51 protein-coding genes (2 of these 51 cut by a window edge) are annotated in these 56,900 nt (G+C 64.7%); 28 read left to right on the forward strand and 23 right to left on the reverse strand.

What is annotated here, in order from left to right; all coding sequences use genetic code 11:
* The 3 genes in view from QO014_RS14405 to QO014_RS14415 are tightly spaced (at most 23 nt apart) and all read left to right on the forward strand, a layout consistent with a single transcriptional unit that may run on beyond the window.
* A protein-coding gene (locus QO014_RS14405; protein WP_266349422.1) for a carbohydrate ABC transporter permease crosses the window boundary here: on the forward strand, positions 1–97 show its end. Its footprint begins 734 nt before the window's first position; only the last 97 of its 831 coding nucleotides appear in the window; its start codon lies off the left edge, out of view; its stop codon occupies positions 95–97.
* A 2-nt stretch (positions 98–99) separates the two neighbouring features.
* A complete protein-coding gene (gene bglA, locus QO014_RS14410; RefSeq protein ID WP_266349423.1) occupies positions 100–1,770 on the forward strand; it encodes a beta-galactosidase BglA in 1,671 nt (556 codons plus the stop codon).
* Positions 1,771–1,793: 23 nt separating this feature from the next.
* Positions 1,794–2,885 carry an ABC transporter ATP-binding protein gene (locus tag QO014_RS14415; RefSeq protein ID WP_266349424.1) on the forward strand — a complete coding sequence of 364 codons (1,092 nt, stop codon included), beginning with the start codon at positions 1,794–1,796 and terminating at the stop codon, positions 2,883–2,885.
* 65 nt (positions 2,886–2,950) lie between these two features.
* Here QO014_RS14415 and QO014_RS14420 read toward each other — a convergent pair whose 3' ends face one another.
* The 3 genes from QO014_RS14420 to QO014_RS14430 all read right to left on the reverse strand — a co-directional run bounded on the left by QO014_RS14420 (position 2,951) and on the right by QO014_RS14430 (position 5,167).
* On the reverse strand, positions 2,951–3,253 hold the full coding sequence (locus QO014_RS14420) for a hypothetical protein (protein WP_266349425.1): 303 nt from the start codon (positions 3,251–3,253) through the stop codon (positions 2,951–2,953).
* Positions 3,254–3,527: 274 nt separating this feature from the next.
* Positions 3,528–4,085 (reverse strand): cysteine rich repeat-containing protein, encoded by a 558-nt coding sequence (locus QO014_RS14425; RefSeq protein WP_266349426.1) that lies wholly within the window; start codon positions 4,083–4,085, stop codon positions 3,528–3,530.
* 185 nt (positions 4,086–4,270) lie between these two features.
* On the reverse strand, positions 4,271–5,167 hold the full coding sequence (locus QO014_RS14430) for an SMP-30/gluconolactonase/LRE family protein (RefSeq protein ID WP_266349427.1): 897 nt from the start codon (positions 5,165–5,167) through the stop codon (positions 4,271–4,273).
* A gap of 223 nt (positions 5,168–5,390) precedes the next feature.
* On the opposite strand from QO014_RS14430, the gene zwf reads away from it, so the two are divergent.
* The 8 genes from zwf (at position 5,391) to QO014_RS14470 (ending at position 14,535) form a co-directional block, all read left to right on the forward strand.
* Positions 5,391–6,872, forward strand: a complete 1,482-nt coding sequence (zwf, locus tag QO014_RS14435) for a glucose-6-phosphate dehydrogenase (protein WP_266349428.1) — start codon at positions 5,391–5,393, stop codon at positions 6,870–6,872.
* A 107-nt stretch (positions 6,873–6,979) separates the two neighbouring features.
* A complete protein-coding gene (gene edd, locus QO014_RS14440) occupies positions 6,980–8,794 on the forward strand; it encodes a phosphogluconate dehydratase (RefSeq protein ID WP_266349429.1) in 1,815 nt (604 codons plus the stop codon).
* Positions 8,795–9,179: 385 nt separating this feature from the next.
* Positions 9,180–10,634 carry a siroheme synthase CysG gene (gene cysG, locus QO014_RS14445; RefSeq protein WP_266349430.1) on the forward strand — a complete coding sequence of 485 codons (1,455 nt, stop codon included), beginning with the start codon at positions 9,180–9,182 and terminating at the stop codon, positions 10,632–10,634.
* Positions 10,635–10,643: 9 nt separating this feature from the next.
* Entirely contained in the window at positions 10,644–10,961 is a 318-nt protein-coding gene (locus QO014_RS14450; RefSeq protein ID WP_266349431.1) for a DUF2849 domain-containing protein, read from the forward strand.
* 3 nt (positions 10,962–10,964) lie between these two features.
* Positions 10,965–12,623 (forward strand): nitrite/sulfite reductase, encoded by a 1,659-nt coding sequence (locus QO014_RS14455; RefSeq protein ID WP_266349432.1) that lies wholly within the window; start codon positions 10,965–10,967, stop codon positions 12,621–12,623.
* Entirely contained in the window at positions 12,610–13,380 is a 771-nt protein-coding gene (locus QO014_RS14460) for a phosphoadenylyl-sulfate reductase (protein ID WP_266349433.1), read from the forward strand. The genes QO014_RS14455 and QO014_RS14460 overlap by 14 nt, the downstream gene beginning before the upstream one ends.
* Before the next feature lies 1 nt (position 13,381).
* Complete coding sequence (locus QO014_RS14465; protein ID WP_266349434.1) at positions 13,382–13,903, forward strand: DUF934 domain-containing protein; 522 nt, start codon at positions 13,382–13,384, stop codon at positions 13,901–13,903.
* Between the two features lie 104 nt (positions 13,904–14,007).
* On the forward strand, positions 14,008–14,535 hold the full coding sequence (locus QO014_RS14470; protein ID WP_266349435.1) for a DUF1269 domain-containing protein: 528 nt from the start codon (positions 14,008–14,010) through the stop codon (positions 14,533–14,535).
* A gap of 178 nt (positions 14,536–14,713) precedes the next feature.
* Here the strand turns inward: QO014_RS14470 and QO014_RS14475 are convergent, their stop codons facing one another.
* The 5 genes from QO014_RS14475 to QO014_RS14495 all read right to left on the reverse strand — a co-directional run bounded on the left by QO014_RS14475 (position 14,714) and on the right by QO014_RS14495 (position 19,617).
* Positions 14,714–15,811, reverse strand: a complete 1,098-nt coding sequence (locus QO014_RS14475; RefSeq protein WP_266349920.1) for an ABC transporter permease — start codon at positions 15,809–15,811, stop codon at positions 14,714–14,716.
* A 41-nt stretch (positions 15,812–15,852) separates the two neighbouring features.
* Positions 15,853–16,821, reverse strand: a complete 969-nt coding sequence (locus QO014_RS14480) for an ABC transporter ATP-binding protein (RefSeq protein WP_266349921.1) — start codon at positions 16,819–16,821, stop codon at positions 15,853–15,855.
* A 17-nt stretch (positions 16,822–16,838) separates the two neighbouring features.
* Positions 16,839–17,813 carry an HlyD family secretion protein gene (locus QO014_RS14485; RefSeq protein WP_266349436.1) on the reverse strand — a complete coding sequence of 325 codons (975 nt, stop codon included), beginning with the start codon at positions 17,811–17,813 and terminating at the stop codon, positions 16,839–16,841.
* The gene (locus QO014_RS14490; protein ID WP_266349437.1) at positions 17,810–18,559 is read right to left on the reverse strand and encodes a CerR family C-terminal domain-containing protein; all 750 of its coding nucleotides are present in this window, start codon (positions 18,557–18,559) and stop codon (positions 17,810–17,812) included. The genes QO014_RS14485 and QO014_RS14490 overlap by 4 nt, the downstream gene beginning before the upstream one ends.
* Before the next feature lie 98 nt (positions 18,560–18,657).
* Complete coding sequence (locus tag QO014_RS14495) at positions 18,658–19,617, reverse strand: NAD-dependent epimerase/dehydratase family protein (RefSeq protein ID WP_266349438.1); 960 nt, start codon at positions 19,615–19,617, stop codon at positions 18,658–18,660.
* 140 nt (positions 19,618–19,757) lie between these two features.
* On the opposite strand from QO014_RS14495, the gene QO014_RS14500 reads away from it, so the two are divergent.
* Positions 19,758–20,096: an ArsR/SmtB family transcription factor gene (locus QO014_RS14500; protein ID WP_266349439.1), complete on the forward strand. Its 339-nt coding sequence runs from the start codon at positions 19,758–19,760 to the stop codon at positions 20,094–20,096.
* A gap of 11 nt (positions 20,097–20,107) precedes the next feature.
* Entirely contained in the window at positions 20,108–21,004 is an 897-nt protein-coding gene (locus QO014_RS14505; protein ID WP_266349440.1) for an SRPBCC family protein, read from the forward strand.
* 8 nt (positions 21,005–21,012) lie between these two features.
* Here QO014_RS14505 and QO014_RS14510 read toward each other — a convergent pair whose 3' ends face one another.
* The 3 genes from QO014_RS14510 to QO014_RS14520 form a co-directional block, all read right to left on the reverse strand.
* Complete coding sequence (locus tag QO014_RS14510) at positions 21,013–22,290, reverse strand: NAD(P)/FAD-dependent oxidoreductase (protein ID WP_266349441.1); 1,278 nt, start codon at positions 22,288–22,290, stop codon at positions 21,013–21,015.
* 94 nt (positions 22,291–22,384) lie between these two features.
* Positions 22,385–23,782, reverse strand: a complete 1,398-nt coding sequence (locus QO014_RS14515) for an aspartate aminotransferase family protein (RefSeq protein ID WP_370877148.1) — start codon at positions 23,780–23,782, stop codon at positions 22,385–22,387.
* A gap of 135 nt (positions 23,783–23,917) precedes the next feature.
* The gene (locus QO014_RS14520) at positions 23,918–25,345 is read right to left on the reverse strand and encodes a glutamine synthetase family protein (RefSeq protein WP_370877149.1); all 1,428 of its coding nucleotides are present in this window, start codon (positions 25,343–25,345) and stop codon (positions 23,918–23,920) included.
* A gap of 180 nt (positions 25,346–25,525) precedes the next feature.
* Between QO014_RS14520 and QO014_RS14525 the strand changes: the two genes are divergently transcribed.
* From QO014_RS14525 to QO014_RS14550, 6 genes are all read left to right on the forward strand, one after another.
* Positions 25,526–26,623, forward strand: a complete 1,098-nt coding sequence (locus QO014_RS14525; RefSeq protein WP_266349443.1) for a polyamine ABC transporter substrate-binding protein — start codon at positions 25,526–25,528, stop codon at positions 26,621–26,623.
* A gap of 91 nt (positions 26,624–26,714) precedes the next feature.
* Positions 26,715–27,866: an ABC transporter ATP-binding protein gene (locus QO014_RS14530; RefSeq protein ID WP_266349444.1), complete on the forward strand. Its 1,152-nt coding sequence runs from the start codon at positions 26,715–26,717 to the stop codon at positions 27,864–27,866.
* A 10-nt stretch (positions 27,867–27,876) separates the two neighbouring features.
* The gene (locus QO014_RS14535; protein ID WP_370877150.1) at positions 27,877–28,839 is read left to right on the forward strand and encodes an ABC transporter permease subunit; all 963 of its coding nucleotides are present in this window, start codon (positions 27,877–27,879) and stop codon (positions 28,837–28,839) included.
* On the forward strand, positions 28,836–29,654 hold the full coding sequence (locus QO014_RS14540) for an ABC transporter permease (protein ID WP_266349445.1): 819 nt from the start codon (positions 28,836–28,838) through the stop codon (positions 29,652–29,654). The genes QO014_RS14535 and QO014_RS14540 overlap by 4 nt, the downstream gene beginning before the upstream one ends.
* Positions 29,655–29,764: 110 nt before the next feature.
* Complete coding sequence (locus tag QO014_RS14545; RefSeq protein ID WP_266349446.1) at positions 29,765–30,355, forward strand: DUF2239 family protein; 591 nt, start codon at positions 29,765–29,767, stop codon at positions 30,353–30,355.
* Between the two features lie 16 nt (positions 30,356–30,371).
* Positions 30,372–31,736: an MATE family efflux transporter gene (locus tag QO014_RS14550; protein ID WP_266349447.1), complete on the forward strand. Its 1,365-nt coding sequence runs from the start codon at positions 30,372–30,374 to the stop codon at positions 31,734–31,736.
* 3 nt (positions 31,737–31,739) lie between these two features.
* On the opposite strand, the gene QO014_RS14555 is transcribed toward QO014_RS14550, so the two are convergent.
* The 5 genes from QO014_RS14555 to QO014_RS14575 all read right to left on the reverse strand — a co-directional run bounded on the left by QO014_RS14555 (position 31,740) and on the right by QO014_RS14575 (position 35,770).
* Positions 31,740–32,192, reverse strand: a complete 453-nt coding sequence (locus QO014_RS14555; RefSeq protein WP_266349448.1) for a periplasmic heavy metal sensor — start codon at positions 32,190–32,192, stop codon at positions 31,740–31,742.
* The gene (locus QO014_RS14560) at positions 32,189–32,632 is read right to left on the reverse strand and encodes a hypothetical protein (protein WP_266349449.1); all 444 of its coding nucleotides are present in this window, start codon (positions 32,630–32,632) and stop codon (positions 32,189–32,191) included. The genes QO014_RS14555 and QO014_RS14560 overlap by 4 nt, the downstream gene beginning before the upstream one ends.
* Entirely contained in the window at positions 32,629–33,303 is a 675-nt protein-coding gene (locus tag QO014_RS14565) for an RNA polymerase sigma factor (protein WP_266349450.1), read from the reverse strand. The genes QO014_RS14560 and QO014_RS14565 overlap by 4 nt, the downstream gene beginning before the upstream one ends.
* A gap of 20 nt (positions 33,304–33,323) precedes the next feature.
* The gene (locus QO014_RS14570) at positions 33,324–33,848 is read right to left on the reverse strand and encodes an EF-hand domain-containing protein (RefSeq protein ID WP_266349451.1); all 525 of its coding nucleotides are present in this window, start codon (positions 33,846–33,848) and stop codon (positions 33,324–33,326) included.
* Between the two features lie 92 nt (positions 33,849–33,940).
* Positions 33,941–35,770 carry an AsmA family protein gene (locus tag QO014_RS14575; RefSeq protein ID WP_266349452.1) on the reverse strand — a complete coding sequence of 610 codons (1,830 nt, stop codon included), beginning with the start codon at positions 35,768–35,770 and terminating at the stop codon, positions 33,941–33,943.
* A 195-nt stretch (positions 35,771–35,965) separates the two neighbouring features.
* Here QO014_RS14575 and QO014_RS14580 point away from each other — a divergent pair, with 195 nt between their 5' ends.
* Entirely contained in the window at positions 35,966–37,942 is a 1,977-nt protein-coding gene (locus QO014_RS14580) for an acetoacetate--CoA ligase (RefSeq protein WP_266349453.1), read from the forward strand.
* Here QO014_RS14580 and QO014_RS14585 read toward each other — a convergent pair.
* The 3 genes from QO014_RS14585 to QO014_RS14595 all read right to left on the reverse strand — a co-directional run bounded on the left by QO014_RS14585 (position 37,914) and on the right by QO014_RS14595 (position 41,744).
* Positions 37,914–39,638, reverse strand: a complete 1,725-nt coding sequence (locus tag QO014_RS14585; protein WP_266349454.1) for an ABC transporter permease — start codon at positions 39,636–39,638, stop codon at positions 37,914–37,916. The genes QO014_RS14580 and QO014_RS14585 overlap by 29 nt on opposite strands.
* Before the next feature lie 53 nt (positions 39,639–39,691).
* On the reverse strand, positions 39,692–40,726 hold the full coding sequence (locus tag QO014_RS14590; protein WP_266349455.1) for a Fe(3+) ABC transporter substrate-binding protein: 1,035 nt from the start codon (positions 40,724–40,726) through the stop codon (positions 39,692–39,694).
* A 265-nt stretch (positions 40,727–40,991) separates the two neighbouring features.
* Complete coding sequence (locus QO014_RS14595; RefSeq protein WP_266349456.1) at positions 40,992–41,744, reverse strand: 16S rRNA (uracil(1498)-N(3))-methyltransferase; 753 nt, start codon at positions 41,742–41,744, stop codon at positions 40,992–40,994.
* A gap of 87 nt (positions 41,745–41,831) precedes the next feature.
* On the opposite strand from QO014_RS14595, the gene xseA reads away from it, so the two are divergent.
* A complete protein-coding gene (xseA, locus tag QO014_RS14600) occupies positions 41,832–43,382 on the forward strand; it encodes an exodeoxyribonuclease VII large subunit (protein ID WP_266349457.1) in 1,551 nt (516 codons plus the stop codon).
* A gap of 68 nt (positions 43,383–43,450) precedes the next feature.
* Here the strand turns inward: xseA and QO014_RS14605 are convergent, their stop codons facing one another.
* Entirely contained in the window at positions 43,451–45,124 is a 1,674-nt protein-coding gene (locus QO014_RS14605; protein WP_266349458.1) for a thiamine pyrophosphate-binding protein, read from the reverse strand.
* Between the two features lie 160 nt (positions 45,125–45,284).
* Between QO014_RS14605 and QO014_RS14610 the strand changes: the two genes are divergently transcribed.
* Both QO014_RS14610 and QO014_RS14615 read left to right on the forward strand, forming a co-directional pair.
* Positions 45,285–46,208, forward strand: coding sequence for a hypothetical protein (locus QO014_RS14610; protein WP_266349459.1), 924 nt, complete (start codon positions 45,285–45,287; stop codon positions 46,206–46,208).
* 136 nt (positions 46,209–46,344) lie between these two features.
* The gene (locus tag QO014_RS14615) at positions 46,345–46,671 is read left to right on the forward strand and encodes a hypothetical protein (RefSeq protein WP_266349460.1); all 327 of its coding nucleotides are present in this window, start codon (positions 46,345–46,347) and stop codon (positions 46,669–46,671) included.
* Positions 46,672–46,748: 77 nt separating this feature from the next.
* Here QO014_RS14615 and QO014_RS14620 read toward each other — a convergent pair whose 3' ends face one another.
* Positions 46,749–49,184 carry a beta-mannosidase gene (locus tag QO014_RS14620; protein ID WP_266349461.1) on the reverse strand — a complete coding sequence of 812 codons (2,436 nt, stop codon included), beginning with the start codon at positions 49,182–49,184 and terminating at the stop codon, positions 46,749–46,751.
* 281 nt (positions 49,185–49,465) lie between these two features.
* Here QO014_RS14620 and tal point away from each other — a divergent pair, with 281 nt between their 5' ends.
* The 5 genes from tal (at position 49,466) to QO014_RS14645 (ending at position 55,185) form a co-directional block, all read left to right on the forward strand.
* Positions 49,466–50,434: a transaldolase gene (tal, locus tag QO014_RS14625; RefSeq protein ID WP_266349462.1), complete on the forward strand. Its 969-nt coding sequence runs from the start codon at positions 49,466–49,468 to the stop codon at positions 50,432–50,434.
* Between the two features lie 299 nt (positions 50,435–50,733).
* A complete protein-coding gene (locus tag QO014_RS14630; protein WP_266349463.1) occupies positions 50,734–51,663 on the forward strand; it encodes a dihydrodipicolinate synthase family protein in 930 nt (309 codons plus the stop codon).
* A gap of 9 nt (positions 51,664–51,672) precedes the next feature.
* Entirely contained in the window at positions 51,673–52,917 is a 1,245-nt protein-coding gene (locus QO014_RS14635; protein ID WP_266349464.1) for an NAD(P)/FAD-dependent oxidoreductase, read from the forward strand.
* A 2-nt stretch (positions 52,918–52,919) separates the two neighbouring features.
* Positions 52,920–53,936, forward strand: coding sequence for a 4-hydroxyproline epimerase (locus QO014_RS14640; RefSeq protein ID WP_266349465.1), 1,017 nt, complete (start codon positions 52,920–52,922; stop codon positions 53,934–53,936).
* Positions 53,937–54,150: 214 nt separating this feature from the next.
* The gene (locus QO014_RS14645) at positions 54,151–55,185 is read left to right on the forward strand and encodes an NAD(P)-dependent alcohol dehydrogenase (protein ID WP_266349466.1); all 1,035 of its coding nucleotides are present in this window, start codon (positions 54,151–54,153) and stop codon (positions 55,183–55,185) included.
* Positions 55,186–55,213: 28 nt separating this feature from the next.
* On the opposite strand, the gene QO014_RS14650 is transcribed toward QO014_RS14645, so the two are convergent.
* On the reverse strand, positions 55,214–56,011 hold the full coding sequence (locus QO014_RS14650; protein ID WP_266349467.1) for a hypothetical protein: 798 nt from the start codon (positions 56,009–56,011) through the stop codon (positions 55,214–55,216).
* A gap of 656 nt (positions 56,012–56,667) precedes the next feature.
* Positions 56,668–56,900, reverse strand: the end of a protein-coding gene (locus QO014_RS14655) for a hypothetical protein (protein WP_266349468.1). The gene runs 409 nt beyond the window's last position; 233 of the gene's 642 nt are visible here — the last part of the coding sequence; its start codon lies beyond the right edge, outside the window; the stop codon is at positions 56,668–56,670.

A 56,900-nucleotide genomic window follows, 5' to 3' on the forward strand; every position in this document is an offset into this window, starting at 1 on the left:
GGCGTCGGTCATAGTGACCGTGCCGCTGGTCGTCCTTGTCCTGATTTTCCAACGCAAGATCATTTCCGGCCTGACCGCCGGCGGCGTGAAGGGCTGATAATGAACGAGATCGTTTCCGGTAGTGCGCTGGGTGGAGCCGGCGCCGTCGATGCGGATTGGTGGCGCGGTGCCGTCATCTACCAGATCTATCCGCGCTCCTTTCAGGACACGAACGATGATGGCGTCGGCGATCTCAAGGGCATAGCGGCGCGGCTCGACCACATCGCCACGCTCGGTGCCGATGCCATCTGGATCTCGCCGTTCTTCAAGTCGCCGATGAAGGATTTCGGCTACGACGTGTCGGACTACACCGCCGTCGACGGCCTCTTCGGCACGATCGAGGATTTCGATCATCTGATCGCCGAGGCGCACGCTCGCGGCATCAAGGTCATGATCGACCAGGTCCTGTCGCACACCTCGGACCAGCATGCCTGGTTCAAGGAGAGCCGGTCGTCCAAGGACAATGACAAGGCAGATTGGTATGTCTGGGCGGATGCGAAGCCCGATGGCACCCCGCCCAACAACTGGCTGTCGATCTTCGGCGGTTCAGCCTGGGAGTGGGAGACCACCCGCTGCCAATATTACCTGCACAACTTCCTGACGTCGCAGCCGGATTTGAACTTCCACTGCATGGCCGCGCAGGATGCGCTGCTCGATACGGTCGAGTTCTGGCTGAAGCGCGGCGTCGACGGCTTCCGCCTCGATACGGTGAATTTCTACGTCCACTCGCAGGGGCTGGAGAACAATCCGCCATCGGCGCTGGAAGATCGCAATTCGCCCGAGGCGCCGGCCGTCAATCCCTATAACTGGCAGGATCATATCCACGACAAGAGCCAGCCCGAGAACCTTGCCTTCCTGCAGCGGCTGCGCGCCCTGCTCGATCGCTATCCGGGCCAGACGACCGTCGGTGAGATCGGCGACGGACCGCGTTCACTGAAGACGATGGCGGCCTATACGTCGGGCGGCGACAAGCTGCACATGTGCTACACGTTCGATTTCCTGAGCCCGATCTTCACGAAGGAACATTTCGTCAACCGGATCAAGGCTTTCGAGGCGATCGTCGGCGATGGCTGGCCGTGCTGGGCCTTCTCGAACCACGATATCGTCCGCCATGTCAGCCGCTGGACGAAGGATGGCGACTTTGACGCCGTCGCCAAGATCGCCGCGGCGATCCTCTTGTCGCTGCGCGGTTCGGTTTGCCTCTATCAGGGCGAGGAACTCGGCCTGACCGAAGCCGATATCGCCTTTGAAGACCTGCAGGATCCCTATGGCATTCGCTTCTGGCCCGAATTCAAGGGTCGTGACGGTTGCCGTACGCCGATGGTGTGGGAATCGAATGCCGCCTATGCCGGCTTCTCCAATCACAAGCCCTGGCTGCCGATCCCGCAGGAGCACATTGCCCGCGCGGTTAACCGCGAGGAGCCGGATCATTCCTCGGTTTTCGCTCAGTACCGGCGCATGATCGCGCTTCGTCATGCGCATCCCGCGCTGATCAAGGGCTCGATCTCATTCGTCGACACGCCGGATGACGTGCTCGGATTTGTTCGCGAATTCGAGGGCGAGAAGATCCTTTGCATCTTCAACCTCGGCACCGCGGCCGTCACGGCGCCGCTGCCGGCGGGCCTCGACGTCACCGCGCTCGAAGGGCATGGCTTCACGGCCTCGCTGCATCCCGTCGAGCGCACCATCAGCCTCGGGGGACGCGACGCGTTCTTCGGAAAGATAGCCTGAAGGGGCAGGGAAGGGGAACGAACATGGCCGGCTTGCTTCTTCGCGGCATCAAGAAGACCTATGGCACCGTCAAGGTGCTGCACGGCATCGATCTCGACATCAAGTCAGGCGAGTTCATCGTCTTCGTCGGGCCGTCCGGTTGCGGCAAGTCCACGCTGCTGCGGCTGATCGCGGGGCTCGAGGACATTACGGCCGGCACGCTGCAGATCGACGGCGAGGTCGTGAACCAGCTGGCGCCGTCGAAGCGCGGCATCGCCATGGTGTTCCAGTCCTATGCGCTCTACCCGCATATGACGGTCTACGACAACATGGCCTTCGGCATGAAGCTCGCCAAGGGCCACAGCCAGGACGAGATCGACAAGCGCGTGCGCCAGGCGGCCGACGTCCTGCAGATCACGCCCTATCTCGATCGCCTGCCCAAGCAGCTTTCCGGCGGCCAGCGCCAGCGCGTCGCGATCGGGCGCGCCATCGTGCGCGATCCCAAGGTATTCCTGTTCGACGAACCGCTTTCAAACCTCGATGCGGCGCTGCGCGTCCAGACGCGCATCGAGATCAACAAGCTGCATGAGAGCATGCCGGGCGTGACGATGATCTATGTCACGCATGATCAGGTCGAGGCGATGACGCTGGCCGATCGCATCGTCGTGCTGAATGCCGGCCGGGTCGAGCAGGTCGGCGCGCCGATGGAGCTCTACCACAATCCGGATAATCTCTTCGTCGCGCGCTTCCTCGGCTCGCCGTCGATGAACACGATCCCCTGCGTGATCGAGTCGGGCGGCAGCGATCCCCGCGTCAAGCCGGATGGCTGCGCATCGATCCCCGTCAAGGCAACGATTCCGGCCAGCGCCGCGGGGACCAAGGGCACCTTCGGCGTTCGGCCGGAAGATCTCGAAATCACCACCGGCGATTTCTCCATCTTCCGCGGTACGGTCGATATCGTCGAGCAGCTCGGTGAGGTCACGCTCATCTATGTCGATGTCGGCACGACCGAGCCGGTCGTCGCGAAGATCGCCAATGATATTCCGGTGGCCAAGGGCGACAAGGTCGCGCTGACCACCGAACTTCGCCACCTGCACGTCTTCGACGAGAAGGGCATCGCCTATCCTCGCACCTGAGGCGCGGGGATTTGCCTTATCTGCCCCACGCGGCGCGAAACGCGCTCCGTGGGGCGGGCCGCGCTTCAGTAGCGGCCGACGCGATTGACCGGGCCGCCGCGATTGCCGACATAGCCCGGCGCGACACCGACGCCCGGCGCGCCGACGCCGACCGAGCCGACGCCCACGCGCGGCGTCACGACGACGGGCGCCCTGACGACCGGTGCGACGACGACCGGTGCCGGACGCACGACACAGCCCTGCGGCACGCCGGCGGTCTTGCAGTAGACGACGGCTTCGGCCGATCCAGTGCCGACCATCATCATGCCGATGCCGGCCAGGGCGAGAAGCGCATGGCCACGATGAGTCGAGCGCGTTCCAAGAAACATAGGGTGTCCTCCCAAGGTCTTTCTGATGATCGTGCCGGGAAATCCGGTCGACCGATGGCGTCTATCTAATTGATTTGATGCGTTTCCTTCACGCGAACCGGTATCCACTTCGCTCGGAAACGCTCTCAGGCGAAGTGACTGCGGGACAATCCGGACAGGCCGCAAAGGGGCGGTCCCCTTCACTTCCGACAACTTAAGACCCGGACTCAGTCCCGGCCTGCCGGAGAGCGTATTCAGCGTCCCCGGCTGACGGTCTCGATCGTCTCGAGCGACCTCAGCGCGCTACCGAACCGAGCGCGCTCTTGCAGGTCGATGAAAGCTGTGCCGCATGCGCCGAGAGGCAGGCCGCCGCGCCACCGCCGCCAAGGCGCACAGTGCTGCAGAAACGGCGGAAATCCGGGCCGCAGGATTGGCGCACCAGCACCATTTCCTGGCGCGGCGAGAGCTGCGGAGCGGGCGCGGCCTTCGGCGTAGTGGCCGCCGGCTTCGCCGGAGCCGCAGGAGCGGTTGCCGCCGGAGCGGTTGTCGCGGGGGCCGTTGCCGCCGGAGCCGTCGTTGCGGGCGCGCTGGCCGCCGGGGGCGGGCTCGCGGCCGAAACGGCGGACTGGCACGATGGCGAGAGGCTGGCGAGGTTCTTCTGCAGGCATTGCAGGGCGTCGGCGCCGCCGGGCGACACGCCGGAGCAATGGGCGCGAAAATCGCTTTGGCAAGCCGAGCGGATGGCCGATTGCTGGGCCGCCGTCGGCGCCTGCGCAGAGGCGGCGCCGGCCGAAACCAGGATCATCGCCAACAGGGAGAAGACCAGCCGCTCAAGACGGTGGACATAGTTCATCGCGACAGCCCTCCAAGACAGGGCTTCGTCTAGCACGTGGCGGGAATGCCTGCAAACGAGCAATTTGGGGCAGGACATTCCAGATATGCCGTCCGCGACGAACAATTTGGTACTGTATCGTCGCAGCGCAATATGGGCGGCAGCCATTGATGGATTGCCGCCGCCCGAAAGCTGATGTCGCGGTTTCAGCGATCGATCTTGAAGATATTCTCCGGCAGGCCGGGCACGTCGACGCGGTAACTGAACAGCCCGCCTGCGAGCCGCTCGAGCGGTCCATCGCCTCCGCGCGCCGTGGTGATATAGAGCGTCTTCAGGTCCGCGCCGCCAAATGTGCAATTGGTGATGTTGCCGACCGGCATGTCGATCACGCGATCGGTATGGCCTTCCGGCGAAATGCGGACGATGCAGCCGCCGCCATAGCGCGCATTCCAGACATAGCCGGCGCTGTCGATCTGGGAGCCATCCGGCGAGCCGCGTTCGAAATCGGCGAAGAAGGGCTTCTCATGCGCGATCGCGCCGGTCGCCACGTCATAGTCGAATGACCAGATCTCGTTCTTGAGCGTGTCGGCCGTGTAGAACCGCTTGCGGACGAGGTCCCAGCACATGGTGTTGGAGATGCCGATCTGCGATTTGAGCGTTTCGACCTTGCCGTCGCGGGTGACGCGGTAGAGGCCGCCGAGGGGTGGGCCGTCGATTTCGACGCCATCGCCATTCGGTGCGACATTATTGAACATCGAGCCTATGATCAGAGCGCCGAACGGGTCCGGACGGCCGTCATTGAGGCGCGCCGCGGGCACGTTCTTCTCGGGATGGGCAAAATCCGCGCGGGCATCATTGGCCGGCTGCCAGAGAATGACCTTGGATCCGAGCGCCACGATCAGCGTGCCGGGACGGTCGGTCAGACCGATCGTCGTGACCGGTTCGTTGAAGAACCAATGGCGCGTCGTCTTTGTTTCGGGATCGAAACGATGGATCAGGAAGCGGTTGATGTCGCACCAGTAGACGGCCCGCTCGGCCGCATGCCAGACCACGCCCTCACCACAGGTGTCGCCGGCCGGCACAACGCAGACGGGATCCGTCATTCTCTTTCCTCCTTTGGCCTATATTGTGCTTCGCAATTCATCGGGCCGTTGCCGGCGATGGAAGCGAGGCGGAGCATACGTGAATCGCACGACTCCGATTTTATTTCGGTGCTCTAATTTTTTCCCTCAACATATGAAGCGGAATTGATTACGAGACATGGTGCGGAGGCTGGCGGCCCGAGGGCTGGCGGTTTCGTGCCGGGTGAGCGGGAAAGAGGAATTCATGACCAGTCGTATCATAGCCGTCGACCCTTTCGACCTCGTGGTTTTCGGAGCAACCGGCGACCTGGCTTATCGCAAGCTGATTCCGGCGCTCTTCCATCGCCATCGCGATGGCCAGATTCCAGACGTTTCCCGCATCATCGGCTGCTCGCGCCGGCCCATGACGGACGAGGCCTATCGCAAGGCGACCGAGGACGCGCTGAAGAAGTTCGTGCCGGCCGATGAGCGCGAGCCCGAGCTGGTCGCCTCCTTCCTCGAGCGGATCTTCTATGTCGCCGTCGACGCGACGGCGGAGAAGTCGGGCTGGCCCGATCTCGTCAAGGTGCTCAAGGAAGGCAAGGATCGTGTCCGCGCCTTTTATCTCGCCGTGTCGCCGGACCTGTTCGGCGTCATCTGCGAAGGCATCGGCGCCCATGGGCTGATCACGCCGCAGACCCGCGTCATCATCGAGAAGCCGATCGGCAAGAGCCTCGAATCGGCCATGGCGCTCAGCGACACCGTCGGCAAGGTGTTCAAGGAAAGCCAGATCTACCGTATCGACCACTATCTCGGTAAGGAGACGGTGCAGAACCTCATGGCGCTTCGCTTCGCGAATGCGCTGTTCGAGCCGCTCTGGAACGCCGCCCATATCGACCATGTCCAGATCACGGTCGCCGAGAGCGTCGGCGTCGAGAGCCGGGCCGGCTATTACGACACGGCCGGCGCGCTGCGCGACATGGTGCAGAACCATATCCTCCAGCTCCTCTGCCTCGTTGCGATGGAACCGCCGAGCCAGTTCGAGGCGGATGCAATGCGCGACGAGAAGCTCAAGGTGCTGCGCTCGCTGAAGCCGATCGTGGACGGCATGGCCGAGCAGGTTACGGTGCGCGGTCAGTATCGCGCCGGCGCCTCGGCCGGCGGACCCGTGCCGGGCTATCTCGAGGAACTCGGCCGCAACGATTCGCACACCGAGACGTTTGTCTCGATCAAGGCCGAGATCGAGAACTGGCGCTGGGCGGGCGTGCCGTTCTACATCCGTACGGGCAAGCGCCTGCCTTCGCGCATTTCCGAGATCGTGGTCTCGTTCAAGTCGATCCCGCATTCGATCTTCGGCGCTTCGGCCGGCTCGCTGGCATCGAACCAGCTCGTCATGCGCCTGCAGCCCGACGAGGGCGTGCGCCTCTGGCTGATGATCAAGGATCCCGGTCCGGGCGGCATGCGCCTTCGCCATGTGCCGCTCGACATGAGCTTCGCGCAGACCTTCAAGACGCGCAGCCCCGAGGCCTATGAGCGGCTGATCATGGATGTGATCCGCGGCAACGCCACGCTGTTCATGCGCCGCGACGAGGTCGAGGCCGCCTGGCGCTGGATCGACCCGATCCTCGACGCCTGGTCGACATCGCGCGAGGCACCGAAGTCCTATACGGCCGGCACATGGGGGCCGTCCGCCGCCATCGCGCTGATCGAGCGGGACGGCCGGACCTGGCATGAGGAAATGATCTGAGCCGCGGCTCGCAAGCCTCTGCCGGTTCAATATCGCACCTCGCCCTTGGGGCGGGGTGACGGCTGCTATTGTTGCATCTCCTCCGGGATGAACAGGAGACACCACATATGTCCATCCACCCGAAGATCGCCGAAGTCACGGATCGCATCCGCCTGCGCAGCGAGAAGACGCGAAGCCTCTATCTGCGTCGTCTCGAAGCGGCGAAGAAGGCCGGCCCGCGCCGCGCCGGTCTCGCCTGCGGCAATCTCGCCCATGGTTTCGCGGCCTGCGGCGTGGAGGACAAGGCCAATCTGAAGGGCGATGTCGTGCCCAATATCGGCATCATCACCGCCTATAACGACATGCTCTCGGCCCACCAGCCCTATGAGAGCTATCCCGAGCTGATCCGCCAGGCCGCGCGCGAGGCGGGCGGCGTGGCGCAGGTCGCGGGCGGCGTCCCGGCCATGTGCGACGGCGTCACGCAAGGTCAGACCGGCATGGAGCTGTCGCTCTTCTCGCGCGACGCGATTGCGATGGCGGCCGCGATCGGCCTCTCGCACAACATGTTCGACGCCGCGCTGTTCCTCGGCATCTGCGACAAGATCGTGCCGGGCCTGATGATCGCGGCGCTCTCCTTCGGCCACCTGCCGACGATCTTCGTGCCGGCCGGCCCGATGACCTCGGGCATGCCGAACGACGAGAAGGCGCGTATTCGCCAGCTCTATGCCGAAGGCAAGGTCGGCCGCGCTGAACTGCTCGAGGCCGAAAGCGCCTCCTATCACGGCCCGGGCACCTGCACCTTCTACGGCACGGCCAATACCAACCAGATGATGATGGAGATCATGGGCCTGCACCTGCCGGGCGCCTCCTTCGTCAATCCGAACACGCCACTGCGCGACGCGCTCACCAAGGCGGCCACCAAGCGCGCGCTCGCGATCACGGCGCTCGGCAATGAGTTCACGCCGATCGGCGAGATCGTCGACGAGAAGGTGATCGTGAACGGCGTCGTCGGCCTCAATGCGACCGGCGGCTCGACCAACCACACCATGCATCTGGTAGCGATGGCGAAGGCCGCCGGCATCCAGCTCACCTGGGACGATTTCTCGGATCTTTCCGATGTGACGCCCCTGCTGACGCGCGTCTATCCAAACGGCGTCGCCGATGTGAACCATTTCCATGCCGCGGGCGGCATGAGCTTCCTGATCCGCGAATTGCTGCAGGCGGGCTATCTGCACGACGACGTCAAGACCGTCTGGGGCAATGGCCTCTCGGCCTATACGGTCGAGCCCAAGCTCGACGAAGCGGGCGCGATCGTCTGGAGCGAGGGCGCGACCACGAGCCTCGACGAGAAGGTGCTGGCGCCGGTCTCCAAGGCGTTCTCCGTCTCGGGCGGCCTCAAGGTGCTCTCGGGCAATATCGGTCGCGGCGTGATCAAGATCTCGGCCGTGAAGCCGGAGCGCCGGTTCATCGAAGCGCCCGCCAAGGTGTTCCACACGCAGGAAGACCTGCAGCACGCCTTCAAGGCGGGCGAGCTCAATGGCGATTTCGTTGCCGTGATCCGCTTCCAGGGTCCGAAGGCGAACGGCATGCCCGAATTGCACAAGCTGACGCCGACGCTCGGCGTTCTGCAGGATCGCGGCCACCGCGTCGCGCTCGTCACCGACGGCCGCATGTCCGGCGCCTCGGGCAAGGTGCCGGCGGCGATCCACGTGACGCCCGAGGCCGTGGATGGCGGCCCGATCGCCAAGATCCGCGACGGCGACTTGATCCGCCTCGATGCCGAGGCGGGAACGTTCGAGGTCCTGATCGACGAAGCCGTCTTCGCGGCCCGGCCTGCGGTGACGCTCGATCTGTCGGAGAACGAATTCGGCCTCGGCCGCGAATTGTTCCACCTCTTCCGCGCCAATGCGGAATCGGCCGAGCTGGGCGCCGGCGTGTTCTAAGGCGCCTGACGCCTGTCGGAATGGAAGCTCGCCTGAGCCTTCCATTCGCAGGCCGAGCAGGATCATGCCCCCGCGGGGGCAGGACTTTCTCGGCAGAACAGTATACCTAAATCACGATAGAATTAGTCGTGTATTAGCAAGGTCGTTTTGGCTCGTACGAGCATCGGTCGCTACCGATTGTTCCGTGCAAATGCGGGGAATTTGGTCCGGGCGCCGGCACATGGGTTCCAAAGCGTCGTGCTGCGCCTTGCTGCGTCTCAAGGGAATGTTTTTTCGCCACCGCCGCAGATATTGGAACCTGCATCGTCGTGTTCCGGCGGCGCTTTCTCTAAATAGCTTGCAAGAATTCCAGTATTGCGCTCCAGCGCGCATGGGGAGGTCGTCGATGGCAATAGCCCGTCGCAAGCTCGGCACGTTCCCGGCCTTCCACCGTGTGGAGGGACGCCGGGTCGTGGTCGTCGGCGGGGGCGAGGAAGCGGCGGCGAAACTCCGGCTTCTGGCCGAGACCAGCGCCGATCTCGTACTCTTTGCACCTGAACTCGAAGCCGATGCGTCCCGCGATGTCGGGGCGACCGGCGCGATCTGGCATGCGACATGGCCGACGGCGCAGGATATCGAGGGCGCGGCTCTCGTCTTTGCCGCGACCGGCGATCTCGATCGCGACATCGTCGTCCGCGATCTCGCCAAGTCGGCCGGCGTGCCGGTCAATGTCGTCGACCGTCCCGATCTTTGTGATTTCTTCACGCCGGCCCTCGTCAATCGGGCGCCGCTCTGCGTCGCCATTTCCACGGAGGGTGCCGCGCCCGTGCTGGCGCGCCATGTGCGCGCGCGGATCGAGGCGCTGCTGCCGCCCGCTATCGGCGATCTCGCAGGTCTCGCGGAGCGGCTGCGGGAGCGCGTCGGCGCCCGGATCAAGGGCGTCGAGGCGCGTCGCCGGTTCTGGGCACATTTCTTCACCGGACCGACGGCGGCCAAGCTTCTGTCCGGCCAGCTCGCCGAGGGCGAAGCCGAGGCCGGCGTTGCGATCGAGCGCTCGGCTGCGGGCGCTCTTGCTGGCCATGTCGGTCTCGCCGGGCATGTCAGCCTCGTCGGCGCCGGGCCCGGCGCGGAGGACCTGCTGACGCTGCGCGCGCAGCGCGTGCTGCAGGAGGCCGACGTCATCGTCTATGACAAGCTCGTTCCCGAGGCGATCGTCGCCATGGGAAGGCGGGATGCGTTGCGCATCTATGTCGGTAAGGCCAAGGGCGCGCATGCCGCCAGCCAGGACGAGATCAACGACATTCTGGTGCGTGAGGCCCGCGACGGCAGGCGGGTCGTGCGCCTGAAATCCGGCGACCCGCTCGTCTTCGGCCGCGCAGGCGAGGAGATGGCGGCGCTGCGGGCGGCGGGTATTCCGTTCGACATCGTCCCCGGCATCACGGCCGCGATCGCAGCGGCCGCGGAGAACGAGATTCCGCTGACGCTGCGCGGCGTGGCGTCGAGCCTGGTGATCGCCACCGGCCATGATCTCAAGGGCGATACCCTGCCGGACTGGGCGAACCTCGCTCTCTCCGGTGCCACGGTCGCCGTCTATATGGGGCGGACGGTTGCGGCCAAGGTCGCGGCCCGCTTGATCGAGAACGGGCTTGCCGTCTCGACGCCCGTCGCCGTGATCGAGAACGCCTCGCGCGACGATCGCAAAGCCTATGCCGGCCGTCTCGACGAACTGGCCGGCCTCGCCGACCGACCGGAGATCGACGGGCCGGTGATCATCATTGTCGGCCGCGTGGTGGCGGAAAGCGCGTTGGGCGTCGCTCCGATGCCGCTCGCAGCCATGACGTTTCAAGAACGGGCGGCCTGAGGAAACGACATGACCGACAAGCTCATTACCGCAAATAATCTGGGCGACGGCCTCGTCGTCTTCCTGACGAGGGATGGCGGCTGGACCACCGATATCGCGCAGGCGCGCGTCATCGGACCGTCGGAGATCGATGCGGCGCTCGTCTATGCCAAGGCCCAGCACGATGCGCGCATCGTAATCGAGCCCTATGAGATCGAGACGACGGTCGAGGACGGCGTCCCCGTTCCCGTGCGGCTGCGCGAGCGCATCCGTGCCGCCGGGCCGACCGTCGCCTATGGCGAAGCTGAACTTCTCGAGCGGGCAGCCGCTTCAAAGCATCCGGGTTGATCGATGTATCGTTACGATGAGTTCGACCATGAGTTCGTGACCGCCCGCGTCGCGCAGTTCCGCGACCAGGTCGAGCGGCGCGTCAGCGGCGACATCACGGAAGACCAGTTCAAGCCGCTCCGGCTGATGAACGGCGTCTATCTCCAACTGCACGCCTATATGCTGCGCATCGCCGTGCCTTATGGCACGCTCAACGGCCGTCAGGTGCGGATGCTGGCGCATATCGCGCGCAAATATGATCGCGGCTACGGCCATTTCACGACGCGGCAGAACATCCAGTTCAACTGGCCCAAGCTGTCGGACATTCCCGATATCCTGGCCGAACTCGCCACCGTCGAGATGCACGCGATCCAGACCTCGGGCAATTGCATCCGCAATGTCACGGCTGATCATTTTGCGGGTGCTGCCGCCGACGAGGTCGCCGATCCCAGGCCCTATGCCGAAATCCTGCGGCAATGGTCGTCGCTGCATCCCGAATTCCTCTTCCTGCCCAGGAAGTTCAAGGTCGCGGTGACCGGCGCCGAGCGCGACCGTGCGGCGATCCAGTTGCACGATATCGGCCTGCATCTGAAGCGGAACGAGAGAGGCGAACTCGGCTTTGCCGTCTATGTCGGCGGCGGCCAGGGCCGCACACCCATGGTGGCGAAGAAGATCCGCGACTTCCTGCCCGAAGAGGACCTGCTCTCCTATTCGGAGGCTATCCTCCGCGTCTACAATCTGAACGGCCGTCGCGACAACAAATACAAGGCGCGCATCAAGATCCTCGTCCATGAGACGGGCCTTGAAGAGATCGCGCGCCAGGTCGAGGAGGAATGGGAGCGCATTCGCGCCGGCGCCCTCAAGCTGCCGCTCGACGAGGTGGAACGCATCCGCGCCTATTTCGCGGCGCCCGATGCGCTGAAGCCGCTCCAGCCCAGCGCCGCGCTCGCGACCGCACGGGCCGCCGATCCGGAATTCGACGCCTGGGTGAAGCGCAACACGCATCCTCATCGCGTGCCGGGCCATGTCTCGGTCACGATCTCGCTGAAGGCGATCGGCGGCACGCCGGGCGACGCCACGGCCGACCAGATGGAAGCCGTCGCCGATCTGGCCGAGCGCTATGCCTTCGATGAGGTCCGCGTCAGCCATGAGCAGAACCTGATCCTGCCGCATGTCGCCGAGGGAGACTTGGCCGCGATCTATGCGAGCCTGGTCGCGAACGATCTCGCGGCCGCCAATGCGGGCTTCATTACCGACATCATCGCCTGCCCCGGCCTCGATTATTGCGCGCTCGCCAATGCCCGGTCCATTCCGGTAGCCCAGCGCATTTCGCAGCGCTTCGGCGATATTGAACGGCAGCGCGAGATCGGCGATCTCAAGATCAAGATCTCCGGCTGCATCAATGCCTGCGGCCACCACCATGTCGGCCATATCGGCATTCTCGGCGTCGAGAAGAAGGGCGAGGAGTTCTACCAGATCTCGCTCGGTGGCTCGGGCGACGAGAACGCGGCGATCGGCGAGATCATCGGGCGCGGCTTCTCGACCGAGGAGATCGTCGACGCGATCGAGACGCTGGTCGATACCTATATCGCGCAGCGCGAGAGCCCGGAGGAGACCTTCCTCGCCGCCTATCAGCGCCTCGGCCAGGCCCCGTTCAAGGAAGCGCTCTATGGCACGGCTTGATCCGGCGGCGTCCGGCTTCGACCAGCCCGCGCCGGTGTTCGACCATGAGAGCGCCGGCCTGCAGGATGTCGCGGTGCTGAACGCGCGGGCGGCCGGCCTTTCCTCCCGCGAGGTCGTGGCGCGCGCGCTGTTCGAGCTTTTCCCGGAGCGGATCGCGCTGGTGTCGAGCTTCGGCGCGGAATCCTCCGTGCTGCTGCATCTGGTCGCCTCGGTCGATCGCAGCGTGCCGGTGGTGTTCATCGATACGCTCAGGCTCTTTCCGGAAACGCTCGCCTATCGCGACACGCTCGTCGAGCGGCTGGGCCTCACGAATGTGCGGACCGTCGTCCCGCTCGCCGAGACATTGGCGGCGCAGGATCCCTATAAGGGGCTCTGGATGAGCAATGCCGATCTTTGCTGCCACATCCGCAAGACCGAGCCGCTGGAGCGCGCGCTCGAGGGCTTCGATGCATGGTTCACCGGCCGCAAGCGCTTCCAGGCCGCGACGCGCGCCGAGATCCAGCTCTTCGAGCGCGATGGTGCCCGCATCAAGGTCAACCCGCTCGCGACATGGTCCTCGGCGGAACTCAAGGCCTATATGGCCGAGCACGACCTGCCGGCGCACCCGCTGGTGGCGCAAGGCTATCCCTCGATCGGCTGCGTGCCCTGCACCTCGAAGGTGAAGCCGGGCGAGGACGAACGCGCCGGGCGCTGGCGCGGGCTCGACAAGATCGAGTGCGGCATTCATCTTGGCGAGAAAGACGGCAGCGGCATCTGACATGGCACTCTGGAAAAACGGCGCATTCGCCGAGGACAATTTCAGGCTCGTCCCCGACGAGGCGGCGCTCGCCGATGGCGAGCCGTCGATCGTGACGCTGGCGCGTTTTCGCGCCGAGCGCGACCAGTTGCTCGGGCGCAATACACCGATCGGCCTGCTCATTCCACCGGGCGCCGACTGGTCCGATATCGTCGGTGACCTCTCGCGCTTCTCCGTCATCGCGCTCGACCTGCCGAAATTCGCCGATGGCCGCGCCTTCTCGATCGGCCGGTTGCTGCGCGACCGTGACGGCTTCACGGGCGAATTGCGCGCCGTCGGCGCCTTCTTCCTCGACCAGATGCCATTCCTGAAACGCGTCGGCTTCGACGCATTCTCGACCAGTGATCCGCTGGTCCTAAAGGGGCTGGAAGAGGGGCGCTGGCCCGAGGTCACGGAATATTATCAGCCCGCTTCGGACATCGGCGAAGTGCCCGCCGGCAAGCGGCCCTGGGCGCGGCGGCCGGCTCCGAAGGCGGCCGAATAGGCCACACGAGACTGTGCGGCTCCGTATTGTTGCGGACTGTCATCGGCTTGTGAGCATGCTATGCAAGCGTCGGCATAAAGCCCAACTAGCGTGAGGTTCGCTCCATGTCCGATCTCGTTGTCATCGTCTATCCGTCCGAAGAAAAGGCTGAAGAGGTTCGTCAGCACCTTCTGAAGCTGCAGAAGGAATATCTGATCACGCTCGCCGACGCGGTGATCGCGGTGAAGACCGAGAGCGGCCACATCAAGCTGAACCAGCTCGTCAACACGACGGCGACGGGCGCCATTTCGGGCGGCTTCTGGGGCCTGCTGATCGGTACGCTGTTCCTGATGCCGGTCGTCGGCGCGGCGATCGGTGCCGCCTCGGGCGCCCTCGGTGGCGCGCTGGCCGATTTCGGCATCGACGACAAGTTCATCAAGGAACTCGCCGAGAGCATCCAGCCGGGCAATGCGGCGCTCTTCGTGCTGATCAAGCAGATGACGGCCGACAAGGTCCTGGAAGAGATCAAGGGCTCGGGCGGCGTCGTGCTCAAGACCTCGCTCGACCACACCAAGGAGCAGGCGCTCCGCGACGCGCTCAACGCGTCCGTCCCGGCCGAGACGACCCCGGAAGCCCCGGCTCCGCAGGCGTAAAGACGTTCCACTTTCGCGGTATCGGTCTGCGACCGGTCCGAACAAGACTCCGTCATCCCGGGCGAAGACCCGGGATCCATTCAGCTGTTAAGACGCTCGGCAAAGCTCCCGGCGCTTCGGCTGAATGGATCCCCGCTTGCGCGGGGATGACGGCTCGAATGGGCTGCTCGCCTTCTGCTCAGTCCAGCGTCCGCCGATAGCGGAAGAGGGCGATGGTCGCGACGACGAGCCAGAAGGCTGCGATCGCGCCGAGCTCCCCGCTGATGTCGCCCATGTGGCTGCCCTTCAGCATGATGCCGCGCACCGAGCGCAGATAATGCGTCAGCGGCAGGACCGAGCCGACCCATTGGGCCCATTCCGGCATGCCGCGAAAAGGGAACATGAAGCCGGAAAGCAGGATCGAGGGCAGGAACCAGAAGAAGGTCATCTGCATCGCCTGCATCTGGCTCCGCGCGATCGTCGAGAACGTGTAGCCCAGCGTCACATTGGCGGCGATGAAGACCAGCGTGGCGGCGAGCAGCAACGCCATCGATCCCATCATCGGCACGTGGAACAGGAACTCGGCGCAGATCAGGATCAGCGACACCTGCACCAGCCCGATGCCGATATAGGGCACGATCTTGCCGATCATGATCTCGACCGGCGTCGCCGGCATGGCCATGAGGTTTTCGAGCGTGCCGCGCTCTCGCTCGCGTGTCAGCGCCAGTGCCGTCATCAGGATCGTCGTCATGGTGAGGATGGTGCCGAGCAGGCCGGGCACGATGTTGTACGCGGTGATGCCCTCGGGATTGTAGCGGCGGTGAATGATGAGATCGACCGCCGATGGCGTCGTCGCCTTGGTCGCGAGCGGCCCGGCAAGCTGCCGCGCCAGCGCAATATCGATGATCTGGGGCAGCGCGCCCAGCGTGTTCGACGTCGCCGAGGGATCGGTCGCATCGGCCTCGATCAGGATCTGGGGCCTCAGACCGCGCACCAGGTCGCGCTCGAAATCGGGCGGAATGGAAATGACATAGGCGGCCGTGCCGTCCATCAGCGCCTTGTCGGCGTCCGCCTCGCTCGCAATCCCCGGCGCGATCGCGAAATAGTCCGAGCTCGCCAGCGCCGCGACGATCGCGCGCACGTTCGGCCCGTTATCGGCGGCGGTGATCAGAGCCGGCAGGCGCTTCGGGTCGGTATTGATCGCATAGCCGAACAGGACGAGTTGCAGCACCGGAATCACGAGGATCATCGCGAAGGTCAGCCGGTCGCGCTTCAGCTGGATGATCTCCTTGATCATCAGTGCGCTGATGCGCGAGGGCGAGAAGCGGCTGGCGGCACTCACGCGGGGCGTCCGTTCTCGTCGGGCCCGTTGGGCGGTCGGTCCTCGATCCGCGCCGTCTGCATCAGGCGGATGAAGACGTCTTCGAGGCTCGTCTCGCCGGGCCGGGCGACGGCCGCGCTGCCGATCTCCGCCAGCGCGGTGTCGACGGCCTGTTGCAGGACCATGGGATCGGGCCCGACGACATGGAGATCATTGCCGAACGGCGCAACCTGCTCCACGCCTGGTCGGTCACGCACCGCATTGGCGATGGCGATGATGTCGCCGCCGCTGATGATCATGGTGGAGAGGCCAGATTGCGCGATCACCTCGGCGACCGTCCCGCGGGCGACGATATGGCCATAGGCGATATAGATGATGCGATGGCAGCGCTCGGCCTCGTCCATGTAATGGGTCGAGACGAGGACGGTGAGGCCGTCCGCCGCGAGCCGATGGATCTCGTCCCAGAACTCCCGCCGCGCGAGCGGGTCGACCCCGGCGGTGGGCTCGTCGAGCAGCAATAGTTTCGGCTGGTGCATGACGGAGGCGGCGAGCGCGAGACGCTGCTTCCAACCGCCCGAGAGCGAGCCGGCCAGCTGGTTGCGCCGGGAGGTCAGGCCGAGCCGCTCCAACGTTTCCCGGACGCGCTCCTTCCGATGATCGATCGCATAGATCCGTGCAACGAAATCGAGATTCTCGCGGATCGTCAGGTCCTCGTAGAAGGAGAAGCGCTGCGTCATGTAGCCGACCTCGCGCTTGATCCGGTCGGCATCCTTCAGAATGTCCATGCCGAGGCAGGTGCCGGAGCCCGAATCCGGCTTGAGCAGGCCGCAGATCATGCGGATCGTCGTCGTCTTGCCGGAACCGTTGGGCCCGAGGAAGCCGACGATTTCGCCCCGCTTCACATCGAGGGCGACATCATCGACGACCTTCTTGCCGCCGAAGCTCTTGGTCAGGCCGGAAATCGCGATGACTGTCTCGCCCGCCATGGCGTCGGCCACAATGGTCAGCTCCCGGACGCGAGCGTGATATCGAGCGGCTGTCCGGGATCGAGCTGCAAAGCGGCCCCTTCCGGCAGGGCCTCGACGCGGAAGACCAGCTTGGCGCGGCTTTCCTTGGAATAGATCACCGGCGGCGCGAACTCGGCGTCGGTGGCGACATTCGAGACGGTGGCCGCGAGACCGCTGGCGCAGCCGTCGCAGCCAATGGCGATGCGGGTGCCGGGCGCAACGCGCGACCGGGAGGTCTCCGGCACGAAGAAGACGACCTTGCGGGCGCCGCTTTCCGGCAGCAGCGAGATGACGGCCTGGCCGGCCGGCACCATCTCGCCGACGCGATAGAATGTGTTCTCGATCCGCCCGGCCGTGGGGGCCGAGCGGCTGCGCCGCGCGAGCGCCGTCTGGGCCGCTTGAACAGCCGCATCGAGCGCGGCGAGGTTCTGCGTCGCGGCATCAATGGCGTCGGGGCGCGCTGCGAGTTCCGCAACCGCACGGTTCTCGCGGGCGGCGCCGACCCTGGCTTTGGCGACGTCGAGGTCGGCGGTCGATTGATCGAGCGATGCGACCGAGGCCACGGCCTTGCTCGAGAGCGCCTGATAGCGATCATAGGCCTTCTGTGCCGCAGTCAACGTCGCCTCGGCCTCGGCGAGCTGGGCGTCGAGAACACGGATTTCCTCAGGCCGCCTGCCGCTCTTCAAATCGGCCAGCGTGGCGGCGCCGGCCGCCCGCTTGGCCTCGGCTTCGACAAGGGCGGACCGTTCGTCGCGATCATCCTGCTCGAAGAGAACGGCGTCCGCGGCGACATGGTCGCCGCGCTTGACCGCCAGATTGGTGAGCCGCCCGCCGGTCTCGGGTCCGATCAGGACATACTCACCCTCGATATAGCCCTGCATCGTCGGCGCTCCCGCCTTCTCGCCACAGGCCGAAACGGCAGCGGCGATCAGGGCGAAGAAGACCGATGAAGCAAGCCTCGATGATGTCATGCTGCCGTTTCGAGAGGGAGAGCGAAACCGACGATCCTGTCGATATTCTCCTCGACCACCCGGGCGATCAAGTCCAGCTCCTCGTCACCGAGCGCGTTTCGCCCCAGCCGGCGCAAGATCATCGGCCGCCCGATGTGGAAGATGAAGATCTGCCCCATGATCGTCGCGCTCCGCACGATCGCCTCGTCCGATTGCGGCGCAAGGTCGAACAGAATGCCGATCAGCCCGTTGAGCGGATCCTGGTCGCTGCAAAGATGCTCATAGACGGCATCGAAGGTCGAAGACGGGTCCATCTGCTCGCGCAGGATGAAGCGAGACCAAAGCTCCGCCTCTTCCTCGCGGAGCATGGACTGAACCTTCCAGCGGATCAGCTTTCGCAGCATGATTCGCGCGCCCGCCTTGTCCGGCGAGCCATTCAGGTAGTCCCGCGCCTCCGCCTGTTCGGTGTGCATGTGGCGCGTGATCTGTTCGATCACATATTCGGTCACCGCACGGTGAAGGGCTTCCTTGCTCCCGAAATGATAGACGATGGCAGCCAGATTCGCGTCGGCGCGCTTGGCGATGTCGCGCGTCGAAGCCGCCTCGAAGCCATAGCGGCCGAAGGCGTCGAGCGCTGCGAGGAGCAGTCGGTGCCGGGTTTCCGCGCCGCGATCATGGCGCGCCTTGCGATAATGACGCGAGGCCGGCATCTGGGGGCCACTGCCGCCCGCGTCGCGCTCGCTCGCTTCCAGTTCAAGCTTGGCCAAGATTCGCTCCTTATCGTCCGCAATTCTGGCCGATATATCAATCGATCGATTGATTTTGTCAAACGATCGATTGATTTGTTTCTGAATGTTGCTCGGCTTCACTCCCGGCGGACGGTGCCGGCCTCGACAAGCCACTGGACGGCCTCATAGACCGCTTCGAGCGAGTTGTAGCGCGGCTTGTAGCCGAGCAGGCGGACCGCCTTCTCGATCGAGCAGTTGGGGCTGTGGGCGATGTGGTCGAAGGTGGCCTGCGCCAGCTCCGGGCTGTGCAGGCCTTCGAACTCCGGCCATGGCACGAAGCGGAGCCTGGCTTCGCGGCCGAACCATCCCGCAACGGCCTCCGCATAGCCACAAAGGCTGATGGCGGCCGGCGAGACCGTGTGGAAGGCCTCGCCCTTCGCCTGGCTCCAATGCGCGATCGCGGCCATGAACATCTGCGCCACGTCGTCGGCATGGACATGGTGGACGGTTTCGAGACCGAAATTGGCGATCGTCACCTCGCGTTCGGTGGCGAGCGCGGTGAAGATCTCGGGATCGAAATGGCCGGCCGGATTGAGCGGCGCCCAGCCCGGGCCGACAATATGTCCCGGATGGACGATGGTGGCGGGAAAGCCCGTGCGGCGGGCATGGTCGAGCAGATAGGCCTCAATCGCCGCCTTCTGGATGCCGTACTCGCCAAAGGGCCGGCGCGGTGCGGTCTCCAGCGTCGGCACGGTGACGCTGGGGCCGTGCACCCAGATCGTGCCGGTATGCAGGAAGTGCTGCACTTGTCCGTCCAGCGCCTCGACCAGATGGCGGGCGCTGTCGAGCGTGAAGCAGATCATGTCGATGACAATGTCGGGGCGGAGCGAACGGATCGTTTCGCCGAACGTGCCGGCTGCCTCCTCGGCCACCCGGTCGACGGCAAGCGTCTCCACCTGCGTCCAGGCGCCGTGCGGTTGATAGGGCGCACGCTGGCCCCGGCTCACATTCACGACGTCGAAACCGGCTTCCACGAGCCGCGGCACCAGATAGGTCCCGACATGGCCGCTGCCGCCGATGATCACCACCCGCGTCATTGCATCCTCCCTCAAAACGCTGCGGCGATGGTAGCCGAAGTCGCGCGGGCTGTCCGGTGCCGGGCTTCGTGGCCGCGTCCTGCGCGCTTCGCCCTGTAGCACGGCCTTGATAGGGGCCGTCAATCGTGATACTTAAGCATATGCTTAACCAATCAGCCGTACTCGATCAGGTCTTTCATGCGCTCGCCGATCCGACGCGGCGCACCATCGTCGAGCGGCTGACGCGCGGGCCCGTCTCGGTCAGCGCGCTGGCCGAGCCGCTTTCCATGTCGCTGCCGGCCGTGCTGCAGCATTTGCAGGTGCTGGAAGCGAGCGGGCTGGTTCGCTCCGAAAAGGTCGGCCGCGTGCGGACCTGCCGGATCGAGCCGGAGACATTGAAGACGGTGGAGGACTGGGTCGCGGAACGGCGGGCGGTCTGGGAGACCCGGTTCGACCGGCTCGCCGCTTTCCTCGCCGAGGAAGAGGATCAATCGAAATGAAGGAGGAGATCATGACGAAACGAACGGCCGAGCACGCGACATTCGTAATCGACCGCGTCTTCGCCGCGGCCCCGGGGCGCGTCTTCAACGCCTTTGCCGATGAGAAGGCCAAGGCGCGCTGGTTCGGCGGACCGAAGGAGTGGGACCAAGGCGAGCGCTCGATGGATTTTCGCGTCGGCGGTCGCGAGGTCAATCGCGGCGGCCCGGCCGGAGGGCCGCAGCATTCATTCGAGGCGCTCTATTGGGACATCGTGCCGAACGAGCGCATCGTCTACAGCTACGAGATGCATCTCGACGACAGGAAGATCTCGGTCTCGCTCGCCACGATCGAGATGAAGCCGGAAGGCAGCGGCACCCGCCTCGTCGTCACCGAGCAAGGAGTGTTCCTTGATGGATATGACGACAATTCGAGCCGCGAGCACGGTACGCGCCAACTGATCGAGACGCTCGGGCGGTCCCTGGAGGAGGATGGTGGCGATGACCAGCACGCCGTCGTGCTGCATCGCATTGTCGATCTGCCGCCGGCCGAGCTGTTCAAGGCGTGGTCCGATCCGGAACGGCTGAAGAACTGGTGGGGGCCGAACGGCTTCACCAACACCTTCCATGAATATGACCTGCGGCCGGGCGGCGCCTGGCGCTTCGTCATGCACGGTCCAGACGGCCAGAACTATCCGAACGAGAGCGTCTTCGTCGATGTGGACGAGCCGAAACGGATCGTCTTCGACCATCTGAACGGTCATATTTTCCGCATGACCTTCGCCCTGACCGATCTCGGCGGCCAGACGGATCTCGAAATGCGCATGAGCTTCCCCACCAAGGAGGACTGCGACGCGATCCGTGCCTTCGTGACGGAGAAGAACGGCGAAGTTCTCGATCGCCTGGAAGCGGAAATGGCCAGCGCGGGCTGAACCTGTCGTCAGATCCGGTCGCGGAGCGCGTACCAGCTCATGCCCGCGACCAGCGCCGGCCAGCGCAGCAGCTTGCCGCCGGGAAAGCGCGGGCAGGGCAGGGCGGCGAAGCGGTCGAGCTTGCCGGGATCGCCGAGGATCGCCTCGGCGATGACCTTGCCGCCGAAGGGCGCCAGTGCCACGCCCTGGCCGGAATAGCCGGATGCCGCATAGACGCCGGTCTTCAGCCGGCGCAGAAAGGGCAGGCGATTGACCGTCACGGCGAGCGTGCCACCCCATCCATAATCGATCCGCGCATTGGCGAGCTTCGGATAGATCTTGAGCAGATGGGCGCGGACGAAGGCGACGATATCGGCCGGGTCTCTGCGCGAATAGGTCTCGCCGCCGCCGAAGAGGATGCGGCCGTCCGGCGTCGGGCGCCAGTAATAGACTACGAAGCGCGAATCCGAGACCGCCTCGCCGCCGGGAATGAGCCCACCCGGCTCGCCTGCGCCGATCGGCTCGGTCGTCAGGATATAGTTCTTGATCGGCATGGCGCTGGTCTCGGTCTCCTCGTCTATGCCGTCGAGAAGACCATTGCCGGCGAGAACCACGATGTCGGCCGTGATGCGGCCACGCCCGGTCTCGATGACGGTCGCCTTGCCCTTGTCGAGGCGGATCGCCCCCGTTCCCTCATGAATGCGCGCGCCGGCCTTCTGCGCCGCGCGGGCGAGACCTTGCGCGAATTTGAGCGGGTGGAGATGGCCGGCGGTGCGATCGAGCCGCCCGCCATAATAGCCATCGGAGCCGATCATGGCCGGCAGGCGGTCGCGCTCGATCCATTCGGCATGGCTGTAGCCATAATCGACATTGAGCTTCTCGACATAGTGGCGCTCTTCCGCGACCAGCCTTTGCTTGTGCACGGCCTCGATCAGGCCCGGGCGCCATTCCGCGTCGATGCCGTGCCGCTCGATCAGGCTCATCACCAACGCCTTGGATTCCTCGGCGAGGCCCCAGAGCTCATGCGCCGCCGGGCGGCCGAGATGGCGTTCCAGCCAGTCCTGGTCGCGGCGCTGGCCGGTGTGAAGCTGGCCGCCATTGCGCCCCGATGCGCCCCAGCCGATTTTCTCCGCCTCGATCAGGACGACGTCGATGCCGGCTTCGGCCAGATGCAGCGCGCAGGAAAGACCCGTAAACCCGCCGCCAATGATCGCGACATGCGCCTTGGCGTCGCCGTCGAGCGGCGGAAATGTCAGGTTCTGGTCGGCGGTCGCGGCGTACCAGGAGGGAGCGTGCGGCTGGGTCATGCCGTAGCGCCGATGAAAGGCTCCGGCCGAACCACCTCCCTCTCCCTTGCAGGGAGGGTTGGGGAGGGGGCCAGAACGAAGGGGGCGATCCGCTTCAAATCAAACCCAGCCGCTTCACTTCGGCGTAGGTGTCGTCCAGCGTCGTCTTCGCGATCGCCAGAAGCTGGTCCGCCTCGTCATGAGAGAGCGTGAGTGGCGGGGAGAGGATCAGCGAATCCCGCACTGCGCGCATGACGAGCCCGTTCTTGAACGAGAAATCGCGCGCGATCGTGCCGACCTTGCCCGTATCCGGGAATTTCTGCTGCCGCGACGGCTTGTTCGGTACCAGTTCTAGCGCGCCCATCAGCCCGGTCATGCGGGCTTCGCCCACCAGCGGATGCTCGCCGAGCGCCTTCCAGCCGGCTTGCAGATAGGGTCCGATATCGTCGCGGACGCGGTCGACCAGCTTCTCATCCTCGATGATGCGCAGGTTTTCGAGCGCCGCCGCAGCGGCGACCGGATGCGCGCCATAGGTGAAGCCATGATGGAATTCGCCGCCCGGCCCGATCAGCACATCGGAGACCTTGTCGGAGACCATGACGCCGCCAATCGGCAGATAGCCTGATGAAAGCCCCTTGGCGATCGGCATCAGGTCGGCGGCGATGCCGAAGGTCTCGGAGCCGAACCAGTTGCCGGTGCGGCCGAAGCCGGTGATGACCTCGTCGGCAACGAGCAGGATCTCGCGATCCTTCAGGATGCGCGCGATCTCGGGCCAATAGGTGGAGGGCGGAATGATGACGCCGCCGGCGCCCTGGATCGGCTCGGCGATGAAGGCGCCGATATTCTCCTCTCCGATCGCCTCGATCGCCTTTTCGAGCTCGCGCGCAGCCTGCACGCCGAATTCCTCTGGAGTCGCGTCGCCGCCCTCGCCGAACCAGTAGGGCTGAGCGATATGGTGGATGCCGGGGATCGGCAGGCCGCCCTGGCTGTGCATCGACTTCATGCCGCCAAGGCTGGCGCCGCCCATGGTTGAGCCGTGATAGGCGTTGTTGCGCGCGATGATGACCGACTTGCCCGGCTTGCCGAGGCTCGCCCAATAATGGCGGACCATGCGGATGACGGTGTCGTTCGCCTCCGAGCCCGAGCCGACATAGAAGACATGGTTGAACTGCGGCGGCGCGAGGCGCGCGAGCGTTTCCGAAAGCGCGATGGCCGGCGGGTGGGTCGTCTTGAAGAAGGTGTTGTAATAGGAGAGATCGGCCATCTGGCGCTGGATGGCGTCGGCGATCTCCTTGCGGCCGTGACCGATATTGACGCACCAGAGGCCGGCCATGCCGTCGAGGATGCGATTACCGTCGGAATCGTAGATCCACGACCCCTCGGCCCTGACGATGACGCGGCTGCCCTCGGCATTGAGCGCCTTCATATCCGAGAAGGCGTGGATGTGATGCGCCGCATCGCGTGCGCGATAATCGGCCGTCAGATTGGAGAGTTTGGTCAATTTGGCAGCCACGCTTCCTGGAAATCCACTATCCGTTGTCATTGCCGGGCTCGGCCCGGCAATCCAGCTTCAACTGCACCAGCCACCAGTCTGGATTGCCGGGTCAAGCCCGGCAGTCACATGGCCCGGAGAGCCGACCAGCGCGCCTCACACATTCAGCAGCAGGAATTCGCGTTCCCACGGGCTGATCACCTGCATGAAGGTCTCATATTCGGCCTGCTTGATCGCGCGATAGGTCGAGACGAAGCGCTTGCCGAAGATCTCGACCAGTTCCTCGCATTCCTCGAACACCGAGACGGCTTCGAGAATGCTGCGCGGCAGGTCGATCTCGTCGGAATTGGCGGAGCCGCTGACCGGCTCGCCCGGCTTCTGGCTTTCGATCAGGCCGAGATAGCCGCAGGCGAGCGAGGCGGCGATGGCGAGATAGGGGTTGGCATCGGAGGAGGGGAGCCGGTTTTCGAGCCGACGTCCGGCCGGCGAGGAGTTCGGCACGCGGAGCCCGACCGTCCGGTTGTCATAGCCCCATTGCGTGTTGACGGGGGCGGAGGACGAGCGGACGAGCCGGCGATAGGAGTTCACATAGGGCGCCAGCATGCACATCACCGCCGGCAGATATTTCTGCGAGCCGCCGATGAAGGAGAAGAATTCCGGCGTCGGGTCGCCATCGGCGTCGGAGAAGATGTTCCGGCCCGTCTCGGCGTCGACGACCGACTGGTGGATATGCATCGCCGAGCCGGGCTCGCGCGACATCGGCTTGGCCATGAAGGTCGCGTACATGTCGTGGCGCAGCGCCGCCTCGCGGATCGTCCGCTTGAACAGGAACACCTGGTCGGCGAGCGCCAGCGGATCGCCATGCAGCAGATTGATTTCCATCTGCGCCGCGCCTTCCTCGTGGATCAGCGTGTCGATCTCGAGGCCCTGCGCTTCAGAAAAATCGTAGATGTCGTCGAAGAGATCGTCGAACTCGTTGATCGCCGCGATCGAATAGGATTGCCGCGCCGCCTCGGGCCGGCCGGAGCGGCCGGTCGGCGGCTCGAGTTGGTAGTCGGGATCGGTGTTCGGCTTGACGAGGTAGAATTCGATTTCGGGCGCGACGACCGGCTTCCAGCCCTGGTGCTGGTAGAGCTCGACCATGCGGCGCAGCACCTGGCGCGGCGCCGTTTCGACCGGCCGCCCATCGCGGTGATAGCCGTCATGGATGATCTGGGCCGTGGGATCGCTCTCCCAGGGCACGACGGCGAGCGTCGAGAAGTCCGGCTCGAACAGGATGTCGTTGTCGGCTTCGTCGCTCTTATAGTCCTCGTCGTCGGGCGGATAGTCGCCCGTAATGGTCTGCGTCAGGATCGAACCGGGCATGGACATGGTCGGCCCGGTCAGGAACTTGCCGACCGGCATCATCTTGCCACGCGCCACGCCAGCCTGATCGGGAACGATGCATTCGATGTCTTCGATGCCGCGGGCGCGCAGCCATTCACGGGCGTCCTCGATCGACTTCGTACCCCTGATCGCGTCTTCGGGCGCTTTCGTGGGCTTCTTCCGTTTCGTCACGGTTTCTCCTTGGGCTAACGCCAGCATGACAGGGGAAGTGTCGTCACGGTCACGCCGAAGTCAACTGTGACGGGTGCGTCAGCAAGAGTGCGGCGTCGCAGCATGAATCTGTTGAGCAAATCGGCAAAGCCTCATAACGTCTAAAAAAGAGGCCTGTCCAAAGCCGTCCCAGGCCGTCGATCCGGCATCACTGCAGAGGGTGAACTGATGAAGACGATATTGAGCCGCGTGGTTCTGTCCGCGGCGATGCTTGTCGGTGGCTCCGTGCTGGCCATGGCCGCCGACAAGGAAGTCCACATCTACAACTGGTCGGACTATATCGATCCGACCATCCTGGAGGATTTCACCAAGCAGACCGGGATCAAGGTCGTCTACGACGTCTATGATTCCAACGAGATGGTCGAGACCAAGATGCTGGCGGGCGGCTCGGGCTACGACATCGTCGTGCCGACCGATCGCAACATGCAGCGCCTGATCCAGGCCGGCGTGTTCCAGCCGCTCGACAAGTCGAAGATCCCGAACCTGCAATATGCCTGGCCGGAGATCTACAAGCGCCTCGAGACCTATGATCCCGGCAACCAATATGCCGTGAACTACATGTGGGGCACCACCGGCATTGGCTACAACAAGAAGCTGATCGCCGATCGCATGGCCGATGCGCCGGTCAATTCGATGGACATGATCTTCAAGCCGGAAGTCGCGGCGAAGTTCGCCGATTGCGGCATCTATGTCCTCGATTCGGCCGACGACGTCATGCCGGCGGCGCTCAACTATCTCGGCCTGCCGCCCGATTCGAAGGAGACCGCCGATCTCGAAAAGGCCGCGGCGCTGATCGAATCCGTCCGCCCCTATATCCGCAAGTTCCATTCCTCGGAGTTCATCGAGGCGCTCGCCAATGGCGATGCCTGCATCGCCTTCGGCTTCTCCGGCGATATCCTCCAGGCGCGCGACCGCGCCGCCGAGGCCAAGAACGGCGTCGAGATCGCCTATTCGATCCCGAAGGAAGGCGCGCTGCTCTGGATGGATTCGATGGTCGTGCCGAAGGATGCGCCGAATGCGGACGCCGCCTTCGCCTTCATCAACTATATCCAGACGCCGCAGGTGATCGCCAAGGCGACGGATTACGTGAACTATCCGAACGGCAATCTGGAATCGCAGAAATACGTCAATCCGGACATTCTGAAGGACACGTCGATCTATCCGGACCCGACGACGCTCTCCCATCTCTACACGACGACGCCGAACGATCCGAAGGTCCAGCGCGTGCTGACGCGTCTCTGGACGAAGGTGAAGACCGGCAGCTAAGATCGCTTCGCGGGCCCGGCATAGACCGGGCCCGTTTCATATCGGGGGCAGGATCTCAGGCGGGATCCGAGGGCAAGAAGGCTGATAGGCGATGGCAGCTAAAGCGATCGGGCCGGTCCGGCGATCCTTTGCACCGTGGAATGATCCGAACGCGAAGCCATTCATCGAATTCAGGAACGTCACCAAGACATTCGGCGATTTCACCGCCGTCGATGATCTCTCGCTCGGCATTTACGAGCGCGAGTTCTTCGCGCTGCTCGGGCCGTCGGGCTGCGGCAAGACCACCTTGATGCGCATGGTCGCGGGCTTCGAGGAGCCGACCAGGGGGCATGTCCTGCTCGATGGGCAGGACCTCGTCGGTATTCCGCCCTACAGGCGGCCGACCAACATGATGTTCCAGTCCTATGCGCTGTTTCCGCACATGTCGGTCTGGGAGAATATCGCCTTCGGGCTCAAGCAGGACGGCATGCCCAAGGCCGATATCGTGGCGCGCGTCGACGAGATGCTTACCCTCGTCAAGCTCGAGCAGTTCGCCAAGCGCAAGCCGCACCAGCTTTCCGGCGGCCAGCGCCAGCGCGTGGCGCTCGCCCGCTCGCTCGCCAAGAAGCCCAAGGTGCTGCTGCTCGACGAACCGCTCGGCGCGCTCGACAAGAAGCTGCGCGAGGAGACCCAGTTCGAACTGACCGACCTGCAGATGCGGCTCGGCATGACCTTCCTGATCGTGACGCACGACCAGGAAGAGGCCATGACCGTTGCCGACCGCATCGCCGTGATGGACCGTGGCAAGATCATCCAGATCGCGACGCCGGCAGAGATCTACGAGCAGCCCAATTCGCGCTATGTCGCGGACTTCATCGGCGACATCAATCTGCTGGAAGGGCGGCTTTCGAGTGTGGGAGCCGGCGGCGCCAAGCTCGAATGCGTCGGCACGGGCGCGACCGTCGATGTCGCGCAGGATGTCTCTGCCCGTGTCGGCGACCAGGCCTGGTTCGCCATCCGGCCGGAAAAGGTCACGATCTCGCTGACGCCGCCGGCCGATCCGAACGTCAATGCCGTCTCGGGCGAGGTCTGGGATATCGGCTATCTCGGCGATGTCTCGATCTACCATGTTCGTCTGGCGACAGGCGCGACCGTCAAGTCGACCATCACCAACACGACCCGCCTGGTCGAGCGCCCGATCACATGGGAAGACAAGGTGTGGCTGAGCTGGACCCGCGATGGCGGCGTCGTGCTGACGCGGTAGGGGGAACCTCATGGCCGTGACCGATACCCAGCCGACACCGCCGCCCGGTATTGCGGCCCCCGCCGCTCTCGCAAAGCGGGGCCGGCTCCGCTGGCTCGTGGTCGCGATTCCCTATGTCTGGATGCTGCTTCTCTTCCTGGTGCCGTTCTTCATCGTCGTGAAGATCTCCTTCTCGACGACGGCGATCGCATTGCCGCCCTATACGCCGGTGTTCGACCTTTCCGGCGGCCTCTCCGGCATCTGGGACAGCGTCAAGGAATTCACCTTCGACAATTACGTCTTCCTCACGGAAGATTCGCTCTATTGGCGCTCCTATCTCACCAGCCTGCGCATCGCCTTCGTCTCGACCGTGCTGATCCTGATCGTCGCCTATCCGATCGCCTATGGCATGGCACGCGCCCGCAAGGAATGGCGCCCCTCGCTCCTGATGCTGGTGATCCTGCCGTTCTGGACCTCGTTCCTGATCCGCGTCTATGCGTGGATCGGCATCCTGAAGCAGGAAGGCCTGCTCAACCAGTTCCTGCTTTGGCTCGGCGTCATCGACAAGCCGCTGGTGATCATGTCGACAGACTGGGCGGTCTATATCGGCATCGTCTATTCCTATTTGCCCTTCATGATCCTGCCGCTCTATGCGGCGCTCGAGAAAATGGACGAAACCCTGCTCGAGGCGGCGGCTGATCTCGGCTGCCCGCCGATCCAGGCTTTCTGGAAGATCACCTTTCCGCTCTCCCTGCCCGGCGTCGTCGCCGGCTGCTTCCTCGTCTTCATTCCCGTCGTCGGCGAGTTCGTGATCCCGGACCTGCTCGGCGGCTCCAACACGATCATGATCGGGCGGACGCTCTGGAACGAATTCTTCAATAACAGGGACTGGCCGGTCGCCTCGGCGGTGGCCGTCATCCTGCTGCTGATCCTCGTGATCCCGATCGTCTATTTCCAGAACCAGCAGCAAAAAGAAGCGGAGAAGGCACGATGAGACGCGGCCCCTCCTGGTTCAACGTCACCTCGATCACGCTCGGCTTCGCGTTTCTCTACATCCCGATCATCATCCTGGTGATCTATTCGTTCAACGAATCCAAGCTCGTCACCGTCTGGGCCGGCTTCTCGACCAAATGGTACGTGTCGATGCTGAGCAATCAGAGCCTGCTCGACGCCGCCTGGGTCACGGTCCGCATCGCGCTGCTGACGGCGACGCTCGCCACGATCCTCGGCACGCTGGCGGCGCTGACGCTGGTCCGCTATGGCCGCTTCCATGGCCGCACGCTGTTCTCCGGCATGGTCTATGCGCCGCTCGTCATGCCCGACGTGATCACGGGCCTGTCGCTCCTGCTGCTCTTCGTCGCCATCGGCTTCGATCGCGGCTTCTGGACCGTCGTGATCGCGCATGTCACCTTCACCATGTGCTTCGTCACGGTGGTGGTGCAGTCGCGTCTCGTGACCTTCGACATGAGCCTCGAAGAGGCCGCGCTCGATCTCGGCGCCACCCCCGCCAAGACGTTCTTCGCCGTGACGCTGCCGCTGATCCTGCCGGGCGTCGTCGCCGGCTGGATGCTGGCCTTCACGCTGTCGCTCGACGATCTCGTGATCGCGAGCTTCACGACCGGACCGGGCGCGACGACCCTGCCGATGAAGATCTACAGCCAGGTGCGCCTCGGCGTGACGCCGGAGATCAACGCTGTCTGTACGGTGCTGATCGCCATCGTCACGACCGGCGTGCTGATCGCCTCGATCGTGACGAAGCGCCGCGAGGTCGAGCGCCAGCGTGCGGAGCGGCTCGCGATCCAGGGGTAAGGCGCGATCCGCCTTTCCCGTCATTGATGGCCTGCTTAAATTATCCGGGTAATATTGACTTCGTGGCGGGCCCGGCCTAGATCGTTGTCCATGGCAGGCGGAGATCGGTCATGATCGACGAGAACACACAATGCACCGCGTTTCAGGGCTGGCGGCGGATCGCCTCGGGGCTCCTCTCCGATGTCGCGCTGAAGGCGAAGGCCGTCCTCGATCAGGGCGATGCCCTCGCCGTCACGATCTTCGACGACGAGACCAGCCGGCCGATCGAGGTCGATTTCCGCGGCACGGCCGATGATGTCCGCCGTCGCCTGAAGGCCAAGGCCGCCGATGAGACGGTCGCCGTGCCCGAGCAGCCGCGCGGGCCCGGGCGGCCGAAGCTCGGCGTGGTGGCGCGCGAGGTGACATTGCTGCCGCGCCATTGGGATTGGCTGAACGCACAGCCCGGCGGCGCCTCCGTCGCGCTGCGCCGGCTGGTCGAGGATGCCCGGCGCGCCCATGAAGGCCGCGACCGCATTCGCCAGGCGCAGGATGCCGCCAATCGCTTCATGATGACGATGGCGGGCGATCTTCCCGGCTTCGAGGAAGCGGCCCGCGCCCTCTTCGCCGGTGATCGGGCGCGCTTCGATGAACGTATAGAGGCGTGGCCGCCGGATGTGCGCAATTATGCGCGTGAACTTGCGGCCCCCGCCTTCGCCAACTGACGGAAATTCCCAGATCATGTCTGAACGGCGTTTGCTGCCGGAGGGTCCTCTCTGGAAGACCTTCCTGATCTTTCTCGGGCCGATGATGCTGAGCAATGTGCTCCAGGCGCTGTCGGGCACGGTCAACAACATCTATCTCGGGCAGATGATCGGCGTGAACGCCCTCGCGGCCGTCTCCGCTTTCTTCCCGATCCTGTTCCTGTTCATCTCCTTCATCATCGGCCTCGGCGCGGGTGCCTCGGTGCTGATTGGCCAGGCCTATGGCGCGAAGGAATATGACAGCGTCAAGGCTGTCGCGGGCACGACGCTGACCGTGGCGATCCTGTTCGGCATCCTGGTCGCGATCTTCGGCGGCTTCTTCACCACGCCACTGCTGGCCGCCGTCGGCACGCCGCCGGACATCCTGCCGGATTCCACCGCCTATGCCCGCATCATGCTGATCGCGATGCCGGGCCTGTTCGTCTTCCTGCTGACGACGGCGATGATGCGCGGCGTGGGTGATACGGTCACGCCGCTCTACGCGCTCGCCTTGTCGACGGCGATCGGACTCGTCGTCACGCCGGCGCTGATCGAGGGCTGGTTCGGCTTGCCCCGGCTCGGCATTGTGTCCGGGGCCTGCGCCTCAGTCCTGTCCTTCACGCTCGCGATGATCTGGCTCGCTTGGTATCTGCGCCGGCGCGGCCATCCGCTCGCGCCCGATGCGACACTTATCCGCGCGCTTCGGGTCGATCGGAAGATCCTCGGTTCCGTGCTCAGGATCGGCCTGCCGACCGGCGTCCAGCTGATCCTGGTCTCGCTCGCCGAGGTGGCGGTGCTTTCGCTCGTCAACGGCTTCGGATCGGAGGCGACGGCAGCCTATGGCACGGTCAATCAGGTGGTGAGCTATGTCCAGTTCCCGGCCATATCGATCGCCATCACCGCCTCGATTTTCGGGGCCCAGGCAATCGGTGCCGGCCGTGCCGACCGCCTCGGCGCGATCACGCGGACGGGCATCGTGCTGACCCTGATCATCACCGGCGCCCTGATCGCGCTGGTCTATCTGTTCTCGCGCGTGATCATCGGCTTCTTCCTGACCAGCCCGCCCGTGCTGGAACTGGCGCAGAGCCTGCTGCACATCACGCTCTGGAGCTATGTGCTCTTCGGCCTCGCATCTGTCATCTCGGGTGTGATGCGCGCGAGCGGCACGGTGCTGGTTCCGATGCTGATCTCGATCTTCGCGATCATCGGCGTGGAGGTGCCTGTCGCCTATGTCCTGTCGCGCGCGATCGGCATAGATGGCGTCTGGATCGCCTATCCGGTGGCCTTTGCTGCGATGCTGATCATGCAGGGCGGCTATTACTGGTTCTTCTGGCGCAAGAAGACCATCACGCGGCTGATCTGAGCGCTATCGCCTGCGCCCCGGCGGCTCGATCGCGGCGCGGGTCTCCGGCGTCGCCTTTTCCAGCGCGTCGACGATCGCGTCCTGGCCGATCTCCGACGTCGCGGCGAGCTTGCCGCGCAAATCGGCGAAGGCGGCTCTGACTGCATCGGCATTGAAGGGTTCGGCGCGCATGGCGGCGAACAAGGCGAGGCGGGCATCGCGGACGCCACGGCTGGCCGAGCGGAGGTCGTCCTTGCGCTGATCGAGCGCCGCCGTGATGCCTCGCCTCAGATCGGGCGGCAGAGAGCGGGCCCCGAGCGTGACCAGCCGCTCGGCACCGACGGGGCGATCACGCTGGCCGACGAAGCCGGACGCGATATAGCCGATGCCGACAAAGTTCAGCAGAAGTGAAACAGCGAGGACCGCGACCAGCGCAAGCGCGGAGCGACCGGAAAAGGCGAGGCCGGAGACGTTCATGGCTGGTCTCCGGTATCGGCATTGCCGAGATCGGCCATCTGGACCGTGCGGAACATCGTGTCGGCCAGATAGCTCTCGTCAGGATCGGGCAGGGCCACGCCGGTCACGAAGCCGACCATCAGCGAGGCCGCGAGTGCCAGCGAACTGATGGTCGCGATCCGCCAGCGCGAAAGCGTGAAGGCCGGCGGCCGCGCGAGCGCAGCGAACACGTTGCGCCTCAGCCGTGCTTCGAATGCCGGATCGGGCTCGGTCAGGAGGCCGAGCGTCGCTCCGACGCTCTGCGCGGCGGCGAGTTCGCGCTGCGCCGTGACGTTCGAGCGCAGCAGCACCAGCCCATCGCGCCGATCCGCGAGCGGCCAGCGCGTCATGTCAGGGCCGTATTGGTCGAGCGCCGCGGTAAAACGCGCGAGCGCCCGGCTCTCAGCGTTCATGTCGCTCATGCCCCGGTCGCCTCTTCCTTGCTGTTCATGCGCTCGAAGGCGCGATTTCTCAATGTCCGCCGTGCGCGGACGAGCAACTGTTCCACGGCGCCGACCGAAAGGCCCATGATCTGGGCGACCTCGCCGACACCGTGCTCCTGCGTCGATACGAGCAGGATGGCTGCACGCTGTCGGGCCGGCAACGCCCTCAGATCCTGCGCGACAGCAGCCATCTCGGAGCGTGACGCAACCGCCTGGTCGGCGCCCGGCGTCTGGTCTTCGGGCTCGGGCGTGGAATCGAGGCCGATCATCCGGCGCAGCTTTTCACGACGCGCCTTGTCGATGCAGCGATTGACGACCGTGCGTGTCAGATAGGCGCCGAAGGGGGCACCATCGACCTTGAGCGCGCCCGCCCGTCGCCAGACGGCGACGAAGGCATCCTGCACGATGTCCTCGGCATCATCGCTGCGTCCGGTCATCCGCAGCGCGATCTGGCGCAAGCGGCCGCCATGGCGCTTCATCAGCTCACCGAGCGCGGTTTCGTCGCCCGCGATCAGGCGGGCGACGACAGGAGCGTCCGGATCGGCCGATGGCGTCGGCTCTGCCAAATTGCGGCCTCGATTGGTGACGTCGACGATCAGCAAGTGGGTCAGGCTAGCACGAGTTCCCAGCCTGACCATCTCAAGCATCATGCGATCCGCCGGTACGATGCTCAGGGATGGGGCATCTTGGTCGCGGCCGCGAGGAATTCCTCCTTGCTGACCTTGCCGTCGCCATTGGTGTCCGCCCGCTTGAACATCGGATCGTCCTGCGCGACGAAGGCCGCGAGCGTGATCGTGGTCGTCGTATCGGAGAAGCCGAGACGCGTCAGCATCCGGCTCTCGCGCTTCTCGGCGCGCGCTGCGAAGCGCTCGGCATGCTTACCCCTGCGCTCGCCATGCATCGGGCGCTGGTTGATCGAGGCGATCGCCTCGTCCTTGCTCAGCACGCCATCGCCATTCGTGTCGAGCGACTGGAACTTGGCCGTGCGGAACGCGGCGATCTCCGTCTGGTCGATGAAGCCGTCATTGTTGCGGTCGAGGAACCAGAACATCATCGCTCCGCGCGGACCGGGCTGCGCGTCCGAAGCCGGCGCCGGCTGCGTGCTCACGGGGGCATCCGGTGCGGCGGCGAAGGCCGGCAGCGCGACGGTACCGGCAGCGAGAGCGAGCGTGGCGGCGATCAGGGTATGTTTCATGGGAACTCCACATCGGTCGGCAGGCCGTCATGGCTGCCATCGATGACATCACGCGGTGGCGCGGCCGCTCCTACGCGGCCGCCTTCCCTTTTTCACCGCGCCGGCGTGAAGAGGCTGCGTGTGAAGTGTCCGATGCCGCTGGATGTGGCGGGTTCCGCGTCGCTTCTTCGCAGAAAGGCGCTGAAATCGGGCAACAGGGTCGGGTTCTGCCAGGTGCCGTTGATGGCGAAGGGAACACGTCGCGGCGGGGTCGTGGTGACCGCAGTGCCGTCGCCGATCACGACCTCCCCATCCATGCTGAGGTCGGGATCCCGCAATGGCGTATCGCCCGACAAGTTGGCGCGATAGCCGGAGCCATTGATCGTCGCGCTCTTGACCGAGAGCACCGTCGACTGAACCGTGAAGTCGCCCTTGGCGCTCGAAAAACGGGTCGCGCCGTTGGTCAGGGCGCCGGTCGTGACCTTGCCGCTTGCCGCGGCTGCCGCCAGCGCATCCAGACCGAGGCCCCCGATCGTCCCCTGCGTGACCGTGAGGCTGCCGCCGCCCGAAAGCGCACCGACCAGCGCGTTCCAGCTTGCGCCGTGCGTGGAGAGGCCGATCGTGGCGGTCGCCGTGCCGTCGAGCTTGCTGGTCCAGTTCATATCCGGCAGGGCTGTGCCGAGATCGATCTGGTCGAACCGGCCTTGCAGCGATGCAGACGGGGTGTCGTCGTTCATCGTCGCTGAGAAATTGGCCGAGAGCCTGCCGCCATAAAGCTGCATCTCGCCGACGGCGATGTCGAGGCGGCCGCCGCGCAAGGCGGCCGACGCGGCCGTGCGGCCGAAGCGCCGGGTTCCGATGAGCAGCCTGTTGGCGGAAAGGCGGAGATCCACGTCGACCTGGTCGAGCTTCGGCCAGTCAAGCGGCATGTCCGGCGTCGCCCGGGCGGTCTCGATCGCCGCATCAATGGCGGCCGCATAGGCGGAGAGATCGAGCGCGTCGAAGGCGAGCGTGCCCTGCAGGCCCGGACGCGCCGTGCGCAGGTCCAGCGACAGGGCGCCTTCGCCTTCATTGCCGTCGAGCACGACGGTCGCGGCGCCGAGCGAGACTGTGCCGCGGATCAGCTCCGCCGATGACTGGATGGAGGCAGCGCCGAGCGTCGCGCCATCCTTCATCCGCCAGCCGAACAGATCGGCGAGATGCCGGATCGAGGGCACGCTCGCCGACAACTGGCCGCTGCTGGTCAGTCCATCGAGGTTCTGCACCGTGCCGTTGAACGAGGCGCGCAGCGGCGCGGAGGTGATGGCCGCGCGTAGCATCGCCGGCCGCCCGGCGATGAATTCGGAAAGTGCGCCGATCGACGCGCTGAATTCCGCCGTCTCGCCCATCCAGCTGGCGCTGCCCTTGATGCTGGCGGTCTCGGTCGGGCCGGGCCAGTTCAGCACGACATTGACGCCGGAAATGTCGATCGAACGGCCGCGCTGGTCGGCATAGCCGATCGTGCCGTCGGTGATCGAAAGCCGGGCGACGCGCGATGTCGCATCGAGGCCGCGCGGCAGCGTCCAGTTGGCCGTGCCGTCGCCATCGACCGCAAAGTGAAACACGGGTCGCTCGAAATCGAAGGCGGAGGGCTCGATCTGGCCGCCGAAGATCAGGGGCAGGATCGGAATCTCGGCGGAGAGCGAATCCATGACCACCAGGGTTTCCTGCCCGGTCTTGGAGCCGATCACGACACGCGGAAAGGTCACTGTCAGGTAGGGCGTGAAGGCGACGGTCGGCGTGCCGTCGAATGTCAGTGCGCGCCCGCTCCAGCCCGCGATCTCATGCGCGAGCGAGCGACGAACGCCTTCGATCGAAACCAGCCGCGGTGCCAGCACCATGAAGAAGCCGACAAGGGCCAGGAGACCGGCAAGGAGAAGAGCGAGCCGTTTCATGAGACCCATTGAACGTGCATCCCGTCGCGGAACGCCCGCCGGCATGCTGCCTCCCGGATAGGCAGAATCCCATCGTGCCGCAAGATTTTTCTCCCCGATCGGCCGAGGCTTCGGGCGTGACTTGCCTCGTGGGCCCGTTTATCCATTGCTTATGCGGCAGGATTCCGCCGCGTCGGATATTCTGGCCTGGAGGCAGCCGATCTGATGACGCCCGTTTCTGCCGCTGAATCCGCTTTCCCGCTCTGGACGCCCTCGGCCGAACGGATGGCACGCCATCCGATGACGGCCTTCCGGGCCGCCGCCGGCATCAGGGCAGGCCGCGCGCTTGCCGATCACGATGCGCTCCATGCCTGGTCGATCGATGATCGCGCCGCCTTCTGGGACCTCGTCTGGGATTTCTGTGGCGTCGTCGGCACGAAGGGCGAGCGGCGCCTGATCGACGGCGACCTGATGCCCGGCGCGCAGTTCTTTCCCGACGCGACGCTGAATTTTGCCGAGAACCTGCTGAAGCGCACCGGGCCCGACGACGCCCTGGTCTTCTGGGGCGAGGAGCGGGTCAAGCGGCGCATGAGCTTCGACGAGCTCCACGCCCTGGTTTCTCGCCTGCAGCAGGCATTTCGCGCCGCCGGCGTGGTGGCGGGTGACCGTATCGCGGCGATGATGCCCAACATGCCGGAGACGATCGCCGCCATGCTCGCGGCCGCATCGCTCGGCGCGGTGTGGTCGTCCTGCTCGCCCGATTTCGGTCCGCGTGGCGTGCTCGATCGCTTCGGCCAGATCGAGCCGAAGGTCTTCATCGCCTGCGACGGCTATTATTATGCCGGAAAGACAATCGATATTGCGCCAAAGCTGACGGAAATAACCCCGGCATTGCCGTCCGTGAGCGCGGTGATCATCGTCGATTATATCGGCACCGCGAAGGCGACGGCGGCGAGCCTTGCGGGGGGAATCACGCTCGACGACGCGATTGCGCGCTTCGTCGCGCGGCCGGTCGAGACCGTGTCGCTGCCCTTCGCCCATCCGCTCTACATCATGTTCTCCTCTGGCACGACGGGCGTGCCGAAATGTATCGTCCATTCGGCCGGCGGCACGTTGCTGCAGCATCTGAAGGAAATCCATCTTCACTGCGGTATCGGTGAGGGCGACAAGCTCTTCTACTTCACCACTTGCGGCTGGATGATGTGGAACTGGCTCGCCTCCGGTCTCGCGACCGGCGCGACGCTGCTGCTCTACGATGGATCGCCCTTCCATCCCGACGGCAATATCCTGTTCGACTATGCCGCCACCGAGAAGATGACATTGTTCGGCACGTCGGCCAAATTTATCGACAGTGTCCACAAGGCCGGTCTGAAGCCGATCGAGACGCATGATCTTGGCGCGCTCCAGATGATCACGTCGACAGGGTCCCCGCTCGCGCCCGAGAGCTTTTCCTTCGTCTATGACAGCATCAAGCACGACGTTCACCTCGCCTCGATTTCGGGCGGAACGGACATTGTTTCTTGCTTCGTGCTCGGCATTCCCGGCAAGCCGGTCTGGAAAGGCGAGATCCAGGGGCCGGGGCTCGGTCTCGCCGTCGATGTCTGGGACGACGAAGGGCATCATCTGGACGCCGGCAAGGGCGAACTCGTCTGCCGCAAGGCCTTCCCGTCCATGCCGATCGGGTTCTGGAACGATGCTGACGGCGCGCGCTATCGCGCCGCCTATTTCGAGCGGTTTCCCAATGTCTGGTGCCATGGCGATTTCGCCGAATGGACCGAGCATGGCGGGCTGATCATCCATGGCCGCTCGGACGCGACGCTCAATCCCGGCGGCGTCCGCATTGGAACGGCCGAGATCTACAATCAGGTCGAGCAGATTCCCGACGTTCTGGAGGCTTTGGCCATCGGGCAGGACTGGGATGGCGATGTCCGCGTCGTGCTCTTCGTCAGGCTACGTCCCGAAATCGCGCTCGACGAGATACTCGAGAAGACGATCCGCACCAAGATCCGCACCGGCTGCACCCCGCGCCATGTTCCGGCGCGCATCGTGGCTGTCGCCGATATACCGCGCACCAAATCCGGCAAGATCGTCGAACTGGCCGTGCGGGAAGTCGTGCACGGTCGGCCGGTCAAGAACCAGGAGGCGCTGGCCAATCCCGAGGCCCTCGCGCTGTTCAAGGACTTGCCGGAACTCGCCGTTTGAACCAGGCCGCGCCGGCGCGGCCACGTGTTCCCGTCCGCGCCAGGATGATGACGGGGATCATGCCGACCAGCACGATGGCGAGCGCGGCGATCGCGCCGTCTTCATAGGTGCCGCGCGCCGCCTCGCCATAGACATGCGTGGCGAGCGTCTCGAAATTGAGCGGGCGCAGCAGTAGCGTAGCCGGCAATTCCTTCATGCAATCGACGAAGACGAGCATGGCGGCGGCTGCGATCGCGGGCGAGAGCAGGGGAACGTGGATGTCGCGCGTCAGCCTTTGCGGCGTGGCCCCGAGGATGCGAGCGGCCATATCGACGCTCGGGCTGATCCGCGCGAAGCCGGATTCGATGCCACCGGTCGCGATCGTCAGGAAGCGGATGGAATAAGCCAGGATCAGGGCCATGCCGGATCCGATCAGGACCAGACCAATCCTGTTTCCGGTCAGGCTGCGCACGCCATTTGCGATCAGATTATCGAGCCCGGCCAAAGGCACGAGCAATCCCACAGCCAATACGGTTCCGGGAATGGCATAGCCGATGCCCGAGAGGCGAATCAGGGGCTGGATGCCTGGATTGCGTATCATTCGGGCAGCAGAAGCGAGGAAGAGCCCGAGCAGGATCGTGAGGACGGTAGCGATCGAGGCGACCGTGAGGCTGTTCCCGACCCAGAGCCAGAGATCGCCCGGCAGGCCGTCTCGCCCGATCCGCTGCCAGGCGGACAGCACCAGATAGCTCGCGGGCACCACGAAGCCGAACATGATCGGCAGGAAGCAGGCCAGCATGGCGAGCAGTGCTGCCAGGGGGCGGAGCGCGCGTTCCGTGGGCTGGCGGCCGCCACGCGGTGTAGCGGCGACGTTGAGGTGCCGTCGGGCATGACGCTCGAGCAGCAGCAGCGCGAAGACGATCGCGAGCATGACGAGAGCGATCTGCGAAGCACCCTCGATCGAGGAGCGCGTCACCCAGGTGGTGTAGATCGCCACAGTGAGGGTTCGAACGCCGAGAAATTCCGATGCGCCGATATCGTTCAGCGTTTCCAGCAATGCGAGGCTGACGCCGATCGCGATCGCGGGACGCGCCATGGGCAGCGCGATATGGAGGAAGGCTGGACCCGGCCCGGCCCCGAGCGTGCGCGCGGCGTCGAGCAGGGTCGTCGATTGCATCAGGAAGAGGGCGCGGACCGGCAGATAGACATAGGGGTAGAGGATAACGCCGAGCAGGAAGATCGCGCCGCCGAGCGAGCGGATTTCGGGAAAGGGCAGGCCGCGCGGGTCGGTGATGCCGAAAAGGGCGCGAAGCCCGCTCTGGATCGGCCCGACCGGATGAGCCACATCGAGATAGGCGAAGGCCATCACATAGCTGGGGACGGCGAGCGGCAGCAGCAGCGCCCATTCGAACAGCCTGCGTCCGGGAAATCGATGCATCGCCACCAGCCACGCCGTTCCGACGCCGATGATGGTCACGATGGTGCCGACGCCGAGCAGGAGCAGTAGCGTCGTCAGGCTCGCCGCAGGGAGGACGTTGGCGATCAGATGGGGCCAGAGCGCGCCCGAGCCGCGCAGGGCGAAATAGACGAGGCCGAGGATCGGCGCCAGCGCCATCAGCGCCGCCAGCGCGCTGCCGACCAGGAACAGGCGCTCGCCTGCGCCAGGCCACGCATTCCTGCGGTCCGGTTGCGGCTCACCGGCAATCAATGCGCTCATGCCCCGGAGTATCCGGGGCATGATGTCGTGAAACGGGCAATGTCCCTCATGCCTCAGCCGTCAAACGCGACAGCTTCGGCGAGTTCGCTGGCGCGCACGCGCTCTTTGGCGATCTCGGCCAGCGGGGTGGGATCGACCGTGAGCGTGCCGAGCGCCGCGATGATCGGATCGGCTGCCACGCCGGGACGGACCGGATATTCGAAGTTCGCCTTGGCATAGATTTCCTGGGCCTCGGGAGAGGCGAGGAATTCCAGCAGCTTGACCGCGTTCTCACGGTTGGGCGCATTCTTGGCGACCGCCGCGCCGGAAATGTTCACATGGGTGCCGGCGCCGTCCTTGAAGGTCGGCAGGATCACGCGGATCGCCTCGCCCCACTTGACCTGGTCGGGGCCGCCCTTTCCGCTGCGCATCAGGCCGACATAATAGGAGTTGCCGACGCCGATATCGCAGATGCCGGCCAGGATATCGCGCGCCACGTCGCGATCGCCGCCGCCGGCCTTGCGGGCGAGGTTGTCGCGAACGCCGGTCAGCCAAGCCTTGGTGGCTTCCTCGCCGTCTTTCGCGATCATCGCGGCAACGAGCGAGGTGTTGTAGGGATGCTGGCCCGAACGGATGCAGACCTTGCCCTTGAAGCGCGGGTCGGCGAGATCCTCATAAGTCAGCTTTTCGTCGGTGATCCGGTCCTTGGACGCGTAGATCACGCGAGCCCGCATCGAAAGGCCGAACCATTCGCCCTTCGGATCACGAAGATTGGCCGGGATGCCTTCATCGAGCACAGCCGACTGCACCGGCTGCGTCAGGCCACGATCGACCAGTTCGACGAGATTGCCATAGTCGACGACGCTGAGCAGGTCCGCCGGCGAGTTCGCACCCTCCGTCTCGACGCGCTGGGCGAGGCCTTCCTTGATGTAGATGACATTCGCCTTGATGCCGGTTTCCTTCGAGAAGGTCTCGAGAAGCGGCTGGATCAGGCCGGGCTCGCGGGTCGTGTAGACATTGACTTCGCCGTCGGCGAAAGCCGGGATACACGCGCCGATGATCAGCGCTGCTATGGCGGAACCTTGAATCAAGCGGAAGGGCTTGAGCATCGTCGTTAACTCCGTCGATCGAGAGGGCGGAACCTGTCTGTCGCTTGATCAGCGCCACACCGGGCTCGGCTCCATCTCATCTGACTTGGCAGAGGTCAACGCGACCGGGACAATATTCAATATAGTAGAACTATTCCAATATGGAATTGGTCTAGATAATGTCAGTTCAGCTTTGATATGCCGAGCTTCTGTCCGAGATCGTCTCTCGGAGACGTTTGATCACGTTATCGTGATCAATTTGATCGATGCACTTCTATCGTGTGGATCAGGCCTCGTTCCAGTCTCCGGCCACGGCCTGCACGAGCGCGAGCGCCGCGACGGCGGCCGTATCGGCGCGCAATATGCGCGGGCCGAGCGGGATCGAGGTCACGAAGGGCAGCGCTTTCAACGCCGCGCGTTCGTCCGGAGAGAAGCCGCCTTCCGGACCGATCAGGACCGCAAGCGGCCCCTTGGGCGATGCGGAGAGAATCGTGACCGGGTTCGCACCCGCCTCATCCTCGTCGCAGAAGATGATCCGGCGTTCCGGTTCGTGCGCTGGCCATTCCGCCAGCAGGTCGCGCAACGGTCTCGGCGGATCGATCTCGGGGATCGACAGGATCCCGCATTGCTCGGCCGCCTCGATCGCATTCGCCCGCAGCCGCTCGTCGTTCAGCCGCGCGACTTGCGTACGCCGCGTGATGACGGGGCGAAGTCGCCCGACACCCATCTCCACCGCCTTCTGGATCATATAGTCGAGGCGAGCATGCTTGAGCGGCGCGAAGAGATAGTGCAGCGACGCCTCAGGCGTCTGGGCGCGCTGCATTTCGGTGATGATCAGCGCGGCCTTCTTGCGGTCGCCATCAAGCTCCGCCCGCCATTCGCCGTCCCGGCCGTTGAAAACCAGGACCGGGTCGCCAGCATTCATCCTGAGCACGTTGACTAGATAGTTGGTCTGGTTCTTGTCGAGCGGCACGCGTCCCCCCTCGGCGAGGGGTGCGTCCAGAAAGAGCCTTTGGGTGGTGAAATCATAGCGTGACATGGCTCACCGATAAGCGGGCCGGCGCGGCGCTGCAAGCCGGCTTGACCCTGGCCGCACTGGGGGGCATTCAGGGGCGGAGGATCATCCATGACCGAAGCCGTTTCCAACGCCTCCGAATATTCCGTCTCCGAAATCTCGATGGCGCTGAAGCGCACCGTCGAGGATGCCTTCGGCTATGTTCGCGTGCGCGGCGAAATCTCCGGCTATCGCGGGCCGCATTCCTCGGGACATGCCTATTTTGCGCTGAAGGACGATCGCGCCAAGCTCGAGGCTGTGATCTGGAAGGGCAATTTCGGCAAGCTGCGCTTCCGCCCCGAGGAGGGCATGGAGGTCATAGCGACCGGCAAGCTGACGACCTTCCCCGGATCGTCCAAATATCAGATCGTCATCGAATCGCTGGAGCCGGCCGGCATTGGCGCGCTGATGGCGTTGCTGGAGGAGCGCCGGAAGAAGCTCGCTGCGGAAGGCCTGTTCGATTCTGCCCGCAAGCGCCCGATTCCCTATCTGCCCCGCGTCATCGGCGTCGTGACGTCGCCGACAGGGGCCGTGATCCGCGATATACTGCACCGGCTCGCCGATCGCTTTCCGGTCCATGTGCTGGTCTGGCCCGTCCGCGTCCAGGGCGAGACCTCGGCGGCAGAGGTTGCCGCGGCGATTGCGGGCTTCAATGCGCTGCCCGAAGGCGGGAAGATCCCGCGCCCCGACGTGCTGATCGTCGCGCGTGGCGGCGGCAGTCTCGAAGATCTCTGGGGCTTCAACGAGGAAATCGTGGTCCGCGCGGCGGCGGCCTCGGACATCCCGCTGATCTCGGCCGTCGGCCATGAGACCGATACGACGCTGATCGATTTCGCCTCCGATCTCCGGGCACCGACGCCGACGGGCGCGGCCGAAATGGCCGTGCCGGTACGCTCGGAACTGCTGGCGACCACGGGCGATCTCGATCGCCGACTTGCCGGCGCGATGGCGCGCCATGTCGAGGCGAGGCGCCGCGAACTGCGCGCCGCCGTCCGTGCACTTCCGCGCCTCGATGATCTCCTCGCCATCCCGCGGCGCTCTTTCGACGAACTCGCCGCTCGCATCGGCCGCGCGCTGTCCGCCAACACGCTGGCCCATCGCGGGCGGCTGGAGCGCACGGCGGGCCGGCTGTCGACAGCTTCGCTCGACCGGCTGATGACGCGTGCCGGTGATCGGTTGACCGCGCTTTCGGATCGGCAGGGCCGCGCGCTGGAGGTTCATGCGGAACGCAAGCGCGCTGTCTTCGCCCGGATTTCGGGACGTCTGCGGATCGAACCGCTCTCCGAGCGTGTTGCGCGTGGCCGCGACCGGCTTGGGCAGGCCGATGAGCGCGGCGCGCGCGCCTTCATCCGTGTGACGGAGCGGCTGCGCGACCGATTGGACCGGGCCTGGCGGCTGGCGGAAACACTGTCCTATCGTAGCGTGCTCGCGCGCGGCTTCGCGCTCGTGACCGACGCCGAGGGGCGCACCGTCCGCGCTGCGGCGACGGTAACGTCCGGCGACGCGCTCACGATCGAATTCCAGGACGGCAAGATCGGCGCTGTCGCGGCCGGCGGCGCGGCCGAGCCGAAGCCAAAGAAGGCACCCAAGGCCAAGCCACCGACGCAGGAGAGCTTGTTCTAGCCGCGCCTGTGTGAGGCATGGTGCCGAACCTGCGAGCCGGCCGCCATGAGCGGTCTGCTCTCAGCAGCCTAGCGCGGCGACGAGCCCCTGAGCGACGTGATCGTCGCGCCGGGGGCGATCGCCTCCGGGTCGGTCTTTACATGGATGATCGCCGGCTTGCCGCTCGCTTTGGCGCGCTGGAAAGCGGGCCAGAACTCTTCCGTCCGCTCGACCGTCTCGCCATGCGCGCCATAGGCCCGCGCCAGTGCTGCGAAGTCCGGGTTGACGAGCATCGTCGCCTCGACGCGGCCCGGATAGTTCTTCTCCTGATGGGCGCGGATCGTGCCATAGATGCCGTTGTCGACCACGATAACGATGATGGCGGCGCCTTCCTGCGCGGCGGTGCCGAATTCCTGGCCCGTCATCTGGAAGCAACCGTCGCCCGCAAAGGCGACGACCGTCCGCTCGGGATATCGGAGCTTGGCCGCGACGGCGGCGGGAACGCCGTAGCCCATCGAGCCTGACGTCGGTGCGAGCTGCGTTCCGGGTTTCTTGAAGCGATAGTAGCGATGCAGCCAGCCGGCATAATTGCCGGCACCGTTCGTCAGGATCGCGTCGTCCGGCAGCTCCTCGCGCAAGGTGCGCATGACCGCGCCGAGCTCGACACCCCGGACGTCGCGCGGCGCCGGGTCGGACCAGGCCCGATAGGCGGCGTTGGCGGCGCGGGTTTCCTCGCCCCACGGGATCGAAACCGGCGGGTGGACCACTTCGAGCTGGGCGGCGAAGCCGTTTGGCGTCGCGTTGATGGCAAGCGTCGGACGATAGACGCGGCCGAGCTCCTCGGCGCTGCCATGGATATGGACGAGCTGCTGGCGCGGCTCGGGTATGTCGATCAGCGTGTAGCCGGAAGAAGGGGTCTCGCTCATGCGTCCGCCGATCAGGAGCAGCAGGTCGGCGGCCTTGATCCGCGCGGCGAGCGCCGGATTGGGCCCGATACCGACATCGCCGGCATAATTCGGGTGCTCATGGTCGAAGAGCCCCTGCCGGCGGAAGGAGACGCCGACGGGCAGGTCGAACCGTTCGGCGAAGCGCTGGACCGAGGCGATGGCCTTGTCGCTCCAGCGTGAGCCTCCCAGGATCACGAACGGCCGCTTCGCCGCCCAGAGCAGCTTCTGCAATTGCGCCGTCTGGGTCAGTCCGGGATAGGTCTCCAGCGGCTCGAACGGCTGGGGCTGCAACACCGAAGCGGTCTCGCGCAGCATGTCCTCCGGCATGGCGAGGACGACCGGACCCGGCCGGCCGGACGTCGCCACGTGAAAGGCGCGCGACAGGAGCTCTGGAATGCGCGCGGCCTCGTCGATCTCCGCCACCCATTTGACGACCTCGCCGAACATGCGGCGATAGTCGATCTCCTGGAACGCCTCGCGCTCGCGCATGCCACGCCCGATCTGGCCGATCAGAAGGATCATCGGCGTCGAATCCTGCATCGCGACATGCAGGCCCGAGGCGGCGTTGGTGGCGCCCGGCCCGCGCGTGACGATGGCGACGCCCGGACGGCCGGTCATCTTGCCCCACGCCTCCGCCATCATTGCGGCGCCGCCCTCCTGCCGCGCCACGGTCACCTCGATCGGCGAATCATGCAGCGCGTCGAGCACGGCGAGGAAGCTCTCGCCCGGCACGCAGAAAACGCGCTCCACGCCATTCGCCGCCAGCGCGTCGACAATGAGTTCGCCGCCGGTGCGGGCCGAAAGGGGGGAAATCATGCGATGAACCTCGGGAGAGATGGCAGGAATGGCGCCCCCATTCTTACTGTCAGGTTGAACCGCCCATCAAGGCACCTGCGGACATCGGCTGTCTCGTGCTTCCCCGGTCTCCCCGCTGCCGATAGACTGGTCGCCATACTGATTTGCGAGGAGCGAGGCCGTGACGCTGGGATTGAACGTTCGGGTGAGACCGCTCCTGGCCGCGCTGCTTGCGGTGGCGACGATTCTGATGGCCCCGCCGCTTCGGGCCGAAGAGGACGAGACGGCTGCACCAGCCTATCCGACGACGGATTTCTCCGACGGCGCGACCGAGGCGACGATTACCGATTCCGGCATCACGGCGCGCGTGTTTCAGGAGATGCGGCCGAAGGTCAATTCGGACTTCGCCGTGCCGGTGCTGCAGGTGACGATCGATGGCGGCATCGTGCTCGACTATGCCGGCGTGGCCTCGGGCATGGACATGCCGGCCGCGAGCGCTTCCATTGCCGAAATCGATCCCACCAATGATACGAAGGAAGTCTATTTCTCGAGCTATTCCGGCGGCGCCCATTGCTGTTCCGAAGTCGTGATCGGGGAAAAGACCGACAAGGGGTGGGTCGCGGTCAATGTCGGCTCGTTCGATGGCGACGGCGACTATCTGCAGGATCTCGACAATGACGGCGTGGCGGAGATCGTGACCGTCGATAATGCCTTTCTCTATGCGTTCGATTGCTACGCCTGCAGCGCGGCGCCTCTGGTGATCAAGACGGTGCGCAACGGCAAGCTGGTCGACCTGACGAACGAGCCGCGCTTCCAGAAGAACCATCGCGACTGGCTGAAACAACTCGAGGATGACGCCGATCCGGCGACACGCTGGACGTCGCCGGGTTTTCTCGCAGGTTGGGTCGCGGCGAGCGTCAGGGCGGGGGAGGGCCAGAAGGCTTTCGACGCGCTGGTGCAGCATTGGAACCTTGCGACAGACAAGGGCGAGGAAACCTGCCTCACCGGCGGTGATATCGATTCCTGTCCGGCGCGGGACCGGAAGGTCTTGAAGTTCCCGGACCGGCTCAAGCTCTTTCTCAACCAGAACGGCTATCCGCTTTAGGGATCGAACGGCCCCGTCGGGTGTTGAGCCATGGCCGACGGAAATGGAGCGCTGCGGCGTTCAAGTGCTTGCGGGCGGCACCGGCGCGTCAAGCGCTGCCAATGAGAGGAAGACCGTAATGCTCAATCGACGTTCTATGCTCCGGGGCCTTTTTGCCGCGGCGCTGGCTGCGCCAATTGCGGCGGCCGGATTGCCGGTCGAGGCCGAAGCGCAGGGGCGCCCGCCGCCTCCGCCGCCCGGTGGCCCAGGCAACCGCCGTCCCCCGCCGCCACGTTATGAGCGCCGCCCCGCGCCGCGTCGTGGCTATGTCTGGATGGACGGCCATTGGGCCTGGCGCCGTGGCCGCTACGTGTGGGTTCCCGGCGGCTGGGTCGCTGCCCGTCCCGGCTATCGCTATCGCGGCCCGCGTTGGGTCCTGCGCGGCAATAACTGGGTCTTCATCTCCGGCGGCTGGTACCGGTAGTCCAGCCGATTGGCTTGGTGATGAATGGCGCGGCTTCGGTCGCGCCATTTCTGTTTAGGGACGAAACGCCCGTCGGTTCAGCGATAGGTGGCACCGAGGTGATGGACGGTCAGATCAGCGGCCTTCGGCATGGCGACGCCGTCCTCCGGCCTGAAGGTTATCGTGCGCGGCTGGTTGGGCAGCAGCAGGAAGCTCGCATCGTCGAAATGCCCCGTATTGCCCGGTGCTTCCGGCCGGACATAGAAGGCCGGCGCGTCGGCCGACAGGACGAACCGCCCAGGCCCGATTTCCTCGACATTGAGATAGGCGACAGGTAGCTCGAACCGTTTCGCGACATCGGGAAACTGGACGAACTGCAGGGTGGGATCGAACTCGCCGTCGACCGCAACGTCGATGACATAGAAGCGGTCCGTCGCCTTCGGCGCCGCGATGCGGGTCACCTCGATCGACCGGTCAGGCGGGAGCAGAGCGCTGGCGCGATGCTCGCCGATTGTCTTGCCCGCCAGATCGATGGTCCGGATCTTGACTTCGATCGGCACGTCCTCATGCCGATCGTTGAGCCCGCTCACGATCAACTCGCCATCGAGCAGGCGTGCGGCGATCGCAACCGGCATGTAGAAGCGCTTGGCGTGATAATGCAGCGTCTTCCAGGCAAGCGTATGGTCGATCGATGACCAGGAGATCGCCGGCCAGACATCGTTGAGCTGCCAGTAGAGCGTGCCCATCGTATGCGGCTTCAGGCTGCGCCAGTAGCGCACCGCCGTCTCGATCGCCAGCGCCTGCTGCAATTGCGAGACGAAGACGAAGTTCTCGAAGCCGTTCGGCACGCGGAAATAGCGCGCCATCGTATCGATGATGCGCGCATTGCCGGCCGGATCGCGCTGGTGGAATTCCATCACTGGCGCGGTGGCGTTCCATTCGTCGGGCTTTGCGAAGGAGCGGATGCCCGTCATGGACGGGAAGGACTGGAAGCCGAATTCGGAGCAGAAGCGCGGCTTCACGGTGTAGTAGTGCTCGAAATTCTTGTTCGAGTGCCAGACATCCCAGAAGTGCATGTCGCCCGAGCTGTCGTCGTGCCAGGCATCGCCATAGTCGAGATCGCCCTTGCAGGGGCTCGACGGCCAGAAGCGGCGGTCCGGATCGGTCTCGATCACGGCCTTGTCGATGATGCGGTTCAGCCGGTCGTAATTGACGAGATAGCGGTCGCGATTGTTCTTCGAGAGCTCATACCAGGTGAGGGAGCCGACCACCTCGTTGTCGCCGCACCAGATCGCGATCGATGGCCGGCTGGAAAGCCGCTTGATCTGGTAACGCAACTCGATATCGACCTCCGCCAGGAACTCCGGCGTCGAGGGATATTGCGAGCAGGCGAACATCATGTCCTGCCAGACCAGCAGGCCGAGCTCGTCGCAGAGGTCGTAGAAAGCGTCGAATTCGTAGAAGCCGCCGCCCCAGACGCGGATCATGTTCATATTGGCTTCGACAGCGGCCGAGAGCAGGGCGCGGGTCCGCTCCGGCGTCGCGCGCGCGGGCAGGGCATCGGCCGGGATCCAGTTGGCGCCCTTGGCGAAGATGTCGACATCGTTGACGCGGAAGATCAGCGAGGCGCCGACGGCGTCCTTCTCGTTGACGACCTCGAGCTTGCGGAAGCCGACGCTGCGGATGACAGTATCGCCCGGTAGCGAAACGACGGCTTCATAGAGCGGCTGCGCGCCGTGGCCGGCCGGCCACCAGAGATCCGGCTTGCCGATCTCAAGGGCGAGCGCGACCTTGCCGCCATTCTCCGCGGACACCTTGGCCTCGGCCGTGACGGTCTTTCCGGCGACCGAGAAGGACACGGGAACGACAGCGTCGGCCGGCCCTACGAGTTCCACATCGGCGATGGCCGTGACCGTGCCGTCGGCGTGGTGACGCTGGCGGATCTGGGCGCTCTCGATCCGCGCCTTCTCGTAGAAATGCAGGATCGGCTCGGCATAGACGCCCATGACGAGCAGGCAAAGGCCCCAGTCCCAGCCGCCATGGCATTGGGGCTTCCTCACCATGTTGAGGTTGGGCGCCTTGTTGTTGGAAATCGAATAGGGAATGGGGAAGGGCTGGCGCGCCGCGCGAGCATTGGCCTCGTCGAGCACCGGCGAGAAGCGCAGCCGGATCTCATTGTCACCGGCCTTGAGCACGCTGGAAAGATCGATGCGGTAGCGCTGGAACGTCGATCCGAACAGCGCCACCGACGTGCCGTTGACGAAGAGTTCGGCGAAGATGTCGACGAATTCGAGCTCCAGCACGGCCCATTTGCCGGCCAGCGCCGCTTCGTCGATCACGAGATGGCGGCTGATCTCCCAGCTCGTCTCGCCCACCCATTGCATCGTCTCTTCATTCTGGCCGACATGCGGATTGCCGATCTTGCCGAGGGCGAAGAGCGCGGAATGGATGTCGCCGGGAATGGCGCAGGGGCCGAGCGTCTCGCCGGCTGCGTCCGCGAGCGTCCAGGCGCCGGCAAGGGAGAGATGTGTCATTGCGATTTCCTCTGATCGACTTGGCGTCTCCGGCCTAGCCCTCCAGCCCGTGGCGCGACCTTGCGGAGCACCGGGAGACGCCTCGTCTTCTATCACAGCCAAAAAACGCCTCAACGCGCGTTTGCGTGGAATGGACGGACACAACGGCAGGCGTGCTCTCGTGGGGCCTCTTTTTGTTCGGAAGGACAATTTCCCGCTTCCATTTGAAGGCCAAGGTGCTCATATGCCGGATATGCGCGGAAGGCGCCGATGGCGCCCGGTACAGCTTGGAGGAGCGTCAGATGACGTCGAAACTCGATCAACTCAAAGCCATGACGGTCGTCGTTGCCGACACCGGCGATCTGGAGGCGATCAAGACGTTCCGGCCCGTCGATTGCACGACCAACCCGTCCCTCGTCCTGAAGGCCGCCGAACTGCCGCAATATGCGGACGTGATCGACGGTGCCCTTGCCTGGGGCAAGAAGCAGGGCGGCTCGAGCGAAGCTATCGCGGCTGCGGTTGCGGATCGTCTCGCGATCGTCTTCGGCGCGGAAGTGTCGAAGCTCGTTCCCGGCCGCGTCTCGACCGAAGTGAACGCCGATCTCTCCTTTGATACGGAGGCCTCGCTCAAGAAGGCGCGCGCGATCATCGCGACCTATGAGGAGCTGGGCATTCCGCGCGAGAAGATTCTGATCAAGCTCGCATCGACCTGGGAGGGTATCCGCGCGGCGGAAATCCTCCAGAAGGAAGGGATCGACTGCAACCTGACGCTGCTGTTCTCGATCGCCCAGGCCGTCGCCTGCGCCGATGCCGGCGCTTTCCTGATCTCCCCCTTCGTCGGCCGCATTCTCGACTGGCACGTCAAGGCGAGCGGCAAGCAGTTCGAGCCGGAAGAAGATCCGGGCGTCCTCTCGGTCCGCAGCATCTACAATTACTACAAGACACACGGCATCGAGACTGTCGTGATGGGTGCATCCTTCCGCTCAACCGGCGAGATCGAGGCGCTGGCCGGTTGTGACCGCCTGACGATCGCCCCCGCTCTGCTCGAGAAGCTCGCTGCCGACGAGGGCACGCTGGTCCGCAAGCTCGATGCGGCCAATCCGGGCGCGAAGCCGGCCACGCTCACGGTCGACGAGAAGACGTTCCGCTGGATGATGAACGAGGACCAGATGGCGACCGAGAAGCTCTCGGAAGGCATCCGCCAGTTCGCCAAGGACCTGCGTACATTGCGGACGCTCGTGGCCAAGAAGCTCGAAGGCGTGCCCGCCTAAATCTGTCGGCTGCTATGCGTCTATGACGCTCAGGCGCCGTCCTCTCTCCCGCATGGCGGGGGGGATTTGGGAAGGCGCCTATCTGCCGCGAGGCAGGGCATTGTCCTCGATGATGCCGGAGTCCGGGCATCGACTTTTCCGACCTCTTCCGCTTTGCGGGAGAGGGACTGAGGATCAATCACCCGCCGTGGTTCGCCCGGCGGGTTTCTTTTTGTCTTTTGATACGCCGGGACAGCTTGCCAAATCCGTTTCGACTCGTCTAAATACAAACTGTCGACAAATCAAAGAGGAGAGCGACCATGGATCCGAGAGCGACCTGGAAGGGCGTGTTCCCGGCAGTCACGACCCAGTTTCGCCCGGACTATTCGGTCGATCTCGATGCCACCAAGGGCGTGATCGAAGCGCTCGTGCGCGACGGCGTCTCCGGCCTCGTCATCTGCGGCACGGTTGGCGAGAATTGCTCGCTCCGCCGCGAAGAGAAGATCTCGCTGATCGAGGTCGCCGTTTCCGTTGCCAAGGGCAAGGTTCCGATCATTTCCGGCCTTGCCGAATATACGAGCGCCTTCGGCGCCGAATATGCCAAGGAGGCCACCAAGGCCGGCGTCGACGGCCTGATGGTGATGCCCGCCATGGTCTATCCGGCCAAGCCCCGCGAGACGCTGGATCATTTCACGACGATCGCCAAGGCGACCGATACGCCGATCATGATCTACAATAATCCGCCCTCCTACCGGACGGACGTGAACCCGGCCATGCTGGCGGGCCTCGCCGATATCGATACGATCGTCGCATTCAAGGATTCCTCGGGCGATACGCGCCGCATCGTCGATGTGCGCAACATGACCGGCGACCGCTTCATCCCCTTCTGCGGCCTTGATGACGTCGTGCTCGAGAGCGTCGCGCTCGGCTGCGTCGGCTGGGTTTCCGGCATGTCGAACGTGTTCCCGCGCGAGGGCGAGACCCTGTTCCGCCTGATCCGCGATCGCCGCTTCGACGAGGCGATGGCGATCTATGACTGGTTCATGCCGATCCTGCATCTCGACGCGCGCTCGGATCTCGTCCAGGCGATCAAGTACTGCGAGAAGTATATCGGTCGTGGCACCGACCTGACCCGTGCCCCCCGCCTCGGCCTCGACGACGCCGAGAAGGCCGAACTGGACGCGGTGATGAAGAAGGCGCTGGCAACGCGGACGGTGTTGCCGGAAGTCGGCCTGCCGCTCGCAGCCTGACGCAAGCCAATGCGCGTCGCGGTCATCGGTGCTGGAATCATTGGTGTCGCGGCGGCGCATGCGCTTCTCGACGAAGGGCACGTGGTCGACCTGATCGACCGCGAAGGGATTGCGGCCGGCACATCGCAGGGCAATGCCGGCTGGATCGCCCATGTCGACATCATGCCGCTGGCCTCGCCCAAGGTCTGGCGCAATCTGCCGGCCTGGGCGTTCGATCCGCTCGGGCCCCTCTCCATTCGGCCGGCCTATCTGCCGAAGCTTCTCCCCTGGCTCGCCCGCTTCATATCGGCGAGCCGGCCGAGCCGTATCGAAGCCTCCGTGCAGGCGATTGCGGCGCTGAATGGTCGCGCCTTGCCGGCTTGGGAAAGGCGGCTGGATGGCCTCGGCCTCGAAGGGCATCTGCGCCGCAAGGGGCTGCTCTCGATCTGGGATGACAAGGCAGCTTTCGAGGCCGCCCGCCCGCTTCTTGCGCGCCAACGCGCCATGGGCATTCCGGTCGAGGAACTCGACCAGCGCGCCTTGCAGGCCTTGGAGCCGGCCCTCGGGTCGCGCGTGATCGCCGGCGCGCTCTATGGCACGGGCTGCCATGTCTCCGACCCGCGCGATCTCACGCTGGCGCTGGGCTATGCCGCGCTCGATCGTGGCGCAACCGCGCGCCAGTTCGGCGCCGTGGCCCTGAAGCCGCAGGCCGACGCCATTGCCATTCGCACCTCGATGGACAGCATCGCGCTCTATGACCGCGTCGTGGTCGCGGCCGGTGCTTGGTCGAAGCCGCTCGCCGCCTCGCTCGGCGACGCCATCCCGCTCGATACGGAGCGCGGCTACAATGTCACCCTGCCGGCTGGTCGCCTCGGCCTGACGCGCCCCGTCATGTTCGAAGGCAAGGGCTTCGTCACGACGCCGCTCGATACCGGCGACCGGATCGGCGGCAGCGTCGAGTTTGGCGGCCTCGATGCCGCACCCAACTACAAGCGCGTCGACGCCATCCTGTCGCGACTGCGACGGTTCCTGCCCGACGCGGATCTTTCGGGTGGCACGCGCTGGATGGGCTTCCGCCCCTCCATTCCCGATTCCCTGCCGGTCATCGGCCGCGCCGCGCGCGAACCGCGTGTCGTCTATGCCTTCGGCCACGCCCATCACGGCCTCACACAGGCCGCCGCGACCGCCGAGATCGTCGCCGATCTCATTGCGGATCGTCGGCCGACGATCGATATAGCGCCCTATTCCCCCAAGCGTTTCGCCGAGAGGTTTTGAGCATGGCTCGCCATTCCTTCTTCTGCATCGACGGTCACACCTGCGGCAATCCCGTCCGCGTCGTCACGGGCGGCTCGATCCCCGTCTTGAAGGGCGAGACCATGTTCGACAAGCGCCAGCATTTCCTGGCCGAGTTCGACTGGATCCGGAAATCGCTCTGCTTCGAGCCGCGCGGCCACGACATGATGTCGGGCTCGATCCTCTATCCGCCGTCCTCCGACGCCTATGACGTCGCGATCCTGTTCATCGAGACCTCGGGCTGCCTGCCCATGTGCGGTCATGGCACGATCGGCACCGTGACGACGATCATCGAGCACGGTCTCGTCACGCCGAAGATTCCGGGCCTGCTGCGGCTCGAGACACCGGCGGGCCTCGTCGAGGCGCGCTATGTCCAGAATGGTCCCTATGTCGACAGCGTCACGCTGACCAATGTGCCGTCCTTCCTGCTCGGCCGCGATTATGAGGTCGAGGTCGACGGCATCGGCACGCTCAAGGTCGATATCGCTTACGGCGGCAATTTCTACGCGATTGTCGAGCCACAGGAGAATTATGCCGACCTCTCCGACCTGGAACCGTCGGATATCGTTCGCCTGTCGCCGAAGCTGCGCACGGCCTTCAACGAGCGCCATTCGATCGTCCATCCGACCAATCCGGCGCTGAACAAGCTGACCCACGTCCAATGGACCGGCAAGCCGAAGAACCAGGGTTCGTCGGGCCGCAATGCGGTCTTCTATGGCGACAAGGCGATCGATCGCTCGCCCTGCGGCACCGGCACCTCGGCCCGCCTGGCGCAACTCTTCGCGACAGGGCGCCTGAAGGAGGGCGAGGCCTTCGTGCATGAGAGCATCATCGGCTCGACCTTCACGGGCCGGGTTGCCGGCACGACGACGGTCGGCGACAAGCCCGCCATCATCCCGACCATCGAGGGCTGGGCCCGCGTCACCGGCTACAACACGATCTTCGTCGACGACCGCGACCCCTTCTGGGCCGGTTTCCAGGTGGTCGACGGCGCGCCATAGGCGCTGCGCGCGCCGCTTGAGGAGGGGCCCCTCTGCTCCCTCGTCCTTCTCGGGCGGGGGAAGGCCCGATATTCGGGCTCCTACGCGACGGCAAAGCCGGGAGCACCTTCCCGGCGGTCGTTCGCTTGGCCGTCCTTCGCCACCCGGCGCATTCCTGTGGAATGAGGGGCGCACCTCAGCTAAAAGAGCGCGTTGTGATCAGGAGGATCCTTTCATGCGTGCGCTCGTCCTTGAAGAAAAGCTGAAGCTGTCGCTGCGCGACATCGACCTGCCGCTCGATCTCGGACCGCGCGACGTGAAGATCGCCATCCACACGGTCGGCGTCTGCGGTTCCGACGTGCATTATTACACGCATGGCCGCATCGGGCCCTTCGTCGTCAACGCGCCGATGGTGCTGGGCCATGAGGCCGCCGGCACGGTCGTTGAGATCGGTGCCGAGGTGAAGTCGCTGAAAGTCGGCGACCGCGTCTGCATGGAGCCCGGCATCCCCGATCTCACATCGAAGGCGTCAAAGCTCGGCATCTACAATGTCGATCCGAGCGTGACATTCTGGGCGACGCCGCCGGTCCATGGTTGCCTGACGCCCTATGTCGTTTTCCCCGAAGCCTTCACCTACAAGCTGCCCGAGAATGTCTCCTTCGCCGAAGGCGCCATGGTCGAGCCGTTCGCGATCGGCATGCAGGCGGCCGCCAAGGCTCGGATTGTTCCAGGCGATACGGCGCTGGTGATCGGCGCCGGCCCGATCGGCATCATGGTGGCGCTGGCGGCGCTGGCTGGCGGCTGCAGCCGCGTCTATGTCTCCGATCTCGTCAATGAGAAGCTCGCCATTGCGGGCCAGTATGACGGCATCGTCCCGGTCAACATCCGTGAGACCGATCTGAAGGCCCGTATCGCTGCCGATACGGACGATTGGGGCGTCGACATCGTCTTCGAAGCCTCGGGCAGCCCGCGCGCCTATGACGGCATCTTCAATTTTGTCCGTCCAGGCGGCACGATCGTCTTCGTCGGCCTGCCGGTCGAGCCCATCGCGCTGGATATCGTCGCCGCGTCGGCGAAGGAAGTGAAGATGGAGACGGTGTTTCGCTACGCCAATGTCTTCGACCGCGCGCTGTCGCTGATCGCATCGGGCAAGGTCGACCTGAAGCCGCTGATCACCGGCGTCTACAGCTTCGAGGACTCGATCGCTGCCTTCGAGCGCGCGGCATCAGGCAATCCCAACGACGTCAAGCTGCAGATCACCCTCGGGTAGAGCGGGGCGGAGATCGGTGGCGTTGTGGTTAGCTGGGGCTCGCCGCGCGTGGGATAGTGTTGAGTGTCGTCGCACCTTCCCCTGCGGTACCTGAAGATCCACCCGACCTGCCGCTTCGGAGAGCCAAGGCCAGAACAGCCGCGATGTCGACGCCAGGAATGGATGCGACGGCGCGCGCGATCGCGGCCGCTGCCGAAGGAAGTGCCGCAATCACGGCACTGGCGATTTCGGCAGCGCGCGGCGGGAACGCCGCAGCGATTGCCCTCGCAATTTCTGCTGCCAACCAAGGATTGGCCGTCGCGGCCGTTGCGGCAATAGCTGCGACATAATCAGGATAGAGCTTTGCCAGCGCGACGAGCGCGTCGAGATCATCCGATGCGGCAATCGCCTGGTCAGCTATCTCCAAAGGAAGGTCGAACCGGGTTTCAACCGGTTCCTGTGAGAGCGAGGCCAACGCGCGATTGATTTCGGGCGCCGCTGCTGGAATGGCATATGCGGATGCCGAAGCCACTTCACTCATGGCCGCAGGAACCGCCGCTACAACGGCAGCGGCAATCCTTGCTGCGGCACCCGGATTGGAGATCGCTGCAGCCGCGGTGATAGGGCCGATAAAGCCGGGATTGAGAACAGCAATTGCTGCTACCGCCTCAGGATCGCCAGCAGAGTCGACGACCTGAATGGCGAGCGGTTCCGGCATATCCGAGATCACCCCGAGATCGGCGGCTTTCGCTGACTCCGAGATCAAGGAGCATGGGGCAACGATAATCGTAGCATAGATAGTTCGCGTCAAAATATTGTGTATTTGTAAAAACACTGCGCGCACCATTCGGCTTAAGATCAGAAGCTATTGATTGCTGATGATCAATATTCTGGGCCATTCTGAGATGAGCGCAGTTACGGCAGGCCGGGGGTCCTGCGCTGCACATCGTCTAGCATGCAGCATGCTGCATTGCGACGTCTGGATTCCGCTACGGCAGTCTGTCAGGTCAAGTTCCGCGCTAGGGGATCGTCGGTGGCGCATTCGATATCCGTGATGGATCCGATTGGGACTGTTCCCGGCGCGGCCGTACGACTTAGATTCCTACATTGATATAATGTATAGATTAATATATCTATAAATTATAACATATAATTTTCTCTGTTAACAGAAACAAATTATACTAGATGAGTGGATTGAGACGGAGATATGCTTCTATTGGAAAAATTTACGTTATGAAATTGGAATTATTTCCAGGATAGAAGCTAAGTCGACCTGTTGATCGTACGCAAATCTGGGGGTGACTGTAATTCTGGCAATGCAGGAAAGAGGGCTAGCCCCCTGTCTGCCACCGCAGCTGGCGGCTATCACGGTACAATCAAAATCCCGTGATTTCGTCCGACGTGGCCCAAAAAATGGCGGTCAGGCCGACGGGGCGGTCTTCAGAAGAAATCGACCTGCCGTTGGGGTGCCGGCAGGTTCTGCGCTGAGCGTCGGGTCAGTGGTTAGCTCGGGCTTGCGGGTCTTCCAGTGATGATATCGCCGCCGCCGTCGCCGCCCGTATTGTCATTGTTGCTGCGATTATTGGCGTTGCTGGCATTTCTTGCGTCGGAAGCCGTCTTGCCGGCCGCCGCGACTGCCGCGACGTTGACGCCGCGAACGGAACTGACAGCCGCCACGATGGCCGCGATGTCGACGCCTGGAATGGAGCCGAGGGCCGCGACGATGGCGGCAGCCG

The organism is Kaistia dalseonensis, assembly GCF_030814715.1.
GTDB classification, from domain to species: Bacteria; Pseudomonadota; Alphaproteobacteria; order Rhizobiales; family Kaistiaceae; genus Kaistia; species Kaistia dalseonensis.

What these genes read in the sequence shown, in the direction of transcription:
- QO014_RS14465 (WP_266349434.1), top strand. Translation starts at nt 13,382, where the DNA reads ATGGCACTCTGGAAAAACGGCGCATTCGCCGAGGACAATTTCAGGCTC.
- edd (WP_266349429.1), top strand. Translation starts at nt 6,980, where the DNA reads ATGTCCATCCACCCGAAGATCGCCGAAGTCACGGATCGCATCCGCCTG.
- QO014_RS14510 (WP_266349441.1), bottom strand. Translation starts at nt 22,290, where the DNA reads ATGACCCAGCCGCACGCTCCCTCCTGGTACGCCGCGACCGCCGACCAG.
- QO014_RS14645 (WP_266349466.1), top strand. Translation starts at nt 54,151, where the DNA reads ATGCGTGCGCTCGTCCTTGAAGAAAAGCTGAAGCTGTCGCTGCGCGAC.
- QO014_RS14525 (WP_266349443.1), top strand. Translation starts at nt 25,526, where the DNA reads ATGAAGACGATATTGAGCCGCGTGGTTCTGTCCGCGGCGATGCTTGTC.
- QO014_RS14535 (WP_370877150.1), top strand. Translation starts at nt 27,877, where the DNA reads ATGGCCGTGACCGATACCCAGCCGACACCGCCGCCCGGTATTGCGGCC.
- QO014_RS14635 (WP_266349464.1), top strand. Translation starts at nt 51,673, where the DNA reads ATGCGCGTCGCGGTCATCGGTGCTGGAATCATTGGTGTCGCGGCGGCG.
- QO014_RS14545 (WP_266349446.1), top strand. Translation starts at nt 29,765, where the DNA reads ATGATCGACGAGAACACACAATGCACCGCGTTTCAGGGCTGGCGGCGG.
- QO014_RS14585 (WP_266349454.1), bottom strand. Translation starts at nt 39,638, where the DNA reads ATGAGCGCATTGATTGCCGGTGAGCCGCAACCGGACCGCAGGAATGCG.
- QO014_RS14530 (WP_266349444.1), top strand. Translation starts at nt 26,715, where the DNA reads ATGGCAGCTAAAGCGATCGGGCCGGTCCGGCGATCCTTTGCACCGTGG.
- QO014_RS14475 (WP_266349920.1), bottom strand. Translation starts at nt 15,811, where the DNA reads ATGATCAAGGAGATCATCCAGCTGAAGCGCGACCGGCTGACCTTCGCG.
- QO014_RS14420 (WP_266349425.1), bottom strand. Translation starts at nt 3,253, where the DNA reads ATGTTTCTTGGAACGCGCTCGACTCATCGTGGCCATGCGCTTCTCGCC.
- QO014_RS14605 (WP_266349458.1), bottom strand. Translation starts at nt 45,124, where the DNA reads ATGATTTCCCCCCTTTCGGCCCGCACCGGCGGCGAACTCATTGTCGAC.
- QO014_RS14485 (WP_266349436.1), bottom strand. Translation starts at nt 17,813, where the DNA reads ATGACATCATCGAGGCTTGCTTCATCGGTCTTCTTCGCCCTGATCGCC.
- zwf (WP_266349428.1), top strand. Translation starts at nt 5,391, where the DNA reads ATGACCAGTCGTATCATAGCCGTCGACCCTTTCGACCTCGTGGTTTTC.
- tal (WP_266349462.1), top strand. Translation starts at nt 49,466, where the DNA reads ATGACGTCGAAACTCGATCAACTCAAAGCCATGACGGTCGTCGTTGCC.
- QO014_RS14630 (WP_266349463.1), top strand. Translation starts at nt 50,734, where the DNA reads ATGGATCCGAGAGCGACCTGGAAGGGCGTGTTCCCGGCAGTCACGACC.
- QO014_RS14570 (WP_266349451.1), bottom strand. Translation starts at nt 33,848, where the DNA reads ATGAAACATACCCTGATCGCCGCCACGCTCGCTCTCGCTGCCGGTACC.
- QO014_RS14575 (WP_266349452.1), bottom strand. Translation starts at nt 35,770, where the DNA reads ATGGGTCTCATGAAACGGCTCGCTCTTCTCCTTGCCGGTCTCCTGGCC.
- QO014_RS14450 (WP_266349431.1), top strand. Translation starts at nt 10,644, where the DNA reads ATGACCGACAAGCTCATTACCGCAAATAATCTGGGCGACGGCCTCGTC.
- QO014_RS14650 (WP_266349467.1), bottom strand. Translation starts at nt 56,011, where the DNA reads ATGGTGCGCGCAGTGTTTTTACAAATACACAATATTTTGACGCGAACT.
- QO014_RS14555 (WP_266349448.1), bottom strand. Translation starts at nt 32,192, where the DNA reads ATGAACGTCTCCGGCCTCGCCTTTTCCGGTCGCTCCGCGCTTGCGCTG.
- QO014_RS14640 (WP_266349465.1), top strand. Translation starts at nt 52,920, where the DNA reads ATGGCTCGCCATTCCTTCTTCTGCATCGACGGTCACACCTGCGGCAAT.
- QO014_RS14590 (WP_266349455.1), bottom strand. Translation starts at nt 40,726, where the DNA reads ATGCTCAAGCCCTTCCGCTTGATTCAAGGTTCCGCCATAGCAGCGCTG.
- QO014_RS14460 (WP_266349433.1), top strand. Translation starts at nt 12,610, where the DNA reads ATGGCACGGCTTGATCCGGCGGCGTCCGGCTTCGACCAGCCCGCGCCG.
- xseA (WP_266349457.1), top strand. Translation starts at nt 41,832, where the DNA reads ATGACCGAAGCCGTTTCCAACGCCTCCGAATATTCCGTCTCCGAAATC.
- QO014_RS14500 (WP_266349439.1), top strand. Translation starts at nt 19,758, where the DNA reads ATGCTTAACCAATCAGCCGTACTCGATCAGGTCTTTCATGCGCTCGCC.
- QO014_RS14425 (WP_266349426.1), bottom strand. Translation starts at nt 4,085, where the DNA reads ATGAACTATGTCCACCGTCTTGAGCGGCTGGTCTTCTCCCTGTTGGCG.
- QO014_RS14595 (WP_266349456.1), bottom strand. Translation starts at nt 41,744, where the DNA reads ATGTCACGCTATGATTTCACCACCCAAAGGCTCTTTCTGGACGCACCC.
- QO014_RS14470 (WP_266349435.1), top strand. Translation starts at nt 14,008, where the DNA reads ATGTCCGATCTCGTTGTCATCGTCTATCCGTCCGAAGAAAAGGCTGAA.
- QO014_RS14540 (WP_266349445.1), top strand. Translation starts at nt 28,836, where the DNA reads ATGAGACGCGGCCCCTCCTGGTTCAACGTCACCTCGATCACGCTCGGC.
- QO014_RS14560 (WP_266349449.1), bottom strand. Translation starts at nt 32,632, where the DNA reads ATGAGCGACATGAACGCTGAGAGCCGGGCGCTCGCGCGTTTTACCGCG.
- QO014_RS14565 (WP_266349450.1), bottom strand. Translation starts at nt 33,303, where the DNA reads ATGATGCTTGAGATGGTCAGGCTGGGAACTCGTGCTAGCCTGACCCAC.
- QO014_RS14430 (WP_266349427.1), bottom strand. Translation starts at nt 5,167, where the DNA reads ATGACGGATCCCGTCTGCGTTGTGCCGGCCGGCGACACCTGTGGTGAG.
- QO014_RS14550 (WP_266349447.1), top strand. Translation starts at nt 30,372, where the DNA reads ATGTCTGAACGGCGTTTGCTGCCGGAGGGTCCTCTCTGGAAGACCTTC.
- QO014_RS14520 (WP_370877149.1), bottom strand. Translation starts at nt 25,345, where the DNA reads ATGCTGGCGTTAGCCCAAGGAGAAACCGTGACGAAACGGAAGAAGCCC.
- QO014_RS14505 (WP_266349440.1), top strand. Translation starts at nt 20,108, where the DNA reads ATGACGAAACGAACGGCCGAGCACGCGACATTCGTAATCGACCGCGTC.
- bglA (WP_266349423.1), top strand. Translation starts at nt 100, where the DNA reads ATGAACGAGATCGTTTCCGGTAGTGCGCTGGGTGGAGCCGGCGCCGTC.
- QO014_RS14480 (WP_266349921.1), bottom strand. Translation starts at nt 16,821, where the DNA reads ATGGCGGGCGAGACAGTCATCGCGATTTCCGGCCTGACCAAGAGCTTC.
- QO014_RS14615 (WP_266349460.1), top strand. Translation starts at nt 46,345, where the DNA reads ATGCTCCGGGGCCTTTTTGCCGCGGCGCTGGCTGCGCCAATTGCGGCG.
- QO014_RS14455 (WP_266349432.1), top strand. Translation starts at nt 10,965, where the DNA reads ATGTATCGTTACGATGAGTTCGACCATGAGTTCGTGACCGCCCGCGTC.
- cysG (WP_266349430.1), top strand. Translation starts at nt 9,180, where the DNA reads ATGGCAATAGCCCGTCGCAAGCTCGGCACGTTCCCGGCCTTCCACCGT.
- QO014_RS14415 (WP_266349424.1), top strand. Translation starts at nt 1,794, where the DNA reads ATGGCCGGCTTGCTTCTTCGCGGCATCAAGAAGACCTATGGCACCGTC.
- QO014_RS14495 (WP_266349438.1), bottom strand. Translation starts at nt 19,617, where the DNA reads ATGACGCGGGTGGTGATCATCGGCGGCAGCGGCCATGTCGGGACCTAT.
- QO014_RS14620 (WP_266349461.1), bottom strand. Translation starts at nt 49,184, where the DNA reads ATGACACATCTCTCCCTTGCCGGCGCCTGGACGCTCGCGGACGCAGCC.
- QO014_RS14580 (WP_266349453.1), top strand. Translation starts at nt 35,966, where the DNA reads ATGACGCCCGTTTCTGCCGCTGAATCCGCTTTCCCGCTCTGGACGCCC.